This is a genomic window from Allgaiera indica, from assembly GCF_900106675.1.
GTDB lineage: Bacteria > Pseudomonadota > Alphaproteobacteria > Rhodobacterales > Rhodobacteraceae > Acidimangrovimonas > Acidimangrovimonas indica.
On the sequence record NZ_FNOB01000022.1, the window covers coordinates 1 to 55,605 of the forward strand.

Genomic DNA, 55,605 nt, shown 5'->3' on the forward strand with positions numbered 1-55,605 from the left:
CTTGGTGTTCATGCCGCCCTTTGTCCGGCCAATCAGGCGTCCACGCCCCCCTTTTTCACGCCCATGCTGGTCGCTGTTCGGTGTGCCTTCAGGTAAGTGGCGTCGATCATCACAGTCTTCTTTTCGCCATGCTCGGCGGCCAGACCGGCCATCATCCGGGCGAAGATGCCCTTGTCACTCCACCGTTTCCAACGGTTGTACAGCGTCTTGTGCGGCCCATAGGCAGCAGGGGCATCGCGCCACCGTAAACCATTGCGATTGATAAAAATAATTCCACTCAACACGCGCCGATCATCAACGCGGGGTTTGCCGTGTGACTTGGGGAAGAAGGGCTCAAGACGCGCCATCTGCGCATCCGTCAGCCAGAAGAGATCAGACATGTTCACCGCTCGTTTTTCGAACTGTGAATCACGCGGCCAACCGGAAATCAATGGGTCCTGACCCTAGTCAGTCAACTAAAGCATGCGGAACGATGCCAGCGATGTCACGCTGGGTTGCCCCGACCAGCACCGCGTTGAGCGGCAGGTTCCAGGGACTTGCATTTCGAGCCTGAACGTCCGAGATGGGGGCGCGAAGCGGACGCTGCTCACCAGGAGGTAGAGTGGCGGCTCGGGGCCGGAAGCGCCATGTGCCGCATTTTCGAGTGGCCCAGGTTTCATGTCGGCTACCTGCGCATTGCTGACCGCCTGACCGCGGTCAGAGCGACGCCTTGCCCGTCAGTCGGATCATGCTTCAGTATCGGCATGCACTATTCCGCCCTGCACTTGGCGTCGGCGCCTATCCGGCCCCGTTGAGCTAATGCAGAAGCGGTCGCGCCTCGAGTGTTTCCGCGAGATCCAGCATGCGGATCACCGTTCTCAGGCTCATACGTTGGTCGCGGCCGGCCGATTGCCAGATCGCCGCGACGATCGCATCTTGCGATGCCGTTGAGAAGTTCCTCCGTTCCGACTGGCGCCCGGCGAAGGAGATCAAGTCATCCGTCCCCAGTTGAGGCAAGCGAACCAAGTGACACCTGCTCAGGAACGGCTCCGGAAGCAGCATCTGGCGGTTCGAGGTCAGCACCCAACTGATCCAAGACATGTCGAACGTGACCCGGAAGTAGGGGCAGTCCCAGCGCCGTGACGAAGCCGGCTCCAGGAGTGGCAGCAGGGCCTCGGCAAGACCATGAGACTTCCCGGAAGAGGAATGAACGGATCCGGCCTTTTCGATCTCGTCGACGATGATGATTGGATTGCCGACCAAGCTGCGCAGAATAGTCTGAAGCGGCTTCCCGGGAGTGGCGGAACTCCAGCCACGTTGAACGCCGGCGACCGCGAACCCAGCGTTCTCGTTCGTGGCCTCGACGACACTGGAGGGGACCCCCAGCATCTCCGCCAGGCGGCGTGCCCAGGCACTCTTGCCGATGCCGGGCGGGCCATCGAGGATCAGGGGCGGGATCTTCAGGATGCCATCGTCCGAATTCACGGCACGCCGCATCGCGTGCCAGACGACTTCTGTCGCCGGCGCCATCCAAGGCATCTCATCATGGAGTGCGGCGGCCAGTTCATCAGCCCGGTGCTCTGTTGGGATCGCAACAAGCCCGACGCCGTCCTTCAGCACCCCGAGGGTGTCGCGTTCATCGCGAGTCAGATGGCTCAGCTTGTCGCGGCGTTTACGGCGCAGGGTCAACTCTTTCGCCCTACAGCGGATGCGGTCGTTGACGCGCCTGTCATTCATCAGGATTTTTCGCGGAGACGCGTCCAGTTCGAGGTCGCAACCCAGGGGATGGTCGAAAGGGTTGGTTTCCGCGCTGTTCTTGCGTGCGGCGGCCTCGAGCAGCTTCCGGTGAAAGTTTCTCAGTCGGGCCTCGATCAGATCGGCGCTCTGGTCAGGCAGGCCAAGTGTGGCATCGATGAAGGGTATGCGGGGCATGGGAATCCTCGTCCGTTGCCGAAGCGGCATACGCCGCCTCGGTTTCCCCATCCGGCTGAGCAGCCAGGCGGTGGAAGGTTTCTTTGGAGAAGGACCCGGGTCTTCGGACGGAAGATGCGTAGAGGCGCCAAGGCCGTCAAGCCGAGAGTAGAAGGATCAAGAGCCCAGAGCCGGGAACAGCGTGATTTCAAAAACAAATCGACGCCAATAGGTAAGATGCTGAAAAGAAAAGAAACCACCGGCTCTCAGGGAGCCGGTGGGCTTTAATACTAAGTCAAAGTGGGCAATTTAGCCGGGTTGTGGGCTATAATTGCGGGTCGGTATATCAATAAACAACAAGTCCACCTGACCCTACGAACATTTCGAATGCCCGCAGTCGGCGCAGGTCATGCAACCCTCGACCATCCGCATCTCATAGCTGCCACACGACGGGCAGGCCGGGCCGCGGGGGCGCTCACCTACAACCACCACCTCAGCCTGAGGGTCGGATTTCAACCCCATCCCCTCGCCCTCGATGAAGCCGATCGAGATCAGATGCCCCTCGATCACCCCGCCGATCGCCGCCAGAATCGAGGGGATGTACTTGCCCTTCATCCAGGCCCCACCGCGCGGATCGAACACCGCCTTCAACTCCTCGACCACGAAAGACACATCGCCGCCGCGCCGGAATACCGCCGAGATCATCCGCGTCAAGGCCACCGTCCAGGCGTAATGCTCCATGTTCTTCGAGTTGATGAACACCTCGAAGGGCCGCCGGTGACCCGCGATGATGATGTCGTTGATCGTGATGTAGATCGCATGTTCCGATCCCGGCCACTTCAGCTTGTAGGTCAGCCCCTCCAGCGTCTGCGGACGGTCCAAAGGCTCGGACAGGTAGACGACATCGGCGCCCGCGTCGGCCTCGGGCGCGGCCTCGGTCGTCTCGCTGACCGACAGCACCGAACCGGTCACATCGTTCGGGCGGTAGGTGGTGCAGCCCTTGCAGCCGGTCTCGTAGGCTTCCAGATAGACCTCCTTGAAGGCCTCGAAGCTGATGTCCTCGGGGCAGTTGATGGTCTTCGAGATGCTCGAATCGATCCATTTCTGCGCCGCCGCCTGCATCCGCACATGATCCATCGGCGCCAGCGTCTGGGCGTTGACGAAATAATCGGGCAAGGGCACGTCGCCCTTCAGGTCGCGCCACATCTGCACGGCGTAATCGACGACCTCCTCTTCGGTGCGCGAGCCGTCCTTTTGCAACACCTTGCGGGTATAGGCATAGGCAAAGACCGGCTCGATCCCGGAACTGACGTTGCCGGCATAGAGGCTGATCGTGCCGGTCGGCGCGATCGAGGTCAGCAGCGCGTTGCGGATGCCGTGCCCGGCGATCGCCGCGCGCACGTCTTCGTCCATCTGGTGCATGTTGCCCGAGGCAAGGAATTTATCGGCATCGAACAGCGGAAAGGCGCCCTTCTCCTTTGCCAGTTCGACCGACGCCAGATAGGACGCCCGCGCGATGCGCTTCATCCACGCCTCGGTCTGCGCCGCCGCCTCCGCGCTGCCGTAGCGCAACCCCAGCATCAGCAGCGCATCCGCCAGGCCGGTCACGCCAAGCCCGATGCGGCGCTTGTTCGCGGCCTCCTCGGCCTGCTGGCGCAGCGGGAAACGGCTGGCATCCACCACGTTGTCCATCATCCGCACCGCCGTGGCGACCAGATCGTCAAGTGCCGTCTCGTCGATCGCGGCCCCCGCGCCGAACGGGTCGGTGACCAGACGGGCGAGGTTGATCGAACCCAGAAGGCAGGCGCCATAGGGCGGCAGGGGCTGTTCGCCGCAGGGGTTGGTGGCGCTGATCGTCTCGCAATAGGCGAGGTTGTTCATCGCGTTGATCCGGTCGATGAAGATCACCCCCGGCTCGGCATAATCATAGGTCGAGCGCATGATCTTGTTCCACAGATCGCGTGCGTTCAGCGTGTGATAGACCTTGCCGTCGAACTTCAACTCCCACGGGCCGTCGGCCTTCACCGCCGCCATGAAGGCATCGCTCACCAGCACCGACAGGTTGAACATCCGCAGCCGCGCCGGATCGCGCTTGGCTTCGATGAAGCTTTCGATATCGGGATGGTCACAGCGCATCGTCGCCATCATCGCACCGCGGCGCGAACCGGCCGACATGATGGTGCGGCACATCGCATCCCACACGTCCATGAACGACAGCGGGCCAGAGGCATCGGCGGCCACGCCCTTCACCTCGGCGCCGCGGGGGCGGATGGTGCTGAAATCGTAGCCGATGCCGCCGCCCTGCTGCATGGTCAACGCGGCTTCCTTCAGCATGTCGAAGATGCCGCCCATGTCGTCGGGGATCGTACCCATGACGAAGCAGTTGAACAGCGTCACCGACCGGCCGGTGCCGGCGCCCGCGGTGATCCGCCCCGCCGGCAGATACTTGAAATCCTCCAGCGCGGCATAGAAGCGTTCTTCCCAATGCGCCGTGTCCTTCTCGACCGAGGCAAGCGCGCGGGCGATGCGGCGCCAGCTGTCCTCGACCGTTGTGTCGATGGGCAGGCCGGCATCGTCCTTGAAGCGGTACTTCATGTCCCAGATCTGCGCGGCGATCGGGGCGGAGAAACGGGTCATCGGGGTATCCTTGGCTCTGGCAGGAGGGAGATCAAGATACGCGGCGCAGGCGAAAGGGTCAACGCATTGCCCCCCCGGTCGCCGCATTATATTGAGGGGTGACGGGGGAAGGCATGGCCGATTTTGTGAATCTGTTAAAGCTCTGCGTCGGCGCCGACGAAGTGCAGGACCTGCTGGGCTGGCAGGCGATGCGGCGTGCCGAAAACCCGGGCCGCCCCTTGCAGCACGTCACCCGCATGTGGCCCAAGCGCGAGGCAGAGGTGCTGGCGGGCGGATCGCTTTACTGGGTGTTCAAGGGGGTGATCGGCGCGCGGCAGCGCATCACCGGGATGGAAGAACGTATCGGCGCCGACGGGGTACGCCGCTGCGCGCTGATCCTCGACGACGCGGTGATCCGCACCGAACCGGCACCGCGCCGCCCATTCCAGGGCTGGCGTTACCTGGCCGCACAGGACGCGCCGCGCGATCTTCCCACGGGTCGAGCCGAGGAAGAGGATCTGCCCCCCGAACTCGCCGCCGCCCTGGCCGAGATCGGCCTGCGCTGACCCCGCCTTCCGCTTGCGCCCTCGCCGCCCGGTCCCCGCCCACGTCGCCGCCCCGGCGGCCGCACCCCGCGCGGTCTGGGGCGCGCCCGGCGCGGGTTAGGGCGGATTCGGCTAGATCTGCTTTTCGGGCATTTGAACGACCAGCCCATCCAGCGCGTCGGTCACGCGCAATTGGCACGTCAGACGCGACCGCACCGGATCAGGTTCATAGGCGAAATCAAGCATGTCCTCTTCCATCGGCTCGCGCGGCGGCAGCTTTTCGACCCACTCGGGATGAACATAAACATGGCAGGTAGAGCAAGCGCAGGCCCCACCGCAATCGGCCTCGATGCCTGGCACGCCATTGTCGCGCGCACCCTCCATGACCGTCAGCCCGTTCGGGACCTCCAGCACATGTTCCTTGCCGTTGAATTCGATATAGGTGATCTTCGCCATGACGTCCTCGGCAGCCCGCTCATTTTTCAGTCGCGTCTTAGGCGAAAGCGGCGCGGGTTTCCAGAGGGACCGGCACACCATGGCGGGCGCGCTGCGGCAAAGCTTTCCTGGCGGGCGACAAGCGACTAAGCTGCGCGAAATCGGGGCAATACCGGCGAGCAGATGATCCGACCCTTCCTGATCGGGCTTAGCGCCCTTGCGCTGACCGCCTGTGCCCCGCCAGCGGGTCCGCGCGACGTCGAGGCCGGCCCCAAGGATATCGACGGCTATTCGCTGGCCTCGGAGATCGTGCACCGCAGCCAGCCCGGGCCGCCTTCGACCGTACCGGGGCAATGCTGGACACATACCACCCTGCCCGCGGTGATCGAGACCGTCAGCGAACATGTGGAAACCGCCCCGGGGGTGTTTCGCTCGGTCACCGACCAAAGGATCGTGCAGAACAGCCGCGACATCTGGTTCCGGTCGCCCTGCCCGGCGACGATGACCGCCGATTTCATCGCCTCGCTGCAACGGGCGCTGAAGGCGCGCGGGCTTTACAACGCGCCGCTGACCGGGGAAATGGATGGCCCCACCCGGCGCGCCGTGCGGCGCTACCAGGCGCCGCTGGGGCTGGACACCGACAAGCTGTCTCTCGGCGCGGCACGAGAACTGGGCCTTGCCACCTACAGCCTGTGGGACCTGCGCCACCAAGACGACTGACCGCGCCGCCCCCGCCCGAAGCGCCACCTCCGTGCCAGGGGTCTCATGTGCCGTCGCCATCGTCGCGTGCACCGATGCCGGCCCAGCAGCGGGCCCGCAGAGGATTTCCGCCAAGGCGAAGGCGAAAGAGCCTCCGCTTTCATTGTTCTTCAAATACGCCGGAGGTGCGGGGGCAGCGCCCCCGCCCCTACTTGCCCACCGACAACGCGACGAAGCGCGGCTCGCCATTGCGACGGATCAACACCAGAAGCGACTTGCGGCCGGCACGCCGGGCCTCGTCGATCCTGTTCTTGAAATCGGCAATCGAGGCAACCGGCGCCTGGCCGGCCTCGGTGATCAGATCGCCTTCGCGCAGGCCCTTGGCATAGGCTTCGCTGCTTTCGTCCAGCCCGACGATGACGATGCCCTGCATGTCCGGGGTCAGGCCCATCTTGTCGCGCAGCTCCGCGGTAAGCGGGCTCAGCGTCATGCCCAGAGCCTTCGTCTCGGCCGGTTCGGGCGCCTTGGTCGGCTTCTTCGCCGCGCCGCTGTCCTGCTCGGCCGATTCTCGGCGGCCCAGCTTGACATCCAGGGTCATCGTCTTGCCGTCGCGGAACACCACGATCGGCACCACCTGATCTTCATTCGCATCCGCAACCATGCGCACCAGATCGCGGGTGTCGGCAACCTCCTTGCCATTGAAGCGCTGGATCACGTCGCCCGGCTTTATCCCACCCTTCTTCGCGGGGCCCTCGGGCACGTCGGTGACCAGGGCGCCCGCGGCCTTCGGAAGCCCCATCGCCTCGGCCATGTCCGATGTCACGTTCTGGATCCGCACGCCCAGCCAGCCGCGCCGCGTCTCGCCATATTTGCGCAGCTGGTCCACGACCTTCACGACCACGTTCGACGCCATCGAGAAACCGATCCCGATAGAGCCGCCGTTGGGCGACAGGATCGCGGTGTTCACGCCGATCACCTTGCCCCCCATGTCGAACAGCGGCCCGCCCGAATTGCCCCGGTTGATCGCCGCGTCGGTCTGGAAATAATCGTCATAGGTGCCGCTCAGCGCCCGGTTGCGGGCGGAAATGATGCCCGCGCTGACAGAAAAGCCCTGGCCAAGCGGATTGCCCACCGCCAGCACCCAATCGCCCACACGCACGTCGTCGCTATTGCCGAAACTGACGAACGGCAATGGCTTGTCCGCCTTGATCTTCAGCAGCGCGATGTCGGTCTTGGGATCGGTGCCGATCACCTTAGCCTCGTAGTGATCGCCGTCCTTGAACTCGACCCGGATGTCATCGGCGCCCTCGATGACGTGGTTGTTGGTGACGATGTAGCCGTCTTCCGAGATCACGAACCCCGAGCCAAGCGCCTGGCTGCGCCGCGGTCGCTGCTTACCGTTCTGATCCATGAAATTGTTGAAGAAGTCCTCGAATGGGGACCCCTTTGGCACGATCGGCGCGTTGTCGGCCGAGGCCGCCACCATGGTCGAGGTGGTGATATCCACCACCGCCGGGCTGACCTTGGCGACCAGATCGGCAAAGCCCTCGGGCGTGCCCCGGGCCTGCGCCGAAAGTGCCTGCGCGAACAGCAAGGCCAGACCAAGGACAAGCGCCGTCACCCATTGCGCGACGACCCAGGCGCGGGCGGGATCAGGGGCCAGACGGGGATAAGCCTTGGATTGCACGGAGGGCTCCTTCTTCAATTGATCCGTCGCGGGGTGCGGTCTTTAGCATACACCTCTTGGCGCCTCGGTACATCGTTTCGGATGTCGCGGCGGCCGCTTTTGTCAGCCCGCCGTGGGGGCGGTTGGCGCATCATCGCCGAGGATGGCGCGGGACACCGGCGCGCCGCCTAGCGCGCATAGGCACCGACAAGCGCGATCAGCGTCACCCCCACCGCCAGCGTGGCCAGGCCCAGATAGCGGCGCGCATCGACCGACAGCATCGACAACATCGCCATCGCCTGTTCGATGCGCCGAGGGGCCAGCGCGAAGACCAGCCCCTCTACCACCAGAACGATGCCGATGGCGCGCAGCAGCTCGCTCACGGCTTCGGCGCCGCCGACTGTTGCGCCGCCCCGCCCGACGACGTTGCGGGCATGGGCATCGGCATCGGGACCGGCGCCTTCGTGCCGGGCGCGGGCGTCCGGCCGGCCGATGCCTGGCCGCGATCGGTGTTGAGATAATCGAAGAACTCGTTGTCGGGGGTCATCACGATCGTCGTGTTCGAGCCCTTCAACGCCTCTTCATATGTTCTAAGCGACCGGGTGAAGGCGAAGAATTCCGGATCCTTGCCGAAGGCCGCCGCGTAGACCGCGTTGCGCTTCGCGTCGGCCTGGCCGCGGATCACGTCGGCCTTCTTCTGCGCCGCCGAGGTCAATTCCAACGCGGTGCGGTCGGCGGTGGCGCGGATGGTCTGCGCCGCCTCCTTGCCGCGGGCGATCTCGTCGGCAGCCTCGCGCTCGCGCTCGGCCTTCATGCGCGCATAGGTGGCCGAAAGGTTCTGATCGGGCAGGTCGGTGCGTGTCAGCCGCACGTCGATCACGTCGATGCCCAGCGATTTCGCCGCTTTCTGCCGCGCCACGTCGCGGATCTGGTTCATCAGCGGCGTGCGATCATCCGACAGCACCGCGTTCGAAGGCACCTGCCCCAGAACGCCGCGGATCGCGTCGATCAGCGTGTCTTGCAGGCGTTTTTCCGCAAGCGGAATGCCGACGGCGCCGGTTGCCTCGCGGAAGGCCACCAGATTGGTGATCTTCCAGCGCGCGAAGGCATCGACCACAAGGCGGCGATCGTCGCTGGGGGTGACTTCCAGCGGCGGGGTCGACAGGCCGCGGATCCGGCCATCATAGTAAACCACCGACTGCACGAAGGGCAGCTTGAAGTAGAGACCCGGTTTTTCCACGGTCTTCACCACGGCGCCGAACTGCAGCACCAGGGCCTTGTAGCGCGGATCGACGATGAAGATCGACGACAGGCCCAGGGCGATCAGGATCACCAGCGCGGGCAGGACATAGGCGAGTTTACGCATCTCAGTTCCCTCCCGACTTGGGTTGCGCGGCCGCATGGCCCTTGGGCATCAGATCGTTGAGCGGCAGATAGGGCACCAGCCCCGGGTTGGCGGTTCCGCCGCCCCCCACACCGTCGAGGATCACCTTGTTCATATCGCCCAGAACCCGGCCCATCGTATCGAGGTACATCCGCTTGCGGGTGACCTCGGGGGCCTTGACGTATTCGGCGTAGATCGAGTCGAAGCGGCTTGCCTCGCCCTCGGCCAGGTTGACCACCTTGGCGCGGTAGCCCTCGGCCTCCTGCACCAGCTGCGCGGCCTGGCCGCGCGCGGCGGCGACGGCCTTGTTGGCATAGGCGTCGGCCTCCTTCTCCAGCCGGTCGCGTTCCTGCTGCGCGGCCTGCACCTGACGGAAGCTGTCGATCACCTCCTTGGGCGGATCGGCCTTGTCGAGGTTCACCCGGATGATGCTGATCCCCGCGCGGTAGCTGTCGAGGGTCTTCTGTACCGCCGATTTCAGCTCATCCGCGATTGCCTTGCGGTCCTTATTGAGGATCGGCGCCAGGTCGGTGCGGGCGATGATGTCGCGCATCGCGGATTCCGACACCGCGCGCACCGTGTCGGCGGGATCGGCGATGTTGAACATGTAATGCTCGGGGTTCGAGATGTTCCAGACCACCTGATAGCGCACATCGACGATGTTCTGGTCCTGGGTCAGCATCAGGCCGGAATCGTTGCTTCCCGCCGCGCCGCCGCCGATATCGGTCGAACGTTCCGCCGTCACCGGCACGACCGTCGCGGTCATCAAGGGCCAGGGCACGAAGTTCAGACCCGGATCGCCGATGCCGGCATATTGGCCGAGGAACACCTTGACCAGCCGGTCCTCCTGCTTGACCTGGTAGAGCGAGGCGTAAAGCCAGATCAGCGCCAGCAACAGCGCGCCGATCAGCAGATAGGCCGGGCTGAACGGATTGCCGCCCTGCCCCGACCCGTGACCGCCCGTGCCATTGCCGCGCCCGCCCATCAGCACGCGCAGCTGTTCCTGGCCCTTCTTCATGATCCTGTCGATTTCGGGGATCTGAGGGCCGTCGCCCGGGCGGCGCCCGCCGCGATCCCGATCTCTGTCCCGCTCCCTGTCGTGGTCGTCGTCGCCGCCGCCACCGCCCCAGGGTCCCCCGTTATTGCCCGCCATCTGGCTTCCTTCTGTTCGTCATCGCATCTTCACGTCTGCGTGAAACTTGGGCACGCAGGGCGCGAATTCAAGCTTTCCTGACCGGGGTCTTCATGGTGACCAGTTCCTCGGCCATGGTCGGATGAACCGCCACCGTGCGGTCAAAGTCTTCTTTTGTTGCGCCCATCTTGAGCGCGATCGCCGCCAACTGGATCATCTCGCCGGCCTGGGGCGCGACGATATGGCACCCCAGAACCTTACGCGTTTCGGCACTGACCACCAGCTTCATCAAGACGCGATCCCGGCGGCCGGCAAACAGCGACTGCATCGGCCGAAAGGCGGTCTGGTAGATCTCGACCGCCTCCTGATCGCGCGCGTCTTCCTCGCTGAGGCCGACGGAACCGAATTCGGGCTGGGTGAACACCGCGCTTGCCACCAGTTCATGATCGGCCTTGGTGGGCTTGCCGGCAAACACCGTCTGGGCAAAGGCCTGACCCTCGCGGATCGCCACCGGGGTCAGCGCGATGCGGTCGGTCACGTCGCCCACCGCATAGATCGAGGGCACCGAGGTCTGGCTGTAGTCGTCCACCTTGATCTCTCCGCGCCGGCCCAGTTCGACCCCCAGGTCCTGCAGCCCCAGGCCGTGGCTGTTGGGCGTGCGGCCGGTGGCATACATCACCGCGTCGAAGACCCGTTCCTGCCCGTCGGTCGAGGCCACCTTGATCCCGCCATCGACCTTTTCCATGCGCAGCACATCGGTGCCGCAATGGATGCGGATGCCGTTGTCACGCATCGCCTCGGCGACATGGCCGCGGCATTCGCCGTCAAAGCCGCGCAGGATCTGGGCGCCTCGGTAATATTGCGTCGCCTCCACCCCAAGCCCGTTCAGGATGCAGGCGAATTCGCTGGCGATATAGCCGCCGCCGACGATCAGGATGGACTTCGGCAGCGCATCGAGCAGGAAGATGTCGTTCGAGGTGATCGCCAGTTCGGCGCCCTCGAAATCGGGCACGAAAGGGTGCCCGCCGGTCGCCACGAGGATATGCTTGGCGGTGATCTCGGTTCCGTCGGCCAGCCGCACCCGGTGCGGATCGGCAACCACGGCGCGCTGATCGTAGATCGTGACGCCCGCCTTCTCCTGCCCCGAGCGGTAGGCCGCCTCCAGCCGGTCCAGCTCTGCGTCCAGCGCCTTGCGGAACTTCTTCCAGTCGAAGCCGCCGATCCGCGCGTCCCAGCCGTAGGCGCGCGCGTCTTCGACCGCCCCGGGATATTCCGAGGCGAAGACCATCAGCTTCTTGGGTACGCAGCCGCGGATCACGCAGGTGCCACCCAGCCTATATTCCTCGGCCAGGGCGACGCGTGCACCGCCTTCGCTCGCCGCGATCCGCGCCGCGCGCACCCCGCCCGAGCCACCGCCGATGACAAAGAGATCGTAGTCGAAAGTCATGTCGTTCCTGCTGTTCTGCCGCGCCGGTCGGCCAATCGCCTAGTCGCCGAGATCGGCAAAGACGTTGTCGGTGGGCGCGAATTCGATGCGGTCTTCCTCGACCGTGCCCTGATTGATGTCGCGGGTCTCGACCTTGCCGTCGCCATGGCCGATCACCACGATGTCGCAGATGTCGATGAACAGCCCGTTCTCGACCACGCCGGGGATCTGGTTCATCACCAGCGCCATCTGCCGCGCATTGCCGATCCGGCCCAGATGCAGGTCGATGATGTAATTGCCCTCATCCGTGACATAGGGCGCATCGCCGTTCATGCGCAGCGTCGCGGCCCGGCCCAGCACGTCAAGGCTGACCAGCGTCTCCTCGATCAGCGCCTTGGTGGTCTGCCAGCCGAAGGGCACCACCTCGATCGGCAGCGGGAAGGCGCCCAGTTGAGAGACCTCCTTCGCCGCATCGGCGATCACGATCATCTGGTCGCTGGCGGTGGCGACGATCTTTTCCTGCAACAGCGCGCCGCCGCCGCCCTTGATCAGGTTCAACTGGCCGTCGAATTCATCCGCGCCGTCGATCGTCAGATCCAGCCACTTGGCCTCATCCAGGCCGACCACGGTGATGCCGCATTGCCGCGCCAGATCGGCGGTGCGGCTGGAGGTCGGGACACCGGTGATGCGGTAGCCTTCCTCGCGCACCAACTCGCCCACGCAGCGCACCATCCAGGCGGCGGTCGATCCGGTGCCAAGCCCCAGGCGCATACCGTCCTCGACGAATTCCACCGCCCGCTTGGCGGCAACGAATTTGGCCTTGTCGATCGGCGAAAGCTCTGCGGCCATGAATGTCTCCGTAGCAGGGTTTGTGCGGTTATAGGCAATCGCGCGCCGAGGGGCGAGGGGGAATTGCCGCGATCGCGCCCCGGGGCCGCGATGTCACGCGGGATGTGACGCATGGCGCCCGGGCTTGCGTGAAATCAGGCCCGCCCCCCCGTGACCTGCGGCGCGATTCGGGCCACAAGGGCGAAAACAGGAGTCGCCATGTATCTTTTGCATTACGCCCCGGACAATGCCTCGCTGATCATCCGCTTCGCGCTGGAGGAGATGGGCCAGCCCTACCAGACCAAGCTGGTGAACCGCGCGGTGCGCGAGCAGGACGGCCCCGAGTTCCGCGCGCTGAACGAGATCGGCCTGATCCCGGTGCTGGAAACCCCGCAAGGCGCGCTGTCCGAGACCGGCGCCATCCTGCTGTGGCTTTCGGAAACCCATGCCGCCATGGCCCCGCAGCCCGGCGCGCCCGACCGCGGCGCCTTCCTGAAATGGCTGTTCTACACCTCGAACACCCTGCATGCCGATCTGCGGATGCTGTTCGCGCCGCGCAAATACGCCCCGCCCGAACACCGCGCGCAGGAGATGCACATCGAGGCCGCGACCGCCCGCCTGCTGCGCGCCTATGGGCTGATCGACCGGCTCGGCGCCCAGGGGCACGGCTGGCTGGATCCCGATCATCCTTCGGTTCTGTGCTGCTATCTGGCGTTGCTCTTGCGCTGGCCGCAACTCTATCCCTACGACGCCGATCACGACTGGTTCGACCTCGACGATTTCCCCTTCCTGCAGAAGATGGCCGCCCGGCTGGAAACCCGCCCCGCCTTCCTGCGCGCGGCCAAGGCCGAAGGTCTGGGCCCGACGCCGCTGTCCGCACCGCGCCACCCCACCCCGCCAGAGGGCAGCGCGACCTGACCGAAACGGCCGCAAAGCGTCGTTTTCCCGCTGGTAACCCGGCGCGCCGCGCCGCAAGGTCGGGCCGCGCAGCAGGAGGCAAAACCTTGTTCCTATCCGTCTTCGACGTCTTCAAGATCGGCATCGGCCCCTCGTCCAGCCACACCATGGGGCCGATGGTGGCGGCAGGGCGGTTTCTCGACATGCTGCGCGCCTCACCGTTCCAGGCCAAGGGGCTGCGGGCCTCGCTGCATGGCTCGCTCGCCTTCACCGGGGTGGGCCACGCGACCGACCGCGCCACCATCCTGGGCCTCGCCGGCTTTCAGCCCGACAGTTACGACGCCCAGAAGGCCGAGGCCGCCCTGACCCAGATCCGCGCCAGCGGGCGGGTGGCGCCCCCGGGCCTACCCGAACTGGCATTCGCCCCCGAAAGCGATCTGATCTTCGACTACGACACCCCCCTGCCCGGCCATGCCAATGCGATGGTGTTGATGGCCACCGACGCCCAGGGCGACGTGCTGATGCGCGAGGTGTTCTATTCGATCGGCGGCGGCTTCGTGCTGACCGAGGCCGAGTTGAACGCCCTGCCCGCCGAGAAGGTCAATGCGCGCTCGCCCGTGCCCTATCCGTTCCGCTCCGGCGCCGAGATGCTGGAGATGGCCGCGCGTTCGGGCCGCTCGATCGCGCAGATGAAGCGGCTGAACGAACGGGTCTTCCACTCGGAGGGCGAGATCGACGCGGGCCTCGCCCGGATCTGGCAGGTCATGTCGGCCTGCATCGACCGTGGCCTGTCCACCACCGGCATCCTGCCCGGCGGGCTGCAGGTGCGCCGCCGCGCCCAGGGCATCCACGCGGCCCTTGAGGCCGAGCGCGGGATGAACCTGACCGCCCCCCATGTCATCAACGACTGGATGAGCGTCTACGCCATGGCGGTGAACGAGGAAAACGCCGCCGGTGGCCAGGTGGTCACGGCACCCACCAACGGCGCGGCCGGGGTGGTGCCGGCGGTGATCCGCTATTGGCTGGATCACGTCCCCGGCGCCACGCCCACGCGGATCCCCGATTTCCTGCTGACCGCCGCGGCAATCGGCGGCCTGTGCAAGGTGAACGCCTCGATCAGCGGGGCGGAATGCGGCTGTCAGGCCGAGGTCGGATCGGCCGCCGCGATGGCTGCGGCGGGGCTCGCGGCGGTGCTGGGCGGCACGCCCGAGCAGGTCGAGAACGCCGCCGAGATCGCGTTGGAGCATCATCTGGGCATGACCTGCGACCCGGTAAAGGGGCTGGTGCAGGTGCCCTGCATCGAACGCAACGGACTGGGCGCGATCAAGGCGGTGTCGGCCGCGTCGCTGGCGCTGCGCGGCGACGGGCAGCATCTGGTCAGCCTGGACGCCTGCATCGAGACGATGCGTCAGACCGGCCGCGACATGCACGAGAAATACAAGGAAACCTCGCTGGGCGGTCTGGCGGTGAACGTGCCGAACTGCTGACGCGGCGCGCTCCGGGGGAGAACCGGGAAGCGAGTATTTTTGCCAAGATGAACGGGGGGCCGACCCCGCGAAGGCGGCTAGCGTTCGGCCTTCATCCGCCAGGGGCCGTCTTCCTCGGACCAGTATTGGGCCGAGGCGCCGGCCTCGGTCAGGGCCTTCCACTGCGCCCGCGCGCGGCCCAGAGCGTCGGGGTCGTTGCCGTCAAAGAGGATGCAGACGCGTTCCAGCGCGGCGACCTCTTCGGCGGTGACATCGGCGCCGTCGATCGCCATCACGCAGGCCGCGCCGTTGGGCGCTTCGGGCGCGGTGGTCAGCAGGACGGGCTGGTCGGCGTCGTGCGGCCCGCCCGCCAGGCCATGCGGCAGAAAGCCCTCTTCCGGGCCAAGCCACAGCTTTTCGTCAAGCCAGCGCATCCGCGCCGCCTCGGTGCCGCGGATCGCCACCCGCCAGCCGGCCTCCAGCGACTTGCCCACCAGCATCGGCAGCGCAGCCTCCACCGCCGAGCGGGTCAGATGGTAGAAGCGCGCCGCCCCCACCTCAGCCCTCGTACCTGTCCCGCACCAGCCGGTCGAGCGCCATCACCCCCCAGCCGGTCGCGCCCTTGGGCGACAGCGGCAGATCGGATTTCACCAGCGCGGTGCCGGCGATGTCGAGATGGATCCAGGGCGTGCCTTCCTTGATGAAGCGCTGCAGGAACTGCGCCGCGGTGATCGAGCCCGCGGGCCGGCCGCCCACGTTCTTCATGTCGGCGATGCGCGATTTCAGCAACTTGTCATAGGCCGCGCCCAGCGGCATCCGCCAGGCGCCCTCGCCCTCGGCCTTCGCGGCCGCCAGGAAGGCCTCGCAGAAGGCGTCGTCATTGGAAAAGACGCCGGTGTTCTCATGCCCCAGCGCGATGATGACCGCGCCGGTCAGGGTGGCCAGGTCGATCACGCCCGAAGGCTTGAAGCGTTCCTGCGCGTACCAAAGCACATCGGCCAACACCAGGCGGCCCTCGGCGTCGGTGTTGATCACCTCGACCGTGTCGCCCTTCATCGACACGACCACGTCGCCCGGACGCTGGGCACGCCCGTCGGGCATGTTCTCGACCAGGCCCACCAGGCCCACGACATTGGCCCGCGCCTTGCGCAGCGCCAGCGTGCGCATCACGCCCGCCACGGTGCCCGCGCCGCCCATGTCCATGGTCATCTCTTCCATGCCGGCCGCGGGCTTGATCGAGATGCCGCCGGTGTCGAACACTACGCCCTTGCCCACCAGCGCCAAGGGCGCCTCGTCCTTCTTGCCGCCCATCCACTGCATCACGACGACCTTCGAGGGGCTGTCGGATCCCTGGCCGACGCCCAGAAGCGCCCCCATGCCCAGCTCTTCCAGGTCGTCCTCTTCCAGGATCTCGACCTCAAGGCCAAGCTCCTGCATCGCGGCCAGCCGGGCGGCGAAATCGTCGGTGGTCAGGATGTTGGCGGGCTCGTTCACCAGATCGCGGCTGAAGAACACGCCCTCGGCCAGCGCCGCCAGCGGCGCGGCGGCGGCGGCCACCGCTTCGGGTTTCGTCACCATCATGGTGACCGGGCCAAGGGGCTTCGGCTCGGCGGTCTTGTGATCTGCGAAATCGTAATCGCGCAGCGCCAGCCCGAAGGACAGGTCATGGGCGCGCGGGTGCGACCCCGCCAGCACCAGATTGCCGCCCTCGGCGCGCTTCGCCCCGATCACGCCACCGGCGCGGCGGGCCAGATCGGCCGGCGCCTTGCGGTCGAGCTTGATCACCTGCACCGCCGCCGCGGCCAGGCCCGACGGATAGGCCAGATCGCAGCCCTCGGCCGCGCCCAGCGCGGCGAAGGCCTTGCTGTCGACGAACCGCGCCAACGCGCCCTTCATCTGCCGGTTCAGACGCCGCGCTGGCGCGGACAGCTTGCCATCGGCATCGATCAGCACCGAAATCCGCCCCGGATGGGTGGCGATCGCGTCAAGGTCGGTCTCGGTGAACTGGATGGCGGCCGGTGCGGTCATGGCAGGGTCCTTGATCTGGTGGCGGCGTTTGGCCGGACCCTAGCCCTTGCCCCGCGCAATGGCCAGATATGAGTTTTCCCGGCTTTCCATTTCCGCTACGGTCGCCGCCGATCAACCGTGGTGGAGAGGCGAAACGTGTCAAGATTCGACAGATACATGCTGTCGCAACTCATGGCGCTGTTTGGATTCTTCTCGCTGATCCTGGTGCTGGTCTACTGGGTGAACCGCGCCGTGCTGCTGTTCGACCGGCTGATCGGCAACGGCCAGACCGCGCTGGTGTTCTTCGAATTCACCGCCCTGACCCTGCCGAACGTGATCCGCATGGTGCTGCCGGTCTCGGCCTTCGCGGCCTCGGTCTACGTCGCCAACCGGCTGGGGAACGAAAGCGAACTGGTCGTGGCGCAATCGGCGGGAATGTCGTCCTTTCGGCTGGCGCGCGGGGCGCTGGCCTTCGGGGTGATCGTGGCGCTGCTGATGGCGGTGCTGGTGCATGTGCTGGTGCCCGCCAGCCGCACCGTGATGGCCGAGCGCCAGGCCGAGATGAGCGCCAATGTCTCGGCCCGGTTCCTGACCGAAGGCAAGTTCCTGCATCCCGCCGAAGGCGTGACCCTGTTCATCCGCCACATCACCCCTGGCGGCGAACTGCAGGGCCTGTTCCTGTCCGACGCGCGCACCAAGGGCAGTCGCACCACCTATACCGCCCAGCGCGCCCTTCTGGTAAAGACCAACGGCCACCCCAAATTGGTGATGTTCGACGGAATGGTGCAGCGCCTCGACCTTCAGGATCGTCGGCTTTCGACCACGACGTTCAAGGATTTCACATATGACATCAGCGGGTTGATAAGCGATACCCGCAGCCCGACCGTCAGCCTGCATGCGCTGAGCACCTGGGCGCTCCTGCATCCCACGCCCACGCGGATCAAGACGACGGGCGAACCGGCCTCGGCCTTCCTCTACGAGGCCAACAGCCGCATCGCCGAGCCGCTGAACGGGCTGGCGGCGGCGCTTCTGGGCTTTGCGGCGCTGCTGATCGGCGGGTTCAGCCGTTTCGGCGCCTGGCGCCATATCCTGTTCGCGATCGCGCTGCTGATCGTGATGCAATTGCTGATCAACGGCGCAGCGAACCTGGCCGAAAAGAATCCGGACCTGTGGATCCTGGCCTATGTGGCCCCCGCCTACGGCCTTCTGACTTCGGGCATGCTTCTTTGGTGGTCGCAACGCACCCGTCGGCGCCCGCGCGAAACCGGCCCGCGCGGCCAGAGGGCCGCGGCATGAGGCTTTCGCTCTACATCGCGCGCAAGTTCCTGATCGCCTTTGCTTCGGTGCTGGCGATCTTCGCGCTGTTTCTGATGCTCCTGGACATGGTCGAGCAGATCCGCCGTTTCGCCGGCGACAATGTCAGCTTCGCCCAGGCCGCGGGGCTGGCGGCGCTGAACGTGCCGGGCAGCCTGTACCGAATCCTGCCGCTTGTCGTGATCCTGGCCACGCTGGTGCTGTTTCTGGGCATGGCGCGGACCTCGGAACTGGTGGTGATCCGCGCCGCCGGGCGTTCGGCGCTGCGCTGCCTGCTGGCCCCGGTGGTGACGGCGCTGATCATCGGCATCCTCGCGGTGGCGGTACTGAACCCGATCGTCGCCGCCACCTCTTCCGAATACGATGCCCTGCGCAGCCATTACACGAAAGGCAATGAAAGCGTGCTGTCGATCAGCCGCGAAGGCCTGTGGCTGCGTCAGGGCGGCCCCGGCGGCCAGACGGTGATCCGCGCGGCCAAGGCCAACACCGACGCCACCGTCCTGCACGATGTCAGCTTTCTCAGCTTCGGGACGACAGGCAATCCCACGATGCGGATCGAGGCACGCAAGGCGCAGCTGGAACCCGGCGCGTGGAAGCTGTCCGACGCCAAGATCTGGAGCTTCGGGGCCGGCGCCAATCCCGAACGGCAGGCCCGCTTCGCCAAGACGCTGACGCTGCCCTCGGACCTGACGCGCAGCCAGATCCGCGACAGCTTCGGCGCGCCTTCGGCGGTTCCGATCTGGAAGCTGCCGGCCTTCATCCAGCGGCTCGAAAAGGCCGGCTTCTCGGCCCGGCAGCACCGCGTCTGGTTCCAGATGGAACTGGCGCTGCCGCTGCTGCTGGCGGCGATGGTGCTGATCGGGGCGGGCTTTACCATGCGCCACACCCGTTTCGGCCGCACCGGTCTGATGGTATTGCTGGCGTTGATGTCCGGTTTCGCGATCTTCTTCCTGCGCAACTTTACCCAGGTGCTGGGTGAAAACGGCCAGCTTCCCGTGGCGCTTGCCGCCTGGAGCCCGCCGGTCGCGGCCGTGCTGCTGGCGCTGGGCTTTCTTCTGCATCTGGAGGAAGGCTGATGGCCCGGGCCGGTTTGCGGGCAGCTCGGCTGGCCCCGGCGCTGCTGGCGGCGCTGACGGGCACGGCCCCGGGCGTCGCGGGCGCGATGCAGACCGGCACCACGCCCGCCGGGCAAGGCCAGGCCGCGCAAAGCACCCAGGGCCCGGCGTCGCTGGTGGCCGACAAGGTGCAGGTCGAGGGCAACCGGCGCCTGATTGCCGAGGGCCATGTCCTGGTGACCTATCAGGGCGCCCGGCTGCAGGCGGCGAAAGTGATCTACGACAAGGCGAAGGACCGCCTTGCCATCAGCGGGCCGATCCACCTGACCACCGCCAACGGCACCGTCCTGATGGCAAGCTCGGCCGATCTTTCGCCCGATCTGCGCGACGGGATCCTGCGCAGCGCGCGGCTGGTGCTGGACCGTCAGCTGCAACTGGCGGCGGCGCAGATCAACCGCGTCGGCGGGCGCTATACCCAGATGACCAAGACGGTGGCTTCGTCCTGTCTGGTCAGCGACAGCAACCCGACGCCGCTGTGGGAAATCCGCGCCAGCCGCGTGGTGCATGATCAGCAAAGACGCCAGCTATACTTCGACAACCCGCGCTTCCGGCTGTTCGGCGTGCCGATCTTCTATCTGCCGCGGCTGCGCATCCCCGATCCGTCGCTGAAACGCGCCACCGGTTTCCTGCTGCCAAGCTTCGGCAATTCCTCGCTGCTCGGCTTCGGCGTCTCGATGCCCTATTTCATCGCGCTGGGCGACAGCCGCGACCTGATGCTGACCCCGTTCCTGGCGACACGCAGCACGACGCTGAAGTTCCGCTATCGCCAGGCGTTGCGTAGCGGCGGCATGGAATGGAACGGTGCGGTCAGCCACGACAAGGTGCGCGGCGGCGGATTGCGCGGCTATCTGTTCGCCAACGGGGACTTCGCGCTGCGCGACGGCTACAGGCTGCGCTTCAATATCCAGACGGTATCCGACGCCGCGTATCTGACCGATTACGGCATCAGCAACATCGACCGCCTGCAAAGCGATATCGAGTTGAGCCGCACCCGGCGCGACGATTATTCCAGCGCCCGGCTCTATTCCTTCCACTCGATCCGTGCCGGCGACAACAATGCCACCCTGCCCGGCGTGGTCGCAGGCTATACCCGCATTCACCGCTTCACCCTGCCCGGTCTCGGCGGCCAGGGCAGCCTCACCTTCGACAGCTTCGGCCTGCTGCGTACGTCGAACCAGGACGTGGTCGGGCGCGACGAGGCCCGCGCCTCGATCCGGCTCGACTGGCGCCGCAGCTGGGTGATCGGGCCGGGGATCGTGGTCTCGGCCCTGGCGCGCACGACATCCGACCTATACGCGTTCGCCCAGGACAGCCAAGTCCCCGGCACGGTCGCGCGCACCATCCCGGTCGGCGCGGTCGAGCTGCGCTGGCCCCTCGTCAAGGCCGAGCGCGGCGGCGGCAGCCAGGTGTTGGAGCCGATCGTCCAGCTGATCGTCAGCCCGCGCAACGTGCCCTCGGTGCCCAACGAGGATTCGACCCAGCTTGCCTTCGACGCGGGCAATCTGTGGTCTCTGGATCGCTACCCCGGCTACGACGGCATCGAATATGGCCCCCGCGCCAATGTCGGGTTGCGCTGGACCCGCTATTCGGCCTCGGGCTGGACCCTGGGGGCGGTTGCCGGGCGGGTATTCCGGCTGCAGGCGAGGCAGGGGTTCTCGGCCGGATCGGGCCTGGGCGGCGCGCGATCCGACTGGTTGACGGGGGTGCGGCTGGCTTCACCCCATGGACTATCACTGACCGGGCGCGCGATCTTCAACGACCAGTTGACCCTGGCGCGGTCCGAGGCCCAGCTGGGCTGGACCACGCGAAAGGTGACACTTGCCACAAGCTATATCTGGATGGTCGCGGACCCGGCCGAGAACCTGCCCACCAACACATCGGAATGGGCGCTTGACGCGAATTGGAGGGTCAGCAGCCGCTGGACCGGCCGGGCCAGCTGGCGCTACGACTTCCAGGCCGACCGCGCGACCAGCGCCGGCCTCGGCCTGAACTGGCACAACGAATGCCTGGGCGTTGATCTTTACCTCTCGCGTCGCTTCACTTCCTCGACTAGTGTAGCGGCGACGACAAATCTGGCGCTGTCGGTCGATCTGATCGGAATTGCGGGCCGGGCGGTGTCGGGCGACACCGGCACCTGCGGCGGCTAGGCGCGGACAGATGAACACGGGAACGGACGAGCAGAACGGACCGACCATGCGACTGACGACGATGCTGATGACCGCCTGGATGTGCCTGGCGGGGGCGATGGTGGCGCTGCCGGCGGCGGCCCAGGGCGTGGGAGGAGCCTTCGCCCCGGTGCTGATCGTGAACGGCTCCCCGATCACGGGTTATGAGCTTTCCCAGCGCGAGAAGTTCCTGCAACTGCTGAACGCGCCCGGTGACATCGGCAAGCTGGCCGAGAAGCAGCTGATCCAGGACCGGTTGCAGCTGCAGGCCGCGAAAGAGAACGGCATCGACCCGAGCAAGGCCGAGATCGACGCCGGGATGAAGGAATTCGCCGGCCGCGCCAAAATGACGACCGAGCAGTTCGTCGCGGCCCTGGCGAAGGCCGGCGTGGCCGAACAGACCTTCCGCGCCTTCGTGCACGCGGGCGTCGCCTGGCGTGACCTGGTGCGGGCCAAGTTCGGCGCGGATCTGAACATCTCGAATGCCGATCTGGACCGGGCGCTGTCGCTTGCCGCCCAGCCGCGCGGAACCCGGCTCTTGCTGTCCGAGATCCTGCTGCCCGCGACGCCACAGTATTTCGCCCAAAGCGCGGCGCTGGCTGAACAGCTGGCCCATACGATCAAGACGCCGGCGCAGTTCGCCGCCGCCGCGAAACAATATTCCGGCTCGCAATCCGCGGCGCGGGGAGGCCGGATCGACTGGGTGCCAGAGGCAAACCTGCCGCCCGCGGTGGCCGGTGCCCTCAAGGGGCTGAAGCCCGGGCAGGTCACCTCGCCGGTCAAGCTGCAGAACGCGATCGGCCTGTTCCTGTTGCGCGCGGTCGGGGAAATGCCGCGGCCCGCGCCCTCGAAGGTGACGGTGAAATACGCGCAGTACCTGATCCCCGGGGGCCGCACCCCCGAGAACCTGAAGATCGCTGCCGGGATCGCGGCGAAGGTGGGCGATTGCAACGACCTTTACGGCATCGCCAAGGGCAAGCCCGAGGGCACCCTGACCTTCACCACGCAGACCGTGCCGCAGGTGCCCTCGGACATCGCGCTGCGCCTGGCCACGATGGACCAGAACGAGATCGCCACCGATCTGACGCGGAACGGCGATCTTGATGTCTTGATGCTGTGCACAAGGCGTCTGACCGTCGCCGAGAAGGCCGATATGGGCGATATCCGCAACCAGTTGGCGAACCAGCGCCTGGCCGGTCTGTCCGAGGCCTATCTCGCCCGGCTGCGGGCGGACGCCTTCATCCGCCGGCCCTGAGAGCACGGCCATGTCCGCCCCCCTGCCAATCGCGCTAAGCTGTGGCGACCCCTCGGGCATCGGGCCCGAGATCGCCGCCAAGGCCTGGGACCAGCTTCGCGCCCGTCTGCCGCTGCTTTGGGTCGGCGACCCGCGCCATCTGCCGCGCGGCACCGCGCACCGCGAAATCGACAACCCCGCCGACGCCGCGCATTGCGCCGCCACCGCGCTGCCGGTCTGGCCGGTGCGGTTCGCCGCCGAGGCGCGCCCCGGTGATCCCGATCCGGCCAACGCCGCCGGGGTGGTCGAGGCGATCTCGACCGCGGTCGCCCTGGTGCGGCAGGGCCGCGCTCGGGCGCTTTGCACCGCGCCGATCCACAAGAAGGCACTGCGCGACGGGGCGGGCTTTACCTATCCCGGCCATACCGAATTCCTGGCCGCCCTGGCCGGGGTGCCGCGGGTGGTGATGATGCTGGCCTGCCCCGAGTTGCGTGTGGTGCCCACGACCATCCATATCGCGCTGGAACAGGTCCCCGCCGCGCTGACGCCCGAGCTGCTGCGCGACACGATCCGCATCACCCATGCCGCGCTGATCCATGATTTCGGCATTCCCGCGCCACGGATCGCGGTGGCGGGGCTGAACCCGCATGCCGGCGAAGGTGGGGCGATGGGGCGCGAAGAATTGGATATGATCGCGCCGCTGATCGCCGATCTGCGCGCCGAAGGGTTGGCGCTAAGCGGTCCCCTGCCGGCCGACACGATGTTCCATGCCAAGGCGCGCGCGGGCTATGACGCGGCGGTCTGCATGTATCACGACCAGGCGCTGATCCCGATCAAGACGATCGACTTCGCCGGCGGCGTCAACCTGACCCTGGGGCTGCCCTTCATCCGCACCTCGCCCGATCACGGCACCGCCTATGACATCGCCGGCAAGGGTGTGGCGGACCCGGCCAGCCTGATCGCCGCCCTGAAGATGGCCGACGAGATGGCCAGGCTGCGCGGCTAGCGCCGGGGATTTCTCGCCCCCGTCGCCATTGCCGGCCGGAGTTTCCGATGGCTGTGCCGCTGGTCCGAGCACGATTGGCGACGCCGCGGAGTATTTTTCCCAAGGTGAAGGCCCAGGGGGGCTTTCTTCTTTGTTCCGGCGGAAATATCCCGGGGGTATGGGGGCGGAGCCCGCATGACAGAAGGAAACCCGCGTGAGCGCGATTGACGGACTGCCCCCCCTGCGCGAGGTGATCGCCGCCCATGGCCTGAGCGCGAAGAAGCAGCTGGGCCAGAACTTCCTGCTGGACCTGAACCTGACCGCCAAGATCGCGCGGCAGGCCGGCGATCTGACCGGATGCGACGTGCTGGAGGTCGGGCCCGGACCGGGCGGGCTGACCCGCGGGCTGCTGGCCGAAGGCGCGCGGCGGGTGCTGGCGGTCGAAAAGGACGCGCGTTGCCTGCCGGCGCTGGCCGAGATCGGCGCGGCCTATCCGGGGCGGCTGGAAGTGGTCAATGGCGACGCGCTCAGGATCGACCCGCTGGCGCATCTGACGCCGCCGATCCGGGTGGTCGCCAACCTGCCCTACAACGTGGGCACCGAATTGCTGATCCGCTGGATGACCCCCGCCCAGTGGCCGCCGTTCTGGGAAAGCCTGACGCTGATGTTCCAGCGCGAGGTGGCCGAGCGCATCGTTGCCCGTCCCGGATCGAAAGCCTATGGGCGGCTTGCGCTGATGGTGCAATGGCGCGCGGAGGCGAAGATCGTCATGCAGCTGCCGCCCGAGGCCTTCACGCCTCCGCCCAAGGTGTCGTCCGCCGTGGTGCTTATCACGCGGCGCCAGGCGCCCAGATTCGAGGCCGACGCGGCGGTGCTGGCGCGGCTGACGGCGGCGGCCTTCAATCAGCGACGCAAGATGCTGCGCTCCAGCCTGCGTGGCCTGGCCCCGGATATCGAGGCACGGATCACCGCCGCCGGGCTGAAACCCACCGCGCGCGCCGAAGAGATCCCCCTGGAAGGTTTTTGCGCTCTGGCGCGGGAACTTTCCCGCGCCTGACGTCGCAGTGACCGCGACGGCCTTATTCGGCGGCCGAGGATTGCTCGGATGCGGGCGGGGTGTTGCCGTCGCCGTCGGCCTGGGCCGCTGCGGATTTGCGCGGCTTGCGGGGCCCTCGGGCACGGCGCGGCTTGGCCTCGGCCGGTTTCTCGCCGGTCTCGGGCTGCGTGTCATCCCCCGAAGCGACCGGTTCGGACGCAGAACCTGCGGAATCTTCGGTGCGGAAGACCGGTTTGCGCGACTTGCGCTCTTCCGGGGTTTCGACCAGCGCGCTATCGCCTTCGGACACGTCGATCACATCCGCCGCGTCGCCCTTGCCGCCCGTCTGATCCGGGGCTTGCCCCCCAGCCTGGGCGGCATCACGATCGCGCCGATCACGGGGGTTCTGACCGCCAGATTGGCCGTTATTCTGGCCATTGTTCTGGCTGCCTCCCTGACCGCCGTTCTGGCCATCCTGCTGATCACGGCGGCTTTCCTGATCGCGCGCCATTTCACGCTGCGCCTCGCTCAACATCCTTGCGTAATGCTCGGCGTGTTGAAGAAAGTTCTGCTCGGCCACCCTGTCGTTCGACAGTTGGGCATCACGAGCGAGGATCTGGTATTTCTCGATGATCTGCTGCGGCGTGCCGCGCACCTTGCCTTCGGGTCCCGAAGAATCGAAGACCCGGTTGACGATGTTGCCCATCGAGCGCGGGCGGTTCGACTTGGAACGCGAACGGGATTTGCTTGATCTCATGTTTACTTTGTTTCCTGCCTTGCAGGGCTTGACCCGAACCTCGCGGGGGCCATGATTTCAGGCGCCTTTGCGTGGGTGGTCCGGCTTTGGGGCTTTCCGGCCGGGGGACGCGTAATACGTCCGCCCGCAAACCGTGCGTCCGAGTAAGCATGACAACGCCGACAGGGCAAGCGGAATCTACCAAAAAGCCGAGATGTCCCCCGTTTCGCCGGCAGCTGTGGCACGAAACCGGCAAATTCTAGGGCTTTTCACCCCGCACCACGCGGTCCCGGCCGTCCAGATCGCGCAACACCGCAACCCCGGCCAACCCTGCGTTTTCGAACATCCGCGCGACGGCGCTACCCTGGCTTGCACCGATCTCAACGATCAGCCGCCCACCGGGCAACAGGCGCTCGGGCGCAGCACTTGTGATGCTACGGTAGGAATCTAGGCCATCGCCGCCCGGGGTCAAGGCAAGCCAGGGCTCCCAGTCGCGGACCTCGGGCGCGAGTGCCTCCATCTCCTCGTCGGCGATATAGGGCGGGTTCGAGACGATCAGATCGAATTGCCCCGTCACGCCGTCTAACCAGTCGGCGCGCAGGAACGCGGCCCGCTCGGCCACGCCCAGCGCCGCCGCGTTCGCCGCCGCGACCTCCAGCGCCGGGGCAGACAGGTCGGTGCCCAGGCCCGTGGCCTTGGGACGTTCCGCCAGCAGCGCAGCCAGGATCGCGCCCGAACCGGTGCCCAGATCGACGACGCGGGTGAACGGGGCGGCCAGGGCCTCGGCCACCAGAACCTCGGTCTCGGGGCGCGGGTCGAGCACATCGGGGGTGACGCGGAAGGCATGGCCCCAGAACAGCCGCGTACCAAGGATCTGGCTGACCGGCTGACGCGCCGCGCGGGCCTCGATCATCAGCGCGAAGCGGGCAGCGGCACGGGGCGACAGCGGGTCGGGCAGGTGCAGGCTCAGCCGGTCGGGGGGCAGATCCATCGCATGGGCCAGCAGGCGGCGGCTGTCGCGGGCGGGATCGGCGACCCCGGCGAGGGTGAGGATCTCGTTGGCTTCACGCAGGGCCTGGGCGGCGGTGCGGGTGCTCACCCTTCCATCTCGGCCAGCTTCCGCGCCTGATCGTCGGCGATCAGCGCGTCGATCACCTCGCCCAGATCGCCGGCCATGATCTGATCGAGCCGGTAGAGCGTAAGGTTGATGCGGTGGTCGGTCATCCGCCCTTGCGGGAAGTTGTAGGTGCGAATGCGCTCCGAGCGGTCGCCCGAGCCGACCTGGCTTTTGCGGCTGGCGGCGCGTTCGGCATCGGCGCGGGCGCGCTCCATCTCGTAGAGGCGGGCGCGCAGCACCTGCATGGCGATGGCGCGGTTCTGGTGCTGGGATTTCTCGGACGAGGTCACCACGATGCCGGTCGGGATATGGGTGATCCGCACGGCCGAATCGGTGGTGTTCACATGCTGGCCACCGGCGCCCGAAGCGCGCATCGTGTCGATGCGGATGTCGGTGGCGGGGATGTCGATGTCGACCTCTTCTGCCTCGGGCAGCACGGCGACGGTGGCGGCCGAGGTGTGGATGCGTCCCCCGGCCTCGGTTTCGGGCACGCGCTGAACACGGTGGACGCCGGATTCGTATTTCAGCCGGGCGAAGACGCCTTCGCCCGAGATCAGCGCGGTGACCTCCTTGATGCCACCCAGTTCGGTCTGGCTTTCCTCGAGGATCTGGAATTTCCAGCCCTGCGCCTCGGCGTGGCGCTGGTACATGCGCAAGAGGTCGCCGGCAAACAGCGCGGCCTCCTCGCCGCCGGTTCCGGGGCGGATTTCCAGGATCGCGGGGCGCGCGTCGGCGGCATCCTTGGGAAGAAGCGCCAGGCGCAGGGCCTGCTCCATCTCGGGGATGCGGGCTTTCAGGCGCGGCATTTCCTCTTCGGCGAGCGCGCGCATCTCGGGATCGGCGAGCATGGCCTCGGCCTCGTCCAGATCGGCAAGCGCCCGACGGTAGGCGGCGATTTCCGTGACGATGGGCTTGAGGTCGGCATATTCGCGGCTGAGCTGGGCGATCTCGGCGGGCGCGGCGCCAGCCGAGAGCTTCGCCTCGAGGAACTCGAAGCGCTGCGTGATCTGGGCGAGTTTGTCCATGGGCACCATGGGCGGGGTTTGGCGAGATTGGCGGGCGTGGTCAAGGGTGGATGACACGGCGGCGGGGGCGCTGCCCCCTGCCCCCCCGGAGTATTTCGGCCAAGATGAAGGGCTAGGGGGTGGCGAGGGCGTTCAGCCAGGCCTTTAGCCGGGTGCGGTTCACGCCGAAGTCGGATTTGCCGAAGCGGGCACGGGCGAAGGCGGCGAAGGTGCTGTTGGTCCCCTCTGGCAGCACCTTGATCGAAGTGAAATCGGGAAAGCCCCAGATCCGCGAGCGAGTGATGTAGGTCATCTCGCCCTGTGCGGGGCTTCCGGCGAGCAGGCGGGTGCGCGGCCAGCTTCGTGCGATCGCGTCGATCCTGCGGGCCAGGTCGGGCGCGCTGACAGGGTAGATCGGGGCGGCCTGATCGCCGTTTTCGGGCCGGATGAGATAGCCGTTTTCCATCCCCGGGTGGCCGGCGACCAGCGGGTTCACCGCCCAGTCCGTGGCCGGATTCGGTGCGAGGCGCACCCAGAGTGCCGCGAGGGCCGCCGCCAGCAGGATGAGGCCGAGGGCCCAGCGGATCATTTGCGGCGCGTCCAGCCATAGAGGCAGATCAGTTCCATGGCCACATGGGTGCCCATGATCGCGGTGGCGCCGGTGGTGTCGTAGGGGGGAGAGACCTCGACCACGTCGCCGCCCTTCAGGTCGATCCCCGCCAGGCCGCGCAGGATCGCCGCCGCCTGGGCCGAGTTCAGCCCGCCCCACACGGGTGTGCCCGTGCCCGGCGCGAAGGCGGGGTCGAGCGCGTCGATGTCGAAGGTCAGGTAGCAGGGCGCGTCGCCTACGATGGCGCGCACCTTGTCGGCCACCGCCTTCGGACCGGTTTCGTGCACCTCGGGCGCGTCGATCACGTTCACGCCGAGGAAGTCGTCGTTATGGGTGCGGATGCCGATCTGGACCGATCGCGAGGGATCGACGAGGCCTGTCTTCACCGCCTTGTAGAACATCGTGCCGTGGTCGATGCGGGTCATGTCGTCATCGGGCCAGGTGTCGCTGTGCGCGTCGAACTGGATCAGGCTGATCGGCCCGTATTTCTCGGCATAGGCCTTGAGGATCGGGAAGCTGATGTAATGGTCGCCCCCCAGCGTCACGCATCCCGGCCCGGCGGCCAGGATGCCCCGGATATGGCCGGTCAGCGTGTCGGGAAAATCCGCGACCTTGGCGTAGTCGAAGGCCAAATCGCCGTAATCGACGATCGACAGCTCATCGAGCGGCGAATAACCCCAGCCGTAGGGCGGATCGAAGGGTTGCAGCGTGCTGGCCTCGCGGATGGCGCGCGGGCCGAAGCGGGTGCCGGGGCGGTGCGTCACCGCCTGATCGAAGGGCACACCGGTGATCGCCAGATCCACCCCGGCCAGATCCTTCGTATAACGCCGGCGCAGGAACGAGGGCGCGCCGCCGAAGGCGTTTTCGAAGGCCAGGCCGCGCGGGTCCTGCCGGGTGAACGCCGTGTCGACCTGTGTCTTCGCGTCTTCCAGTGCCATCCGCCGCTCCATTGACCTTTGCGCCGGCGCCACCTTAGCTGAGGCATCCGCGGGCGCCAGCCCTTCCGGCCGTGCCCAGCCCTGCCTTCCCCGCCCCTTCGGGCCCGCGCCGTCAAGGAGACGCCATGAAACGCCTGTACGAAGCCGAGGCCTACACCCCCGACTGGCCCGATAGCCACTGGCGCCGCACGCTTCCCCTGCCCGCGCCTGCGCCAACACTGAAGGGCCAGGCGACGGCAGAGGTGGCGGTGATCGGGGCGGGCTATGCGGGACTGTCGGCCGCGCATGAGTTGGCCACGCGATTCGGCGCCGATGTGGCGGTACTGGAAGCGGTGCAGCCGGGGTGGGGCGCCTCGGGGCGCAACGGCGGCTTTTGCTGTCTGGGCGGCTCGAAGCTGAGCGACCGCGCCATCATCCGCCGCGTGGGCGAAGCGGGCGCGCGCGCCTTCCTGGCCTTTCAACGCGCGGCGATCGAAGACGTGGCGGCGTTCCTGGACAGCCACGGAATAGACGCCCGCCAGGGCCCCGAGGGCGAGACCTATCTAGCCCATTCACCCGCCGCCTATCGCGAACTGGCCGCGGCGGCCGCGGCCGATCCTTCGTCCCGGCTGATCCCCCTCGAAGGCTTGGCGGAAGCCGGCCTTGCCGGACCCGTCTTCCATGGCGCGCTGCAGGTGGCCCAGGGCTTTGCGCTGCATCCGCTGGCCTATGTCGAGGGGCTGGCGCGGGTCGCGGTGGCGGCGGGCGTGCGGATCCATGGCAACAGCCCGGTGCTGCACCTCGCCCCCGAGGGCGGCGGCTGGCGGCTGGACACGCCCGAGGGCAGCCTGCACGCCAAACGCGTGCTGGTGGCGACCAACGGCTATTCATCCGAAGATCTGCCGCGCTGGCTGGCCGGGCGCAGCCTGCCGGCGATGTCGTCGATCATGGTGACCCGGCCGATCAGCGCCGAGGAGCGCGCGGCGCAGGGCTTCACCTCGGCGCTGATGGCCGCCGACACCCGCACCGCGCTGCATTACTTCCGCCACCTGCCCGACGGGCGCTTTCTGTTCGGGATGCGCGGCGGCACCTCGGCCGCACCCGCCGCGATCGCGACGACCCAGGCCCGGGTGCGATCGCATTTCGACGCCATGTTTCCGGCCTGGAACGGGGTCGAGACCGAAAGCCGCTGGTCGGGTTTCGTCTGTCTGACCGGATCCCTGGCGCCCTTCGTGGGCCGGGTGCCGGGGGCCGAGGGATTGTTCGCCGCCCTCGGCTGGCACGGCAGCGGCGTCGCGCCCGCCAGCCGGGGCGGGCGGCTGGCCGCGCAGCTGATCGCGGGCGCCGCGCCCGAGATCCCCGCGTTGATGGCCGCGCCGCCGCGCCGCTTTCCACTGCCCGCCTTCCGCCGCACGGCGTTGGCTGCGGGCTATCTGGCGGCGGATCTGCGCGACGGCGCGCTTTCCCCCGCGGGCCGGCGGTGATGCGCCGGGCACCGACCCCATTGACCCGGACGCCGTCGCGCGGCATGACCGGACGATGCTGATCTTCAAGATATTCCGCCGCCCCGAATGGGATGATTTCCGCGCCAAGGGCCAGACCCTGGGTGCCCCGATCGATCTGGCCGATGGCTTCATCCATTTCTCGACCGCCGCCCAGGTGGCCGAAACCGCGGCCAAGCATTTCGCCGATGAAAGCGACCTGGTCCTCGTGGCCTTCGACCCGGACGCCCTCGGCCCCGAATTGAAGTGGGAGCCTTCGCGTGGCGACGCGCTGTTCCCGCATCTCTACCGCCCGCTCAGCCTGCCCGAAGTCGTCTGGGACAAATCCCTGCCGCTGGGCGCCGCGGGCCACATCTTTCCCAAGGGCATGCTGTGACCGCGGTCGAGCGGCTCGGGCTGTGCGCCCTGCACCGGCTTGACCCCGAGCGCGCGCACGGGCTGTCGCTGACGGCGCTGCGCGCGGGGTTGGTGCCGCTGCCCGGCTGCGTCACCTCGGCGCGGCTGAAGACCCGGATCGCCGGGCTGGACCTGCCGAACCCGGTCGGCCTGGCCGCGGGGTTCGACAAGAACGCCGAGGCGCTGGCGCCGCTGGCGCGCGCCGGTTTCGGCTTTCTCGAGGTCGGCGCCGCCACTCCGCGCCCGCAGCCCGGCAACCCGCGCCCGCGTCTGTTCCGCCTGTCCCAGGACCGCGCCGCGATCAACCGCTTTGGCTTCAACAACGACGGCGCCCAGGCGATCGCCGCGCGCCTTGCCCGCCGGCCCCGGGATGCGGTGATCGGCCTCAACCTCGGCGCCAACAAGGACAGCGCCGACCGCGCCGCCGATTTTGCCCAGGTGCTGGCCAGCTGCGGCGCGCATCTCGATTTCGCCACCGTCAACGTCTCGTCCCCCAATACCGAGAAACTGCGCGATCTGCAGGGCAAGGCCGCGCTCTCGGCGCTGCTGGCCGGGGTCTTGGCGATGCGCGATTCACTGCCGCGCAAGATCCCGGTGTTCCTGAAGATCGCCCCGGATCTGACCGAGGCGGAGCTGGCCGATATCGCCGAAGTCGCGCTGAATTCGGGCATCGATGCGGTGATCGCGACCAACACCACGCTGGACCGCACCGGCCTGCACGGCCCCCACGCGCAAGAGGCCGGCGGCCTTTCCGGCGCGCCGCTGTTTGAGCGTTCGACCCGGGTGCTGGCGCGGCTGTCGGCGCTTACCGACGGCGGGCTGCCGCTGATCGGCGTGGGCGGCATCTCGAATGCCGAACAGGCCTATGCCAAGATCCGCGCCGGCGCTTCGGCGGTGCAATTCTACACCGCGATGGTCTACGATGGGATCGGCCTCGCCCCGCGGATCGCGCGCGGGCTGGATGCGCTTCTCGCCCGCGACGGCTTTGCCAGCGTGGCCGAGGCCGTGGGCACGGCAAGGAAGGAATGGCTATGACCCTGACCATCTGGCACAATCCGCGCTGCACCAAGTCGCGCCAGACGCTGGCACTGCTGGAAGCGCGCGGCCTGACGCCCGAGATCCGCCGCTACCTCGACGCGCCCCCCACCGAGGCCGAAATTCGCGCGGCGCTGAAGGCCCTTGGCCTGCCCGCGATCTCCCTTCTGCGCAGCAAGGAGTCGCTCTTTTCCGACCTGGGCCTCACGACGGACAGCTCTGACGAGACCCTGATCGCCGCGATGGCCGCCCACCCCCGGCTGATCGAGCGCCCGTTGGTCTTGCACGGCGACCGTGCCGCCCTTGGCCGCCCGCCGGAATCGGTTCTGGCGATCCTTTGACCCATTCATTGTTCTACAAATACGCCCCCGGCGCTCAGGCCAGGGCCCGCTCCAGCGCCGGATAGCGGCGCCACAGCGTCACCGCCCGCGCCAGGTTCAGCACCAATAGCCCGGCCCAAAGGCCGTGGTTGCCGAAGACCGGCACCAGCGCGGCCAACGCCAGCGCATAGATCGCAACGGATATCGCCATCGCGTTGCGCATCGCCGCGGTGCGGGTCGCGCCGATGAAGATCCCGTCCAGCATGTAGCTCGCAAGGCTGATCAGCATCGCCGCCACCACCCAGGGCAGATAGACCCGCGCCTCCACCTGCACCTGCGGCGCCTTGGCCATCAGGTCGATGATCGCCGGCCCCGCCAGCCAGAATCCCGCCGCCATCAGCGCCGCCGCCAGCAGCGCCCATTGGCTGGCCAGCAATGCCGAGCGCCTCAGCCGCGGGATCGAGCCCGCGCCCACCGCCTGCCCGACCAGGGATTCGGCCGCGAAGGCGAAGCCGTCAAGCGCATAGGCCGCGATTTCAAGGAACTGCATCAGCACCTGGTTGGCCGCCAGCGTCACGTCCCCGAAACCCGCGCCGAGGAAGACGAAGCTGGTGAACGAGGCCTGCAAGAGCACCGAGCGCAGCATGATGTCGCCGTTCACCGCCAGCATCCGGCGCAGCCGCACGCGGTCGAACACCCGCGCCCAGTCGCGCCACTGTTCGCCGGCGAAGGCCGCCCGGCACAGCCACAACCCCAGCGCAAGGCCCGTCCAATCCGCAACCAGCGTGGCAGCGGCCACCCCCTTCACGCCCCAGCCAAGGCCCAGGACGAACCACAGATCCAACCCCACGTTCAGGGTGTTCATCCACAGCTGCACCACCAGCACGCCACGGGTGCGTTCCAGCGCGATCAGCCAGCCGGTAACGGCATAAAGCGAGATCGTCGCCGGCGCCCCCCAGACCCGGATCGACAGATAGTCGCGCGCCAGCGCCTCGACATCCGCGGAAGCCGGCGCGATCTTGAACGCCAGCCAAAAGAGCGGCGCCTGCGCCAGCACGAAGACCAGCCCCGCGCCCCAGCCCGTCAGCAACGCCCGCATCAGGATCGCGCCGGTTTCCGGCAGGTCGCCCGCGCCACGGGCCTGCGCCACCATTCCCGAGGTGCCCATGCGCAGGAAGCCGAAGATCCAGAAGATCGCGCTCAGCACCACGGCGCCCAGGCCCACCGCCCCGATCGGCGCGGCAAGGCCCATCTGCCCGACCACCCCGGTATCGACCGCGCCGAGGATCGGCACGGTGGCATTCGACAGCAGGATGGGCAGCGCGATCTTCAGGACGCGCCGGTGGCCTATGTCAGCCATGACCGCCGGGCGTCTTCTCGGGCATCAGGAAATGCCCCGTGGCCTGGGCGAACAGCCGTGACCGGTTGTCCTGCCAGGCCTCGACATGGACGCTGGCATAGCGCCGGCCCGAGCGGTTCAGCCGCGCCCGCGCATAGGCGTCGCGCGGCAGGCCGGGGCGCAGGTAATCGACGGTGAAGTCGATTGTCTTGGGCAGTTGCGGCAGGTTCGCGGCGTCGACCGCCTTCGGATCAAGGCCGCCGTGCTCCATCTCCTCCCACAGGATCGACCATGACAATTCGACGATCGCGGCGGTTTCCAGGAAGGCCGAGGTCACCCCGCCGTGGATCGCGGGCAGGAAGGGGTTGCCGATCAGCTTTTCGTCGAAACGCAGCACCGCGGTCAGCTCGTCGCCGCGGCGATCGAAGCTGATGCCCAGAAAGCTGACATAGGGGATGCCCTGGGTCAGCGCCCGCAGCGCGCTGTCGCGGCGCTGCTTGATCACCTGCACGGGTTCCGGACGCGGGCGGCTCATGCCGGGGTCCCTGCCGGTTCGGCGCGCCGGTCGCCCTTGTCGCCGCTGTCGGCCGGGCCGCGTTCCACGGTGAAGGCGCCGGCGGCGGTGGCGAAGGGGCGGGCGCCGCCTTCATCCGTCGCGGTGACGCGCACGAAGGCGACCGTGCGTGTCATTTCATAGCATTCGGCCCGCGCGATGATCCGCCGGCCGGGCGTCGCCGGGCGCATGTAGTCGATGCGCAGGTCGATCGTCGCGGTGATCGCGGGGGCGACGGGATGACTCATCACCGCCGCGCCCGAGGCCGTATCCATCAGCGCCGATACCGCGCCGCCATGGATCACCCCGGTCGCGGGATCGCCGATAAAGCGCGGGTCATAATCCATGGCGATGATCGCCTCGCCGTCGCCCACATGCTCGATCCGCATGCCCAGCGCCTTTGCATGGGGAATCGCCTCGATGAACTGCCGCGCGATCCTTGCCTTGTCCGCCGTCATCCGCGTCCCTTCCTGCTCTGCCTCTGTTATTCGTCCTCTGCCGGCACCCCGCAACCCCCTTTTGCGGCTCCGCGCGTCGCGCGCGCGCCCAACGCCCGGCCAGGGTCTCGCGAGACCCGCGTTCGAGGCCCCCTTCCCCCGGGGCTTTCCGTTCCTTGCCACGCGTCCTATATCGGGTCGGACGCGCAGGGAAAGGGCAGAGCATGACCGACACACGCCACACGAAACTCCTGATCATCGGCTCGGGGCCCGCGGGCTATACCGCGGCGGTCTACGCCTCGCGCGCCATGCTGGGGCCGGTTCTGGTTCAGGGGATCCAGCCCGGCGGACAGCTGACCATCACCACCGAGGTCGAGAACTGGCCCGGCGATACCGAGGTGCAGGGCCCCGACCTGATGGTGCGCATGGAAGCCCACGCCAAGGCCATGGGGGCCGAGGTCATCTCGGACCATATCGAAAGCCTGGATCTGTCGAAGCGTCCCTTCACCGCGAAGGGCGGGCTTGGCACCTTCACCGCCGATGCGGTGGTCCTGGCCACCGGGGCGCAGGCGAAATGGCTGGGCATCCCCAGCGAAGAAAAGTTCAAGGGCTTCGGCGTCTCGGCCTGCGCCACCTGCGACGGCTTCTTCTACCGCGGCAAGGAAGTCGTGGTGATCGGCGGCGGCAACACCGCGGTCGAGGAGGCGCTGTTCCTGACCAATTTCGCGTCCAAGGTCACCCTGATCCACCGCCGCGACAGCCTGCGCGCCGAGAAGATCCTGCAAGACCGCCTGTTCAAGCACCCGAAGGTCGAGGTTCTGTGGAACCACACGGTCGAAGAGGTTCTGGGCACGGAAAACCCCGCCGGCGTAACCGGCGTGCGGGTGAAATCCACCACCGACGGCAGCACCAGCGAAGTGCCCTGCGACGGCTTCTTCGTCGCCATCGGCCATGCGCCGGCTTCGGAACTGGTCAGGGATCAGCTCAAGATGCAGCCCGGCGGCTATGTCTGGGTCGAGCCCGGCTCGACCCGCACCTCGGTGGAAGGGGTGTTCGCGGCCGGCGATCTGACCGACCACATCTATCGCCAGGCGGTCACCTCGGCCGGCATGGGCTGCATGGCCGCGCTCGACGCGGAACGCTGGCTGGCCGAGCAGGGTATGGCCGAATAGCTTCGCCTTCCACGACCGCCGCCAAGAACGGCCCGGCGCCACCCACACCCGGGGGGCGCGGGGCGCGTCCTGGCTTTGCACTCGCCCTGACGCGGCCGGGCGCGGCCGGTCGGCGATCATACCGCGCCGGGCAGGCTTGCCGCGGACGGCGGCACGCCGGGGCGGGATCGTGGCTTTGGTTTCCCGCGCCGGCCGACCCGGGTCACCGTCCCGGCCCCGTTGCGCGCGCGGGGATGATTTCCTCTGTTGTCACAACATGCCGATATTTTGGTCGTTTGTCCCGCCGATGCCTCGGCTTTACTTGAATCTCGCCATTTTTCCCGGATAAATCGCGCCGACACCCCATATTTCGGGGCCCGGTCCTAGCCAGAAAGTCTTACCCATGCAGCTTCCCAATCTCGCCCCGATCCCCGAACTCTATGTTTCCTACGAATCCGCGCAGAAACTGAAGGTCGAGGCCGGCGAGCTGCCCTCCTGGGACCTGACCCCGCGCCAGATCTGCGATCTGGAGCTTCTGATGAATGGCGGCTTCTACCCGCTGAAGGGTTTCCTGACCGAGGAAGACTACGACGGCGTGGTCGCGAACATGCGCCTCAAGGACGGCACGCTCTGGCCGATGCCGATCAACCTCGATGTATCGGAGAAATTCGCCGAGGCAATCGAGCCCGGCCAGGACATCGCGCTGCGCGATCCGGAAGGGGTGATCCTGGCGATCCTGTCGGTCACCGACAAATGGATGCCCGACAAGACGCGCGAGGCCGTGGGCGTCTATGGCGCCGACGATCTGGCACATCCGGCGGTGAATTACCTGCACAACACCGCGGGCAAGGTCTACCTTGGTGGCCCGGTCACCGGCATCCAACAGCCGGTGCACTACGATTTCAAGGCCCGCCGCGACACCCCGAACGAGCTGCGCGCCTATTTCCGCAAGCTCGGCTGGCGCCGGGTCGTGGCCTTCCAGACCCGCAACCCCTTGCACCGCGCGCACCAGGAACTGACCTTCCGCGCCGCGCGCGAGGCGCAGGCGAACCTGCTGATCCACCCGGTCGTGGGCATGACCAAACCCGGTGATGTGGACCATTTCACCCGCGTGCGCTGCTATGAGGCGGTGCTGGACAAATACCCATCGGCCACCACGACGATGAGCCTGCTGAACCTGGCGATGCGCATGGCCGGCCCGCGCGAGGCGCTGTGGCACTCGATCATCCGCAAGAACCACGGCTGCACCCATTTCATCGTCGGGCGCGACCATGCCGGCCCGGGCAAGAACAGCGCGGGCAAGGATTTCTATGGCCCCTACGAGGCCCAAGAAATGGTGCGCGCCCACCAGGCGGAAGTCGGCATCGAGATGGTCGATTTCAAGCATATGGTCTATGTGCAGGAACGCGCGCAATACGAGCCCGCCGACGAGATCGAAGAGGGCGTGACCGTCCTGAACATCTCGGGCACCGAACTGCGCCGCCGCCTGCGCGAGGGGCTGGAGATCCCGGAATGGTTCTCGTTCCCCGAGGTGGTGGCCGAATTGCGCCGTACCTCGCCGCCGCGCGCAAACCAGGGTTTCACGGTGTTCTTCACCGGCTTCTCGGGGTCGGGCAAGTCGACGATCGCCAACGCGCTGATGGTCAAGCTGATGGAGATGGGCGGGCGTCCGGTGACGCTGCTTGACGGCGACGTGGTGCGCAAGAACTTGTCGTCGGAACTGGGCTTTTCCAAGGAGCACCGCGACCTGAACATCCGCCGCATCGGCTTTGTGGCCAGCGAGATCACCAAGAACGGGGGTATCGCGATCTGCGCCCCGATCGCGCCCTATACCGCGACGCGGCGCGCGGTGCGCGAGGAGATCGAGCAATACGGCGCCTTCGTGGAAATCCATGTGGCGACCAGCCTGGAGGAATGCGAACGCCGCGACCGCAAGGGTCTCTACAAGCTGGCGCGCGAAGGCAAGATCAAGGAATTCACCGGGATCTCAGACCCCTACGAGGCGCCGGTACATCCCGAACTGAGGGTCGAGACGGAAAACGTCGATGTCGACAATTGCGCCCATCAGGTGCTCTTGAAGCTCGAGTCCATGGGGCTGATCAGAGGCTGAAACGACAACGGGGGCCCCGGAAAACGACCGCGCGGCCCCCTTTCATTGTTCCCCTAAATACGCAGGCCCGTCGCTTGGGCCCGCGCCGGTGATCAGAGCTTTCGCTCAATGCGCGCTGACCGGGGTCAGGTCGTTCTGGCGGGCCAGCGCGAAGGCCAGCCGCCGGTCGCGCACCAGCGCGATCCGCTCGCCGTCCGATCCGTGCACGGCGTAAAGTGTCTCCAGCCCTTCGGCCTGTTCGCGGATCTCTTGCGGCAGGGTCTCGACCGCGACAGGGCGGACGTAGACGATCGGGCGCCCGCCTGCCTGTTCCGGCCCGAATTCATATTTGGTATCCATGACGACCTCCTTCACCCTCGGCTGATCTGAATGGTCTGCACCTGCGTTTCGGGCAGCGACCGGCGCAGATTGATATGCAGCAATCCGTTTTCCAGCGAAGCCCCGGCCACCTCGACCCCATCGGCCAAGACGAAGCTGCGCTGGAAGGCGCGCGCCGCGATGCCGCGATGCAGGAAGACCCGCGCCTCGTCGCCCTCGACCTGGCGGCCGCGAATGATCAACTGGCGATCCTCGACGGTGATCGAGAGATCCTCGTCGCGAAACCCCGCGACGGCAAGCGTGATACGATAGGCGGTATCGCCGGATTGTTCGATATTGAAGGGCGGGTAGCCTTCGGTCCCGGCCTTGGCGCTGCGTTCGACCAATTGGTCGAGGCGCTCGAAGCCCAGAAGGAACGGATGCGAGGCAAAGCTCAATTTCGTCATCGATGGATGTCCTTGGCAGAAGCGACATATCCCGGGCCCCAATCGGGCACCCGTATAAAGGATATGGGAAGCTTTCCGGGGGCTTGCAAGGGCGTCGATGCTCGCCCGCGACGGCGGGCGGCGTAGCGACCGGGGCGCGAAGCTTTCCGCACGCGGGGCGAATGGCTATATGCTGACCAGGGGAATCACCACGAGACGACATTGGGCATGAATGGATCGAGCGAACTCGAAAACGAAGAGATCCTGAAATACGAGCTCGCGGTGCTGAAGCGCGAGCACCGCGACCTCGACGACGCGATTCATGCGTTGGAGCAGGCGGGCCGCGCGGATCAGCTGCGCCTGCGGCGGCTGAAGAAGCAAAAGCTGGTGCTCAAGGATCAGATCACGCGGATCGAGGACCGGCTGTTTCCCGATATCATCGCCTGAAACCACGGCAGCAAGAGGCATGGGCGGGGCGCTTGCCCCCGCGACCGGCGCCGCTATAGTGCGCGCTCCGAACCAGATGGGGAAGATTCATGGCCGAGATCGAGGTGGGCATCATCATGGGCAGCCAGTCCGACTGGCCCACGATGAAGGAGGCCGCGGCCATCCTCGATGAGCTGGAAGTGCCCTACGAGGCCCGGATCGTCTCTGCCCACCGGACGCCGGATCGGCTGTGGTCCTATGGCCGCGAGGCCGCCGGGCGCGGCCTCAAGGTGATCATCGCGGGGGCCGGTGGCGCGGCGCATCTGCCCGGGATGATGGCGTCGAAGACCCGGGTGCCGGTGATCGGGGTGCCGATCCAGACGCGGGCACTGTCGGGCGTCGACAGCCTGTATTCCATCGTCCAGATGCCGCGCGGCTTTCCGGTGGCGACGATGGCAATCGGGGCGGCGGGGGCGGCCAATGCGGGGCTGATGGCCGCCGCGATCCTGGCCAATGACGATGCGGCGCTGGCCGCGCGGCTGGAGCGCTGGCGCGCCGATCTTTCGGCCTCGATCCCCGAGGAGCCCCGCGATGACTGAACCGCTTGCCACTGGGGCCACGATCGGGATCCTCGGCGGCGGCCAATTGGGGCGGATGCTGTCGGTCGCCGCCGCGCGGCTGGGCTTTCGCACCCATATCTACGAGCCCGCGGCCCGCCCGCCCGCCGCGGACGTGGCCCATGCCGTGACCACCGCCCCCTATGAGGACGAGGCCGCGCTGCGGGCCTTTGCCTCGGCGGTCGACGTCATCACCTATGAATTCGAGAACATTCCCACCGCGGCGCTGGACCTGCTGGAAGCGCATCGCCCGATCCGACCGGGCCGGCGCGCCCTGGCGGTCAGCCAGGACCGGATCGCCGAGAAGGATTTCCTCACCGGTCTGGGCCTGTCGACCGCACCCTATGCCGGGGTCGACAGCGCCCAGGATCTGGAGGCCGCGATCGCCCGCATCGGCACGCCCGCGATCCTGAAGACGACGCGCCTGGGCTATGACGGCAAGGGCCAGGCGCGGCTGCGCGCGCCCGCCGACGCGGCGGCGGCGCTGGCGGCGATGCAGGGCGCCCCGGCGGTGCTGGAAGGTTTCGTCGACTTCAGCCACGAGGTCAGCGTGATCGCGGCGCGCGGCCCCGGCGGCGAGGTCGCGGCCTATGATCCGGGCGAGAACGTCCACCGCGACGGCATCCTGCACACGACCACCGTGCCCGCGCGGCTGAGCCCGGCGCAACGCTCGGATGCGGTGCTGATCGCGGCGCGCATCCTCAACGCGCTTGATTACGTCGGCGTCCTGGGGGTCGAACTGTTCGTCACCGCGCAGGGCCTGCTGGTCAACGAGATCGCGCCACGGGTCCACAATTCGGGGCACTGGACACAGAACGGCTGCGCCGTGGACCAGTTCGAGCAACATATCCGCGCCGTCGCGGGCTGGCCGCTGGGCGATGGCAAGCGCCACAGCAACGTGGTGATGACCAATCTCATCGGGGAGGAGATCGAGCAGGTCCCCGGCCTGGCGCGCGAATCGATGTGCGCGCTGCATCTTTACGGCAAGGCCGAGGCCCGCCCGGGCCGCAAGATGGGCCATGTCAACCGCGTCAACGGACCCGCGCGGGGCTAGGTCCGCAGGCGGCGCGGGCCGCGAAGGCGGGCGACGGCAAGCGCGGTTTTCCCGCGATCACTTCTCGGTGGTTTTCCGCCGGCCGGGCTGGCAAGGCCGGAACCGCGACCCCATGTGATGCGTCTGTCCGGCATATGATCCACGAGCGGCTCGCGCCGCCCGCGGAAAAAACATCATCCTTTGCGAAGGAGGAGAAAGACATGAACGTTGTTTCGAAAAATGCCGGTGTTTCGCGCGGGGCAGTCGCCGCGGTTGTGTCCCTGGCGCTTGGGGCCGCCGTGGTCACGCCCGCCTATGCCGACAACGGCGAGGTCGCCCGCGGGCTGATCCTCGGGGCGGTCGGCGGCTATGCGCTGAGCCAGATGCAGGCCCGGCACGAGCGCCAGGTCGTGCGCCGCAACTATGTGGTCGAACATCCCGCCTACCAGGAGCGCGACAATGACGATCGGGCGGTGAACGAATATGCCTACACCCCGGCCGCGGCCTCGCCCTCGCAACGCGCGTTCAACAGCCAGCAACGCCGGATGCGGGTCTCGATCCAGTATCAGCTGATGCAGCGTGGCCTTTACAATGGCGCGCTGGATGGCGCCTGGGGACCGCAGACGTCGAGAGCGCTGTACGCCTATGCGCGCAACCATCACATGGAGGGCAAGCTGGCCACCGTGCACGGATCGGACCGGCTGTTCGCCAAGCTTCTGGGCTGACGCGCATCACGACGCGATCCGGGGCCTGCCGGTGGCGGTGACGCCCAGGCGGGCCTCGATGAACATCTTTCGCCCTTCGACCGCGGCTTCGCGGATCTCGCGCGCAGGCGTCAGGTGCACCGCCTCTGCCCCGGCGGCGCGGGCCCGCGCCAGCGCCATATCGGCGCAGGCCGCCGCGGCCGCGTCCAATGCCGCGTCGCGGTCGGCGTAGGTTTCGATCCCGCCCGGAAGATGAACGGCAAATTCGCCATCGCCGGGGCAGGTGACCAGAACCTCCGCCCGCATCGACACCTGCCCCACCACCGCACCGATGGCATTGGCCACCCCGGCATGTTCGGGCAGGATCACGCGAGTGTTGAGCATCTTGCCCACCGCCCCGTAATAGGCCGGCGCCGAGGCCCCGAGCCCCACCAGGGGCACCCCAAGCCGCGCCTCCAGCGTCACCAGCCCCGCGCGCCGGGCGAAGGCCGCGCGGGTCAGGGGGTGGCGGGCCAGCGCTTCGGGTGCCTCGGGCCAGGCGGGGTCGTCCTGGGCGAAGGCGGCATCCAGCAGGCAATCAACGGTCTGGGCCTGCAGCCGGGCGATGATGGCGTGGGCCAGCGCGTGCGCATCCGCCGCGATCCGCTCGCCGCGCCCGTCGCGGCGTCGCGCCATCAGGCGCAGGGCCTTCTCGGCGGCGCCCGCGTCCCAGGCCGACAGCCCCCCCAGCACATGGCTTGCGTCCGACGGCGTCACCCCCGCGACCGACACCAGCCCCAGCTGCACCAGCCGCGCCAGGGCCGCGGAGTCGATGCTTGTCTTCAGCACCAGGCCCAGCGGCACCGGGGCGGGCGCAATGCGGGCCCAGAGCGCGGCCTCGCGCGGGGGCAGGCCCAAGGTCTGGCCCAAGGTCTGGCCCTGTGGCTGCCCCTGTGCGACAGGCAGCGCGAAACGGCCATCGTGCTGGCCCGGCGTCGCGGTTGCCAGCGCACGGTCCAGCGCGGCATGCACCATTTCGGGCGCCTGGGTGGCCAGCAGCGACACCGGCACCAGCCGGCGCGGACCCAGATGCAGCCCGGTCTCGAACCCGTCGCGCAGATGCACCTCGCTGTCGCCGCCAAGGCCGGTCGAACGCGTCGCCACCGCCTCGACCATGGTGCGCCAGCCGCCGACTTGCGCGCCCTGCGGGTCGATCGCGGGGCGGCCGCCGCGCAGGATCGCCACATCGGTCGTGGTGCCGCCGATGTCCGACACCAGCGCGTCCTCGATACCCGTCAACCAGCGCGCGCCGACGATCGAGGCCGCGGGGCCGGACATGATCGTCTCGATCGGCCGGGCACGCGCCAGAGAGGCAGAGATCAGCGCCCCGTCGCCGCGCACGACCATCAGCGGGGCGGCGACGCCGATCGCGGCCAGATGGGCCTCGCAGGACTCGATAAGCCGGGTGATCATGCCGATCAGGCGCGCGTTCAGCACCGCCGTCAGCGCGCGTTTGGGACCGTTGAGATTGGCCGACAATTCATGCGAGCAGGTTACCGGGAGGCCACTGACGCGGCGGATCAGCCCGGCCGCAGCCAATTCATGCGCGGGATTGCGGGTCGCGAAACTGGCGGCCACCGCGAAGCCCTGCACATTGGGCGCGAGACGGTGGATTTCGGCTTCCAGCGCGTCCAGATCCAGCGGCGCAAGCTCTGCCCCAGAGGGGCCGTGGCCGCCGGCAAGGCACACCACCGGATCGCCGGCCAAGACAGCTTGCAGCCCGCCGCGCGCCAGATCATCGGCGCCGAAGCCGATGAAGACCAGGGCCACGCGGCCGCCCCGGCCCTCGACCAGCGCATTGGTGGCCAGCGTGGTCGAGAGCGAAACCAGCGAGACCGCACCCGGCGCGACACCCGCGCGCGCCAGCGCAGCATCCACCGCGCGGCCCACCCCCAGCATGAGATTTTCGTGCGTGGTCAATGACTTGGCGGCACCGATGACGCGGCCGACCTCGCCGCCTGGCGCCTCTTCCAGCACGGCCGCATCCGTATAGGTGCCACCGGTATCGACGCCCAGCAATATCGCCATCTTCATCCTCTTTGGTCACCGCCGACCGCACAAGTCGCGCCACCGTTCCGTTCGGCCGGGCGCGACCCGACGCGCCTTGGAATGCCGTTTCAGCGGCGGGGCCCTTGCCCCTTCGCCATTGACGCTCGGACGGGGCCGCCGGCATATTTGCGCCGGAAACGACACCCGGCACATCACGCGGCGCCTTCAGGCACCTCCGCGGGGGGCCCGCGGCCCGCATTGCCCGGCACCGGGGCGGCTCTGGCCGGGGGGCGCCTATTTCGCCATGGCGCGCTGGAACGCGGGGCGTGCCATGGTCTTCTCGAGATAGTCGATCAGCCGGGGTTCCGTGATCGGGAACTTGGCGGTCGTCGCCCAGACTAGACAATGACCCAGCAGGATATCGGTGACCAGGTATTCCGGACCGGCGACGAAGGGTGCGTCGCCCATGCGTTGCACCAGGACCTTCTGGCTGCGCTCGAATTCCCATTTCAGCGAATCCTTGATTGCCGAATGGCGCAACTCTTCGGGCAGGATGAAGCTGTGGCGCGCCGCGACCCACAGTACCGCGTCGAATTCATCCAGCAGGAATTGCGTCAGGCTGTCTTGCCGCGCGCGCTCCAGCGTGCCCGCCTTGTAGGTCAGCTTGCCATGCTTGTCGGCCAGATACTGGTTGATCGCGGTGGAATCGGTGATCGCCGCACCGTCGACTATCAGCACCGGCACCTTGCCCGAAGGATTCAGCGCCATCACCTCCTGAGAGCGTGGCGGGGCGTTGTGATGGGCGTAGGGCAGGCCCAGCTCCTCGAGCATCCACAACACGCGGCCCGCGCGGGTATTGGCGGGGCCGATCACCGTGTAGCCTTGGTTTGACATCTCGTGCTCCTATCGTTGGGCCAGCATGGCAAGGCGGATCAGGCTGCGTTCCATCACCGCGCGGGCGGGCGCCCGGGACGACGAACGCAGGGCGAGGTCGGTCTCGATCAGGATGGCAAGCGCGGTTTCCACCTTGCGGGTGCCCCATTGGCGCAACTGGCGCAACATGCGGTCGCGGCGCGGGCCGAAGACCGGCGGGCGCAGGCGCTGCAGCCCGGCAGCCGACCCGCCCGGATCCGAGGCCGCGGCGTGAAGCGCGCGGAAATGGCGCAGCGCGAAGATGCAAAGCGTCACGGGCGCCACCCCCTGCCCTTCCAGCCGCGACAGCAGCGGGCCCAGTTCGGCCTGGCGGCCCTCGGCCACCGCATCGATCACCTCATCCACCCCGGCCTCGGTACTGCGCGGAGCCGACAGCGCGACTTCCTCGGCCGTCAGGGGGGTCGCGTCCCCGAACTTGTAGAGGCCGATCTTCTCGACCGTCTGGCGGAAATCGCCCGGGTCGATCATCCGCGCCAGCGCCAGAAGATCGGTCATCGCGGCATCGTCGATCCGGGCGAGACCCGCCTTCTTCAGCTCGGCCTCGATTTCGTCGCGGCCGGGCGGGTCGTCGTAGATGCCGATCGCATAGGCGGATTTATGCGCCTCGAACAGCTTGCGCAGGGCCGAACGGGCATTGAGCTGCCCGGCGGTCACCACGATCGCGGCATCGCCCTCGCGCCATTCGGACAGGGTGGTCTCGATCAGCTTTGCCAGCCCGTCGCCGGCGTCCTCGACGAAGGCCACGCGCGCGCCGGGAAAGAAGCCCTGTGCCTTCACCGCGTCCAGCAGCGCCGCCCCGTCCTTGCGCAGATCGGCGGCCGGGATCCGGGTCAGGCGCATCTCGGCCTCGCCCTCGGGGCCGATCAGGGCGGCGATCGCCTGCTGCCGCTTCAGCGCCACGCGCATCGCGTCGGCGCCATACAGCAAAAGCCCCGCCCGCGCGGGATCGGGCCGGGCGATATAGCGGCGTGCCTCTGGCCCTGAAAGTTTCATCTGTTCCACTGCGCCGACGTGGCGAGCAGGCGGGTGGCGATCTCATCGGCGAGGATCACCATCAGGCGCCGGTGGGCGTCGGCGCGCGCGGCCAGCGTCGCCACGGTAGAGCCGGTCGCGCCGTAGGAGGTGAAGCTGTGCGCCTCGCCCTGGCCAAGCACGCGGCCAGAGGCTGCGTCGCGCAGCGTGTAATGGACCGACCCCACGACATCGTAGCGGGTGGTGGTGTTGTCGGGGGTGATGGCGACGCCGGTTTCACGGGTGCGGATCGTGTAGCCCAGGGTGAAGCGGGCGTCCTGCGGCCGGCCCAGGCGTGCCTCGATCTGGTTGACCAGATCGAAGGCGTCGCGGTCGGCCGGCGTATCGGGACGGATCTTTCCGCGAATCCCCGCCGCAGGCCCACCAGGCCCGTAGGCCGGGGCAAAGCCGCAGGCAGCCAGCGGCAGCGCCGCCAGCGCGATCAGCAGGGAACGGCGGTCAGGCGACGACATTGACGATGCGACCCGGCACGACGATGACCTTCTTCGGCGCCCGCCCTTCCAGCGCGCGTACCACAGCATCGTCCGCCAGCGCGCGCTTTTCAACCTCTTCGCGCGGCAGGTCCTTGGGTACGGTGATCTCGGACCGGCGCTTGCCGTTGAACTGGATCGGCAGGGTCACGCTGTCTTCGACCAGCATCGCCGGATCGGCCTTGGGCCAGGGCGCGTCGGCCACCAGCCCCACGCCGCCCAGCATATGCCAGATCTCTTCGGCCAGATGCGGCGTCATGGGCGACATCAGTTGCGCCATGGTGCGCATCGCCTGCCGCTTGGCCCCGGCGCTGGCATCGGTGCGCTGCACCGCGTTGGCGAAGGCATAAAGCGCCGCGACGGCCTTGTTGAAGGCGAAACCCTCGATCCCGTCGCGCACCTCGGCGATGGTGCGGTGCATCGCCTTCATCAGCGCTTCGTCCTGGGTCGCGTCGCCCGGTCCGCGCGCGTCGACTTCAGCCGCCAGTCGCCAGACCCGACCCAGATGCTTGAACGCCGCTTCGGCGCCTGACGCCGTCCATTCCACGTCGCGCTCGGGCGGGCTGTCGGACATCACGAACCAGCGCGCGGTATCGGCGCCGAAGCTTTCGACGATGTTCACCGGGTCGACCACGTTCTTTTTTGATTTCGACATCTTGGCCGAGGGTACGATGGTCACCGCCTCGCCCGTGGTCTTGAGCTTGCCGTCCTCGACCTCCTCGGGCAGGTGATAGACCGCGCGGCCCTTCTCGTCACGGGTCATGTAGATCTCGTGCGTCACCATCCCTTGGGTGAAGAGCGCGTTGAAGGGTTCGATCGCGGTCTTGGGCAGGTGGCCGGTGATCTGCATCGCGCGCGCGAAGAAGCGCGAGTAAAGCAAATGCAGGATCGCGTGTTCGATGCCGCCGATGTACTGGTCGACATTCATCCAGTAATCGACCTCTTCGCCCACCGTCGGCGTGGTGGCGCGCGGTGCGGTGAAGCGGGCGAAATACCACGAGCTGTCGACGAAAGTGTCCATCGTGTCGGTCTCGCGCCGCGCCGGCTTGCCGCAGGCAGGGCAGGCACAGTCGCGCCAGGTCGGATGCCGGTCAAGCGGGTTGCCCGGGCGATCGAAGCTGACATCGTGCGGCAGTTCGACAGGCAGGTTTTCCTTCTTCTCGGGCACCACGCCGCAGGTGTCGCAATGCACCACCGGGATCGGACAGCCCCAGTAGCGCTGGCGCGACAGGCCCCAGTCGCGCAGGCGGAACCTGGTCTGGCCGCGGCCCAGGCCCTTTTCCTCGAACCAGTCGATGGTGCGGTCGATCGCCTCCTGGCTGGTGGCCTCGGTGATGCCCGCGAAATGGTCGACGTAGACGACCGGCTCGGTCTTCGGCGGCACCAGCGCCTCGGTTCCGACCTCTTCGCTGGATCCCGGCATGTGGAAGGCGTTGCGCACCGGCAGGTCGTATTTGCGGGCGAAATCCAGATCGCGCTGGTCATGCGCCGGGCAGCCGAAAACCGCGCCGGTGCCGTAATCCATCAGCACGAAATTCCCGATCCAGACCGGCAGTTCGCGGCCCTCGGCCGGGTGGCGCACCGTCAGGCCGGTGTCGAAGCCGCGCTTTTCGGCGGTTTCCAGCGCCTCTTCGGTGGTGCCCATGCGGCGGCATTCGGCGTTGAAGGCGGCCATCTCGGGATTGCCTGCCTCCAGCGCCTTCGCCAGCGGATGGTCGAAGGAAATCGCGACAAAGCTGGCGCCGTGCATCGTGTCGGGGCGGGTCGAATAGCAGGGGATGGTGTCGATCCCCGCCGTCGGCGCGGTCAGGGGAAAGTCGATCTCCAGCCCGCGGCTCTTGCCGATCCAGTTCGACTGCATCAGCCGCACCTTCTCGGGCCAGTCCTTCAGCCCGTCGAGCGCCTCCAGCAGTTCATCGGCGAAATCCGAGATCCGGAAGAACCACTGGGTCAGTTCCTTGCGCTCGACCACCGCGCCCGAGCGCCAGCCCTTGCCGTCGATCACCTGCTCGTTCGCCAGCACCGTCATGTCGACCGGATCCCAGTTGACCACGGCGTTCTTGCGGGTGATCAGCCCGGCCTTCAGCATGTCGATGAACAGCGCCTGCTGCTGGCCGTAATATTCCGGGTCGCAGGTCGCGAATTCGCGGGTCCAGTCCAGCGAAAAGCCCAGGGGCTTCATCTGCTGCTTCATGTCGGCGATGTTCTGATAGGTCCAGTCGCGCGGGTTGGCACCCTTCTCCATCGCGGCGTTCTCGGCCGGCATGCCAAAGGCATCCCAGCCCATCGGGTGCAGGACAGAGAACCCGCACGACCGCTTGTAGCGCGCCACCACGTCGCCCATCGTGTAGTTGCGCACATGGCCCATATGGATGCGGCCCGATGGATAGGGGAACATCTCAAGCACATAGTATTTCGGCTTGGCCGGGTCGCGGCGCGCCAGGAAGGTGCCGGCCTTGTCCCAGGCTTCTTGCCATTTCGGCTCGGTCGTGGCGGGATCGTAACGCGACATGAAAGGCCCCTTGGTCGGAAATGGACGCGGAGGCCGTTATATCGTGGCAGGCGCCAAGGTCCAGACGGGAATGGCCCCGCACCCCGGGCCATGGGTTAGGCCACTGGGACGCGGGGCGCGCCGTCGACCCGTCCAGTGGCAGCGCGGGAGGAGCGCCAGCCGGGGTCGGGGCTGCTCGGGGAGTGGGGAGCGCCCCCCGAGCCATGCGGCCCGCCCCGGGCAAGGGCGGGCCGGCACTGTAATGACCTACTTCGCGGCCTTGGTCTTCGACGCGAGCTGCCAGACCTCGTCGACGATCTTGTGGTTGCGGTAGACCAGCACATAGCGCGCCGGCACCGTCATCTTGCCGCTGAACCTCACGTCGGCGGTCACCGTCATGCCCGACTTGCCGCCACTGACCTTCACGTCGCTGACATGCGCGGTCATCTTGCCCATGTCATGCTCGAAGCGCTGCCAGACATCCTTGATCGCCTCGGTCCCGCGATAGGTGCCGTTAAGCGTGCCGCCCACCCAGTTCAGCGTGGCGTGGGGGGAGTATTGCGCCATGATCGCGCCGACCCGGCCGGTCGCGACATCGCGGAAGTGGCGCGCCGCATCGGGGGCATGCATCGCCGCCTTGCTAAGCTTGGAGGTCATGGCCTTGGTATCGACCGCGGCGGTCGGGGCCTTGGCGGTGACCGACGCCGTGGCGGCGCCGCTGGTGCCGACGGTCGCAGAGGTACCGGCGGTACCGCCGCTGGCCGACGCGCTGCCGCTGCCGCTGCCGCCGACGCCCGCGCTGCCCACCGAGGGCGCCGCCGCGCCCGCCGCGCCGGACACGCCACCCGCGGCTGAACCGCCAGCGGCAAAGGCTGGCCCGACGGCGAGTGCTGCCACGCTGGCAAGGATCAGTGCTTTCTTCTGCATGGGAAATCTCCAATTCGCTGAGTCGCCAATGGAAAACGCGGCCCGGGGGTTTGCGTTCCCGGGCTGCGCGGATCTTCGCCAAAAGTTGATCGAGCGCGGCGACGCCGCCTCGGCGCGCACGCGCGGCCTTGCCGCTAATCCTCGATCTTGCGCGCCTCGGAGGCCAGCATGATCGGAATGCCGTCGCGGATCTGATAGGCCAGATGCGCGGACCTCGACACCAGTTCCTGGGTCTTGGCGTCATAGCTGAGCTGACCCAGGGTCAGCGGGCAGACCAGGGCTTCCAGCATGCGCCGGTCGAAGGGCGCCCCTGCGGGCACCGAAGCCGGGTCCGACCCCGGGGCGGGTTGATCGGTCATTGCGGCATCTCCTCGGACGAGCCGCCGCGCAGGGCGAACTCGATCAGTGTCACGATGGTTTCGCGGCGACATTCAAGGCTGGGCGCCTCAAGCAGGGCCTGCTTGTCCTCGGGTTCGAACGGGCAAAGCATCGACAGCGAGTTGATCAGCAACTCCTCCTCGGCGTCGCACAGGCTGTCCCAATCGGTCGACAGGCCGATCTCGCGGAAATACCGGCGGAGCAGGACAAGAAAGCCCTGCCGATCGAACCCGCGATCGGTCTCTGCCCCGCCCTCGTCACGGCGAAAGCAGGTCCAATCCACCTCGGCGCGCAGATAGGGGGTGAAGCCTTCGACCTCATGCTTCAGCTTGAAACGCGAGATCCCGGAGAGGGTGATCATGTAGCGCCCGTCTTCGGTTTCCGAGAAGGCGGTGACACGGCCGGCGCAGCCGATCTTGTGGAATTTCGACCCCGAACAGCCCGCCGGCATATCGCGCGGCTGGATCATGCCGATCAGCCGGTGATCCGTCTTCAGCACGTCTTCAAGCATCGCCAGATAGCGCGGCTCGAAGATATGCAAGGGCAGGCGCGCGCGCGGCAGCAAAAGCGCGCCCGGAAGGGGGAACAGGGGCAGAACCCGCGGTAGATCGGAATGGCTGCGCATGGCCAAGAGCTAGCGCGCGGAACCGGTCAGGCAAATATCATCGAGGACAGCTTGCGCCGACCCTTCAGGACCACCGGATCCTTGGCGTCGAGCGCGTCGAAGATGGTGAACAGCTGCGCCTTGGCGGCGCCGTCGTTCCATTCGCGATCGCGGCGGAAAATTTCTAGCAACTCGTCCACCGCGGCCTCGGTCTCGCCGGCGCCGTACAGCGCCTGGGCCAGATCGAAACGGGCCTGGTGATCGGCGGGATCGGCCTCGACCCGCGCCCGCAGCTCATCGGCGGGGCCGGCCTTTTCGGCCTGCCGCGTCAGCGCGATCTGGGCACGCACGGCTTCAATCTCCTTGGCCTGGGCGATCTCGGCGGGGGCATTGGCCAGCAGTGCCTCGGCCTGATCGACATTGCCCAGCGCCAGATGAGCCCGCGCCAGCCCGCCATAGGCGGCCGCATTGGCCGGATCCTCGCCCAGGATGGCGGCGAAGACCTCGGCCGCGCCGGCAGCGTCGCCCTGGCCCAGCATCGCTTCGGCCTCTTCCGCCGCGGCGCCCAGCCCGCCGTCGTCGCCCGCGCCCGAAACGAGCCGGTCGATGAAGGCCTTGATCTCGGCCGGCGGAACCGCGCCCTGGAAGCCGTCGACAGGCTTGCCGCCCGAGAAGGCATAGACGGTGGGGATCGACTGCACCCGCGCCTGGGCGGCGATCTGGGGGTTTTCGTCGACGTTGATCTTGACCATGCGGACCTTGCCGCCCGCCGCGTTCACCGCCTGTTCAAGGGCCGGCCCCAGCGTCTTGCACGGCCCGCACCAGGGCGCCCAGAAATCGACGATCACGGGAACCTCGTTCGAGGCCTCGATGACGTCCTGAACGAAGGTCGCGTCGCTGCCGTCCTTCACATAGCCTTGCGACCCCTTGTTGGCCGCGCCAGTGCCCAATTCGATCATGTCGTCCCCCTTTCGGTTCGGTTGCGCCCTATATGTGCCCGCAAGCGCCAAAGGCCAAGGGGCAATTGCCCCTTGCGCAGCATACCGGCCGGCGGCGGCGCCCCGATCCCCGCCTGATCACAGATCGAAGCTGGCGAAGACCGGGGCATGATCCGAGGGCTGATCCCAGCCGCGCACGGCGCGCAGGATGCGGCTGGAATGCGCGGCATTCGCGATGTCGGGCGAGGCCCAGACGTGATCGAGCCGCCGGCCCTTGTCCGCCGCGTCCCAATCCGGCGAGCGGTAGGACCACCAGGAATACAGATTGCCCTCGGGGATGTCCTTGCGGGTCACATCGACCCAGCCGCCGGCGCCCTGGGTCTCGGCCAGTTGGGCGACCTCGACCGGGGTGTGGCTGACCACCTTCAGCAATTGCTTGTGATTCCATACGTCATCCTCGCGCGGGGCGATGTTGAGATCGCCGACCAGGATCGAGCGCTTGGGCCGCTCGGCGTGGAAATGGTCGCGCATCGCGGTCAGGTAGTCCAGCTTCTGGCCGAATTTCTCATTTTGCGCGCGGTCGGGGATATCGCCACCGGCGGGGACATAGAAATTGTGGATCGTCACCCCGTTCTCCAGCCGTGCCGCCACATGGCGGGCGTGGCCGAGATCGGCGAAATCGCGGTCTCCGCAATCCTCGAGCGGCAGCCGCGACAGGATCGCCACGCCGTTATAGCACTTTTGCCCGCGCGCGACGCAATGGGTGTAGCCCTGCGCGCGGAAGACATCGAGGGGCATCTTGTCGACCGGGCTTTTGCATTCCTGCAGGCACAGCACATCGGGCGCCTCTTCACGCAACAGCCGGGCAACCAGGGCGGCGCGCAGGCGAATCGAGTTGATGTTCCAGGTCGCAAGCGTGAAGGGCATGGAAAAGGTCCTTGGGAATGGTCTGGGGAGGGGCCTTGCGGGCGCGCGTGGGCGTTCCTTGGGGGCATTGGGGGGCTTCGGGGCGTAGGATAGGGGCTGGGCCGGGCGGCCTCAACCCGGTTTGCGGCACGGCGCCGGATCGCGCCGCGCGGCCCGCGCCAAGCCCCCTTCACAGCAGCCCCCCCCGCTGAAACCCGCCGCCCGCACGCCGGCTTGAACCCGGGCGCGCGGCGGGCGAATATCGCCGCAACGATCGGAGACCCCATGCACCGCCCCGCCCTGCCCATCCTTTCCGCCCTTGCCCTGGCGGTCGCCTGCGCGGCGCTGGCCGGACTGGCCGCGGCCCCTGCACGGGCCACCACGCTGGGGCGGATGACGATGGACATCGGCCGGCACCGGATCGCCTATCGCGTCACCGACGCCGCCGACGCCGGCTCGGGGTGGGAGGCGCGGCCCGAAGGCCGGCAGCTGTCGATCCTGTGGCAGGGGCCGCGGGCGACCGACCTTCTGCTGATGGAACTGGTGGTGAAGGATGGCCGGGCGGTCAGCGGACGCATCGCCCTGCCCGAGTCGCGCGACGGCACGTTGGAGGCGAAGATGCCACGCAGCCTGACCCTGCATCTTGCCCGGGTCCGCACCGATGGCGGTTGGCTGAAGATCCGCGGACGGATGTCGGGCACGCTGTATCCGGCGCGCCGCAACGGCAAGCTGTTGCCCGAGGACGGCACACGCATTTCGGCGCGGTTCGACAGCTGGGTCCCGGGCATCACCCCCGCGCCGCCGAAACCCTTGGGCGCGAAGGCGGCGGGCAAGACGGCAACCACCCGTCCGGGCCCGCTTGCCACGGGTCGTGCCGCGCAGCCTCCGCGCCTGCGCCCGGCCCCGATCGCGCCGCGCCCGCGCCCCCGGCTGTCTGACGCGACCGCCCGCGCCGCCACCGCGGCCACGGCGAAAGCCGCAGCCCCGCATCCCGCGCCGCCGGCGTCGCAAAGCGAAAGGCCCCGGTCTTCCGGGGCCTTCCAGAATACGGAAACCTCCGGCTCTACTGTTTCAGCGCCGCATCGGTGATCTCGTGCGTCCAGGCGCCCTCGGGCTGCTTGGTGATCGCCGGATTCGACGGTGACACCGCCGACAGAAGCGTGTGCACCGTCTCCTTGTATTGTTCGACATTCAGCGCGCCGCTGCCGATCAGCTTCGCCACCTGATGCATCATGTATTCCTGATGCTTGAGGGTCTGTGCCCCGGAGGCGTCGTTGTCGAGCACGATCTTCGCGGCTTCGTCGGGATGGGCGACGGCCCATTTCCAGCCTTCCATCGAGGCGCGGACGAACTTGACCATATCGGCCTTGAACTTGGGATCCTTCAGCTTGGGCTCAAGCACATACAGCCCGTCCTCCAGCATCCCCACGCCTTCCTTGAGGTAGTTGAAGGTGACCAGCTGATCGGGCTTGATGCCCGCATCCAGCACCTGGCCGTATTCGTTATAGGTCATGACCGAGATGCAATCGGCCTGATGCTGCAGCAGCGGATCGACGTTGAAGCCCTGCTTGAGCACCGTCACCCCGTCCTTGCCGCCATTGGTCGGGATCTTCAGCTTGGCCATCCAGGCATAGAACGGATATTCGTTGCCATAGAACCAGACCCCCAGCGTATGGCCGGGGAAATCCTCGGGCGACTTGATGCCGGTCGATTTCAGGCAGGTCAGCTCCAGCCCGCCTTCCTTGAACGGCTGGGCGATGTTGACCAGCGGCAGGCCCTTTTCGCGCGCCGCCAGCGCCGCGGCCATCCAGTCGACAATGACATCGGCGCCGCCGCCGGCGATCACCTGCTCGGGGGCGATGTCCGGCCCGCCAGGCTTGATGGTGACGTCAAGACCTTCCTTCTTGTAGAAGCCCTTGTCCTTGGCGACGTAATAGCCCGCGAACTGGGCCTGGGTGACCCATTTCAGTTGCAGCGTGATGTGGTCGGCGGCATGTGCCCCCCCGGCCATCAGCACCCCCGCGATTGCCCCTGCAAAGAGTTTCTTCATAAATACCTCCGTGTTGGCGGGCCGGGTTGGTCCCGGTCCCGTGATTGATTTGCGCAGGCTTACCCCCGCGCGCGTTGCGACGGATGCCAGAAGGTCACCGCCTTCTCGATCATCGCCACAATCCCGTAGAAGGCGCTGCCCGCCAGCGCCGCCACCGTGATTTCGGCCCAGACCATCGGCAGGTTCAGCCGCCCGACCTCTGCCGAGATGCGAAAGCCCATGCCGACGATGGGCGAGCCGAAGAACTCCGCCACGATGGCACCGATCAGCGCCAGCGTCGTCGCGATCTTGAGACCGTTGAAGATGAAGGGCATCGCGGCGGGAAGCCGCAGCTTCCAAAGCGTCTGCCAGTAGCTGGCCGAATAGGTGGCCATCAGGTCGCGCTGCATGCGTTCGCTGGCGGCCAGGCCTTCGACCGCGTTGACCAGCACCGGAAAGAAGACCATCGCCACCACCACCGCCGATTTCGACTGCCAGCCGAAGCCGAACCACATCACCAGGATCGGTGCCGTGCCCACGATCGGCAGCGCGGCGGCGAAATTGCCCACCGGCAAGAGGCCGCGCTGCAGGAAGGGCGAGCGGTCGATCAGCACCGCCACCAGCACCGCGGCCGCGCACCCGATCGCATAGCCCGACAGCGCCCCCTTCATGAAGGTCTGGACGAAATCCACCCACAGGATCGGCAGGCTTTCCGAGATCTGCACCGCGATCTCGGTGGGGGTGGGCAGGATCACCTGGGGCACGTTCAGTCCGCGCACCACGGCCTCCCACATCACGAGAAGGGTGAGGCCGAACAGCGACGGCACGATCAGCCGCACAGCGCGCGTCCCCGCCGCCGGCCCGTTCGCCAGCCGCGCGTTCAGCGCCCAGGCACCGGCCCAGAAGAGGAAGGCGAAGGCGATCCAGATCATTGCCGCATCCCCATCCGCTTCAGCGTGACCGCCTGCAGCGCGCCGATGACGCCGACCATCGCCGCCGCCACGATCGCGGCCATGAACAGCGCCGACCAGATCATCACGGTCTGGCCGTAATAGCTGCCCGACAACAGCCGCGCGCCAAGGCCGGCGACCGCGCCGGTGGGCAATTCGCCGACGATCGCCCCCACCAGCGCGGCCGCGGCGGCGATCTTCAGCGAGGTGAAGAAATAGGGCATCGAGGCAGGAAAGCGCAGCTTCCAGAACGTCTGCGCCCGGCTCGCCGAATAGGTGCGCAACAGATCGAGCTGCATCGCATCGGGGCTACGAAAGCCCTTCACCAT

55 protein-coding genes and 1 pseudogene (1 of these 56 only partly in view) are annotated in these 55,605 nt (G+C 67.5%); 21 read left to right on the plus strand and 35 right to left on the minus strand.

Going from position 1 to position 55,605, the window contains the following annotated elements; all coding sequences use genetic code 11:
• From BLV97_RS16360 to BLV97_RS16370, 3 genes and pseudogenes are all read right to left on the minus strand, one after another.
• A pseudogene (locus tag BLV97_RS16360) lies at positions 1–380 on the minus strand (IS5 family transposase); the annotation flags it as partial.
• A 415-nt stretch (positions 381–795) separates the two neighbouring features.
• Entirely contained in the window at positions 796–1,911 is a 1,116-nt protein-coding gene (locus tag BLV97_RS16365; RefSeq protein ID WP_035838343.1) for an AAA family ATPase, read from the minus strand.
• A 351-nt stretch (positions 1,912–2,262) separates the two neighbouring features.
• Entirely contained in the window at positions 2,263–4,527 is a 2,265-nt protein-coding gene (locus tag BLV97_RS16370; protein ID WP_035838344.1) for an adenosylcobalamin-dependent ribonucleoside-diphosphate reductase, read from the minus strand.
• 113 nt (positions 4,528–4,640) lie between these two features.
• Here BLV97_RS16370 and BLV97_RS16375 point away from each other — a divergent pair, with 113 nt between their 5' ends.
• Positions 4,641–5,072 (plus strand): DUF1489 family protein, encoded by a 432-nt coding sequence (locus BLV97_RS16375; RefSeq protein WP_035838346.1) that lies wholly within the window; start codon positions 4,641–4,643, stop codon positions 5,070–5,072.
• A gap of 111 nt (positions 5,073–5,183) precedes the next feature.
• On the opposite strand, the gene BLV97_RS16380 is transcribed toward BLV97_RS16375, so the two are convergent.
• On the minus strand, positions 5,184–5,507 hold the full coding sequence (locus BLV97_RS16380; RefSeq protein ID WP_035838348.1) for a 2Fe-2S iron-sulfur cluster-binding protein: 324 nt from the start codon (positions 5,505–5,507) through the stop codon (positions 5,184–5,186).
• A gap of 162 nt (positions 5,508–5,669) precedes the next feature.
• Here BLV97_RS16380 and BLV97_RS16385 point away from each other — a divergent pair, with 162 nt between their 5' ends.
• Positions 5,670–6,206 carry a peptidoglycan-binding domain-containing protein gene (locus BLV97_RS16385; protein ID WP_051645843.1) on the plus strand — a complete coding sequence of 179 codons (537 nt, stop codon included), beginning with the start codon at positions 5,670–5,672 and terminating at the stop codon, positions 6,204–6,206.
• Between the two features lie 187 nt (positions 6,207–6,393).
• Here BLV97_RS16385 and BLV97_RS16390 read toward each other — a convergent pair whose 3' ends face one another.
• From BLV97_RS16390 to rpiA, 6 genes are all read right to left on the minus strand, one after another.
• The gene (locus tag BLV97_RS16390) at positions 6,394–7,872 is read right to left on the minus strand and encodes a DegQ family serine endoprotease (RefSeq protein ID WP_035838349.1); all 1,479 of its coding nucleotides are present in this window, start codon (positions 7,870–7,872) and stop codon (positions 6,394–6,396) included.
• A 167-nt stretch (positions 7,873–8,039) separates the two neighbouring features.
• The gene (locus tag BLV97_RS16395; RefSeq protein ID WP_035838351.1) at positions 8,040–8,234 is read right to left on the minus strand and encodes a DUF2065 domain-containing protein; all 195 of its coding nucleotides are present in this window, start codon (positions 8,232–8,234) and stop codon (positions 8,040–8,042) included.
• Positions 8,231–9,217 carry a protease modulator HflC gene (gene hflC / locus BLV97_RS16400; protein WP_081824898.1) on the minus strand — a complete coding sequence of 329 codons (987 nt, stop codon included), beginning with the start codon at positions 9,215–9,217 and terminating at the stop codon, positions 8,231–8,233. Before hflC ends, BLV97_RS16395 begins: the two co-directional genes overlap by 4 nt.
• Position 9,218: 1 nt before the next feature.
• Entirely contained in the window at positions 9,219–10,388 is a 1,170-nt protein-coding gene (gene hflK / locus BLV97_RS16405; protein WP_035838353.1) for an FtsH protease activity modulator HflK, read from the minus strand.
• Between the two features lie 67 nt (positions 10,389–10,455).
• Positions 10,456–11,814, minus strand: a complete 1,359-nt coding sequence (gor, locus tag BLV97_RS16410; protein ID WP_035838355.1) for a glutathione-disulfide reductase — start codon at positions 11,812–11,814, stop codon at positions 10,456–10,458.
• A 39-nt stretch (positions 11,815–11,853) separates the two neighbouring features.
• Positions 11,854–12,642, minus strand: a complete 789-nt coding sequence (rpiA, locus tag BLV97_RS16415; RefSeq protein WP_035838357.1) for a ribose-5-phosphate isomerase RpiA — start codon at positions 12,640–12,642, stop codon at positions 11,854–11,856.
• Between the two features lie 198 nt (positions 12,643–12,840).
• Between rpiA and BLV97_RS16420 the strand changes: the two genes are divergently transcribed.
• Positions 12,841–13,539, plus strand: coding sequence for a glutathione S-transferase family protein (locus BLV97_RS16420; protein ID WP_035838359.1), 699 nt, complete (start codon positions 12,841–12,843; stop codon positions 13,537–13,539).
• Between the two features lie 86 nt (positions 13,540–13,625).
• Complete coding sequence (locus BLV97_RS16425; protein ID WP_035838361.1) at positions 13,626–15,005, plus strand: L-serine ammonia-lyase; 1,380 nt, start codon at positions 13,626–13,628, stop codon at positions 15,003–15,005.
• Positions 15,006–15,082: 77 nt separating this feature from the next.
• Here the strand turns inward: BLV97_RS16425 and BLV97_RS16430 are convergent, their stop codons facing one another.
• Positions 15,083–15,541, minus strand: coding sequence for a DNA polymerase III subunit chi (locus BLV97_RS16430; RefSeq protein ID WP_035838363.1), 459 nt, complete (start codon positions 15,539–15,541; stop codon positions 15,083–15,085).
• Between the two features lies 1 nt (position 15,542).
• Positions 15,543–17,012: a leucyl aminopeptidase gene (locus BLV97_RS16435; RefSeq protein ID WP_035838365.1), complete on the minus strand. Its 1,470-nt coding sequence runs from the start codon at positions 17,010–17,012 to the stop codon at positions 15,543–15,545.
• A 135-nt stretch (positions 17,013–17,147) separates the two neighbouring features.
• Here BLV97_RS16435 and lptF point away from each other — a divergent pair, with 135 nt between their 5' ends.
• From lptF to rsmA, 6 genes are all read left to right on the plus strand, one after another.
• Entirely contained in the window at positions 17,148–18,287 is a 1,140-nt protein-coding gene (gene lptF, locus BLV97_RS16440; RefSeq protein ID WP_035838367.1) for an LPS export ABC transporter permease LptF, read from the plus strand.
• Positions 18,284–19,381 (plus strand): LPS export ABC transporter permease LptG, encoded by a 1,098-nt coding sequence (gene lptG, locus BLV97_RS16445; protein WP_035838369.1) that lies wholly within the window; start codon positions 18,284–18,286, stop codon positions 19,379–19,381. Before lptF ends, lptG begins: the two co-directional genes overlap by 4 nt.
• Entirely contained in the window at positions 19,381–21,567 is a 2,187-nt protein-coding gene (locus BLV97_RS16450; protein WP_051645844.1) for an LPS-assembly protein LptD, read from the plus strand. Before lptG ends, BLV97_RS16450 begins: the two co-directional genes overlap by 1 nt.
• Positions 21,568–21,577: 10 nt before the next feature.
• On the plus strand, positions 21,578–22,840 hold the full coding sequence (locus BLV97_RS16455) for a peptidylprolyl isomerase (RefSeq protein WP_081824899.1): 1,263 nt from the start codon (positions 21,578–21,580) through the stop codon (positions 22,838–22,840).
• Between the two features lie 10 nt (positions 22,841–22,850).
• Positions 22,851–23,825: a 4-hydroxythreonine-4-phosphate dehydrogenase PdxA gene (gene pdxA, locus BLV97_RS16460; protein ID WP_035838372.1), complete on the plus strand. Its 975-nt coding sequence runs from the start codon at positions 22,851–22,853 to the stop codon at positions 23,823–23,825.
• Between the two features lie 193 nt (positions 23,826–24,018).
• A complete protein-coding gene (gene rsmA, locus BLV97_RS16465) occupies positions 24,019–24,861 on the plus strand; it encodes a 16S rRNA (adenine(1518)-N(6)/adenine(1519)-N(6))-dimethyltransferase RsmA (protein ID WP_035838373.1) in 843 nt (280 codons plus the stop codon).
• A gap of 22 nt (positions 24,862–24,883) precedes the next feature.
• Here rsmA and BLV97_RS16470 read toward each other — a convergent pair whose 3' ends face one another.
• The 5 genes from BLV97_RS16470 to speB all read right to left on the minus strand — a co-directional run bounded on the left by BLV97_RS16470 (position 24,884) and on the right by speB (position 29,245).
• Positions 24,884–25,597 carry a DUF4167 domain-containing protein gene (locus BLV97_RS16470; RefSeq protein WP_092164155.1) on the minus strand — a complete coding sequence of 238 codons (714 nt, stop codon included), beginning with the start codon at positions 25,595–25,597 and terminating at the stop codon, positions 24,884–24,886.
• 238 nt (positions 25,598–25,835) lie between these two features.
• A complete protein-coding gene (prmC, locus tag BLV97_RS16475; protein WP_035838375.1) occupies positions 25,836–26,675 on the minus strand; it encodes a peptide chain release factor N(5)-glutamine methyltransferase in 840 nt (279 codons plus the stop codon).
• Positions 26,672–27,727 (minus strand): peptide chain release factor 1, encoded by a 1,056-nt coding sequence (gene prfA, locus BLV97_RS16480; protein ID WP_035838377.1) that lies wholly within the window; start codon positions 27,725–27,727, stop codon positions 26,672–26,674. The genes prmC and prfA overlap by 4 nt, the downstream gene beginning before the upstream one ends.
• 103 nt (positions 27,728–27,830) lie before the next feature.
• A complete protein-coding gene (locus tag BLV97_RS16485; RefSeq protein ID WP_035838379.1) occupies positions 27,831–28,286 on the minus strand; it encodes a DUF1499 domain-containing protein in 456 nt (151 codons plus the stop codon).
• Positions 28,283–29,245 (minus strand): agmatinase, encoded by a 963-nt coding sequence (gene speB, locus BLV97_RS16490; protein WP_035838381.1) that lies wholly within the window; start codon positions 29,243–29,245, stop codon positions 28,283–28,285. The genes BLV97_RS16485 and speB overlap by 4 nt, the downstream gene beginning before the upstream one ends.
• Positions 29,246–29,370: 125 nt before the next feature.
• Here speB and BLV97_RS16495 point away from each other — a divergent pair, with 125 nt between their 5' ends.
• From BLV97_RS16495 to arsC, 4 genes are read left to right on the plus strand one after another with little or no spacing between them, the layout of a single operon-like run.
• Complete coding sequence (locus BLV97_RS16495) at positions 29,371–30,708, plus strand: NAD(P)/FAD-dependent oxidoreductase (RefSeq protein WP_035838383.1); 1,338 nt, start codon at positions 29,371–29,373, stop codon at positions 30,706–30,708.
• Between the two features lie 55 nt (positions 30,709–30,763).
• Entirely contained in the window at positions 30,764–31,102 is a 339-nt protein-coding gene (locus BLV97_RS16500; protein ID WP_035838385.1) for a DUF952 domain-containing protein, read from the plus strand.
• The gene (locus tag BLV97_RS16505) at positions 31,099–32,157 is read left to right on the plus strand and encodes a quinone-dependent dihydroorotate dehydrogenase (RefSeq protein WP_092164156.1); all 1,059 of its coding nucleotides are present in this window, start codon (positions 31,099–31,101) and stop codon (positions 32,155–32,157) included. Before BLV97_RS16500 ends, BLV97_RS16505 begins: the two co-directional genes overlap by 4 nt.
• The gene (gene arsC / locus BLV97_RS16510) at positions 32,154–32,498 is read left to right on the plus strand and encodes an arsenate reductase (glutaredoxin) (RefSeq protein ID WP_035838399.1); all 345 of its coding nucleotides are present in this window, start codon (positions 32,154–32,156) and stop codon (positions 32,496–32,498) included. Before BLV97_RS16505 ends, arsC begins: the two co-directional genes overlap by 4 nt.
• Before the next feature lie 34 nt (positions 32,499–32,532).
• On the opposite strand, the gene BLV97_RS16515 is transcribed toward arsC, so the two are convergent.
• The 3 genes from BLV97_RS16515 to BLV97_RS16525 are packed head-to-tail and all read right to left on the minus strand — an operon-like array spanning position 32,533 to position 34,827.
• Positions 32,533–33,837 (minus strand): MATE family efflux transporter, encoded by a 1,305-nt coding sequence (locus BLV97_RS16515; RefSeq protein ID WP_035838400.1) that lies wholly within the window; start codon positions 33,835–33,837, stop codon positions 32,533–32,535.
• Entirely contained in the window at positions 33,830–34,351 is a 522-nt protein-coding gene (locus tag BLV97_RS16520; RefSeq protein WP_035838401.1) for a PaaI family thioesterase, read from the minus strand. Before BLV97_RS16520 ends, BLV97_RS16515 begins: the two co-directional genes overlap by 8 nt.
• Complete coding sequence (locus tag BLV97_RS16525) at positions 34,348–34,827, minus strand: PaaI family thioesterase (protein ID WP_035838403.1); 480 nt, start codon at positions 34,825–34,827, stop codon at positions 34,348–34,350. Before BLV97_RS16525 ends, BLV97_RS16520 begins: the two co-directional genes overlap by 4 nt.
• A gap of 203 nt (positions 34,828–35,030) precedes the next feature.
• Between BLV97_RS16525 and trxB the strand changes: the two genes are divergently transcribed.
• Both trxB and BLV97_RS16535 read left to right on the plus strand, forming a co-directional pair.
• Positions 35,031–35,978, plus strand: coding sequence for a thioredoxin-disulfide reductase (gene trxB / locus BLV97_RS16530; RefSeq protein WP_035838405.1), 948 nt, complete (start codon positions 35,031–35,033; stop codon positions 35,976–35,978).
• Between the two features lie 382 nt (positions 35,979–36,360).
• On the plus strand, positions 36,361–38,067 hold the full coding sequence (locus BLV97_RS16535; RefSeq protein ID WP_035838407.1) for a bifunctional sulfate adenylyltransferase/adenylylsulfate kinase: 1,707 nt from the start codon (positions 36,361–36,363) through the stop codon (positions 38,065–38,067).
• A 105-nt stretch (positions 38,068–38,172) separates the two neighbouring features.
• On the opposite strand, the gene BLV97_RS16540 is transcribed toward BLV97_RS16535, so the two are convergent.
• Positions 38,173–38,406 (minus strand): DUF1150 family protein, encoded by a 234-nt coding sequence (locus BLV97_RS16540; protein WP_035838409.1) that lies wholly within the window; start codon positions 38,404–38,406, stop codon positions 38,173–38,175.
• An 11-nt stretch (positions 38,407–38,417) separates the two neighbouring features.
• A complete protein-coding gene (locus BLV97_RS16545; RefSeq protein WP_035838411.1) occupies positions 38,418–38,831 on the minus strand; it encodes an Hsp20 family protein in 414 nt (137 codons plus the stop codon).
• Positions 38,832–39,038: 207 nt separating this feature from the next.
• On the opposite strand from BLV97_RS16545, the gene BLV97_RS16550 reads away from it, so the two are divergent.
• The 4 genes from BLV97_RS16550 to BLV97_RS16565 all read left to right on the plus strand — a co-directional run bounded on the left by BLV97_RS16550 (position 39,039) and on the right by BLV97_RS16565 (position 41,611).
• Positions 39,039–39,257 (plus strand): YdcH family protein, encoded by a 219-nt coding sequence (locus BLV97_RS16550; protein ID WP_035838413.1) that lies wholly within the window; start codon positions 39,039–39,041, stop codon positions 39,255–39,257.
• 89 nt (positions 39,258–39,346) lie between these two features.
• Positions 39,347–39,835: a 5-(carboxyamino)imidazole ribonucleotide mutase gene (gene purE, locus BLV97_RS16555; protein WP_035838415.1), complete on the plus strand. Its 489-nt coding sequence runs from the start codon at positions 39,347–39,349 to the stop codon at positions 39,833–39,835.
• Entirely contained in the window at positions 39,828–40,907 is a 1,080-nt protein-coding gene (locus BLV97_RS16560) for a 5-(carboxyamino)imidazole ribonucleotide synthase (protein ID WP_035838417.1), read from the plus strand. The genes purE and BLV97_RS16560 overlap by 8 nt, the downstream gene beginning before the upstream one ends.
• A gap of 200 nt (positions 40,908–41,107) precedes the next feature.
• A complete protein-coding gene (locus BLV97_RS16565) occupies positions 41,108–41,611 on the plus strand; it encodes a hypothetical protein (RefSeq protein ID WP_143037567.1) in 504 nt (167 codons plus the stop codon).
• 6 nt (positions 41,612–41,617) lie between these two features.
• On the opposite strand, the gene BLV97_RS16570 is transcribed toward BLV97_RS16565, so the two are convergent.
• From BLV97_RS16570 to BLV97_RS16615, 10 genes are all read right to left on the minus strand, one after another.
• A complete protein-coding gene (locus tag BLV97_RS16570; RefSeq protein ID WP_035838451.1) occupies positions 41,618–43,657 on the minus strand; it encodes a hydantoinase/oxoprolinase N-terminal domain-containing protein in 2,040 nt (679 codons plus the stop codon).
• Between the two features lie 255 nt (positions 43,658–43,912).
• Complete coding sequence (locus BLV97_RS16575; RefSeq protein WP_035838421.1) at positions 43,913–44,512, minus strand: glutathione S-transferase family protein; 600 nt, start codon at positions 44,510–44,512, stop codon at positions 43,913–43,915.
• Between the two features lie 9 nt (positions 44,513–44,521).
• Positions 44,522–45,544 carry a DNA polymerase III subunit delta gene (gene holA / locus BLV97_RS16580; protein ID WP_035838453.1) on the minus strand — a complete coding sequence of 341 codons (1,023 nt, stop codon included), beginning with the start codon at positions 45,542–45,544 and terminating at the stop codon, positions 44,522–44,524.
• Positions 45,541–46,035, minus strand: coding sequence for an LPS assembly lipoprotein LptE (gene lptE, locus BLV97_RS16585; RefSeq protein ID WP_035838422.1), 495 nt, complete (start codon positions 46,033–46,035; stop codon positions 45,541–45,543). The genes holA and lptE overlap by 4 nt, the downstream gene beginning before the upstream one ends.
• On the minus strand, positions 46,022–48,565 hold the full coding sequence (gene leuS / locus BLV97_RS16590; RefSeq protein WP_035838424.1) for a leucine--tRNA ligase: 2,544 nt from the start codon (positions 48,563–48,565) through the stop codon (positions 46,022–46,024). Before leuS ends, lptE begins: the two co-directional genes overlap by 14 nt.
• A gap of 246 nt (positions 48,566–48,811) precedes the next feature.
• On the minus strand, positions 48,812–49,471 hold the full coding sequence (locus BLV97_RS16595) for a nuclear transport factor 2 family protein (protein WP_051645847.1): 660 nt from the start codon (positions 49,469–49,471) through the stop codon (positions 48,812–48,814).
• Between the two features lie 134 nt (positions 49,472–49,605).
• Complete coding sequence (locus BLV97_RS16600) at positions 49,606–49,830, minus strand: Trm112 family protein (RefSeq protein WP_035838426.1); 225 nt, start codon at positions 49,828–49,830, stop codon at positions 49,606–49,608.
• The gene (locus tag BLV97_RS16605) at positions 49,827–50,474 is read right to left on the minus strand and encodes an LON peptidase substrate-binding domain-containing protein (protein ID WP_035838427.1); all 648 of its coding nucleotides are present in this window, start codon (positions 50,472–50,474) and stop codon (positions 49,827–49,829) included. The genes BLV97_RS16600 and BLV97_RS16605 overlap by 4 nt, the downstream gene beginning before the upstream one ends.
• 26 nt (positions 50,475–50,500) lie before the next feature.
• Entirely contained in the window at positions 50,501–51,412 is a 912-nt protein-coding gene (trxA, locus tag BLV97_RS16610; RefSeq protein WP_035838428.1) for a thioredoxin, read from the minus strand.
• Between the two features lie 117 nt (positions 51,413–51,529).
• Entirely contained in the window at positions 51,530–52,318 is a 789-nt protein-coding gene (locus BLV97_RS16615) for an exodeoxyribonuclease III (protein WP_035838430.1), read from the minus strand.
• Positions 52,319–52,582: 264 nt separating this feature from the next.
• On the opposite strand from BLV97_RS16615, the gene BLV97_RS16620 reads away from it, so the two are divergent.
• Positions 52,583–53,386, plus strand: coding sequence for a hypothetical protein (locus BLV97_RS16620; RefSeq protein ID WP_035838432.1), 804 nt, complete (start codon positions 52,583–52,585; stop codon positions 53,384–53,386).
• Here BLV97_RS16620 and BLV97_RS16625 read toward each other — a convergent pair.
• The 3 genes in view from BLV97_RS16625 to BLV97_RS16635 are tightly spaced (at most 59 nt apart) and all read right to left on the minus strand, a layout consistent with a single transcriptional unit that may run on beyond the window.
• A complete protein-coding gene (locus tag BLV97_RS16625; RefSeq protein ID WP_035838433.1) occupies positions 53,361–54,347 on the minus strand; it encodes an ABC transporter substrate-binding protein in 987 nt (328 codons plus the stop codon). The genes BLV97_RS16620 and BLV97_RS16625 overlap by 26 nt on opposite strands.
• 59 nt (positions 54,348–54,406) lie before the next feature.
• Entirely contained in the window at positions 54,407–55,258 is an 852-nt protein-coding gene (locus BLV97_RS16630) for an ABC transporter permease (RefSeq protein ID WP_035838435.1), read from the minus strand.
• A protein-coding gene (locus BLV97_RS16635; RefSeq protein WP_035838437.1) for an ABC transporter permease crosses the window boundary here: on the minus strand, positions 55,255–55,605 show its 3' end. The gene runs 513 nt beyond the window's last position; 351 of the gene's 864 nt are visible here — the last part of the coding sequence; its start codon lies beyond the right edge, outside the window — the gene reads right to left on this strand; its stop codon occupies positions 55,255–55,257. Before BLV97_RS16635 ends, BLV97_RS16630 begins: the two co-directional genes overlap by 4 nt.

Bases quoted from the DNA above. Each gene is read 5' to 3' on its own strand.
- BLV97_RS16550 (WP_035838413.1), top strand. From the start codon at position 39,039: ATGAATGGATCGAGCGAACTCGAAAACGAAGAGATCCTGAAATACGAG.
- purE (WP_035838415.1), top strand. From the start codon at position 39,347: ATGGCCGAGATCGAGGTGGGCATCATCATGGGCAGCCAGTCCGACTGG.
- BLV97_RS16535 (WP_035838407.1), top strand. From the start codon at position 36,361: ATGCAGCTTCCCAATCTCGCCCCGATCCCCGAACTCTATGTTTCCTAC.
- BLV97_RS16370 (WP_035838344.1), bottom strand. From the start codon at position 4,527: ATGACCCGTTTCTCCGCCCCGATCGCCGCGCAGATCTGGGACATGAAG.
- BLV97_RS16375 (WP_035838346.1), top strand. From the start codon at position 4,641: ATGGCCGATTTTGTGAATCTGTTAAAGCTCTGCGTCGGCGCCGACGAA.
- hflC (WP_081824898.1), bottom strand. From the start codon at position 9,217: ATGCGTAAACTCGCCTATGTCCTGCCCGCGCTGGTGATCCTGATCGCC.
- BLV97_RS16565 (WP_143037567.1), top strand. From the start codon at position 41,108: ATGAACGTTGTTTCGAAAAATGCCGGTGTTTCGCGCGGGGCAGTCGCC.
- BLV97_RS16620 (WP_035838432.1), top strand. From the start codon at position 52,583: ATGCACCGCCCCGCCCTGCCCATCCTTTCCGCCCTTGCCCTGGCGGTC.
- BLV97_RS16450 (WP_051645844.1), top strand. From the start codon at position 19,381: ATGGCCCGGGCCGGTTTGCGGGCAGCTCGGCTGGCCCCGGCGCTGCTG.
- BLV97_RS16380 (WP_035838348.1), bottom strand. From the start codon at position 5,507: ATGGCGAAGATCACCTATATCGAATTCAACGGCAAGGAACATGTGCTG.
- BLV97_RS16485 (WP_035838379.1), bottom strand. From the start codon at position 28,286: ATGATCCGCTGGGCCCTCGGCCTCATCCTGCTGGCGGCGGCCCTCGCG.
- BLV97_RS16570 (WP_035838451.1), bottom strand. From the start codon at position 43,657: ATGGCGATATTGCTGGGCGTCGATACCGGTGGCACCTATACGGATGCG.
- BLV97_RS16595 (WP_051645847.1), bottom strand. From the start codon at position 49,471: ATGCAGAAGAAAGCACTGATCCTTGCCAGCGTGGCAGCACTCGCCGTC.
- BLV97_RS16455 (WP_081824899.1), top strand. From the start codon at position 21,578: ATGAACACGGGAACGGACGAGCAGAACGGACCGACCATGCGACTGACG.
- BLV97_RS16520 (WP_035838401.1), bottom strand. From the start codon at position 34,351: ATGAGCCGCCCGCGTCCGGAACCCGTGCAGGTGATCAAGCAGCGCCGC.
- BLV97_RS16615 (WP_035838430.1), bottom strand. From the start codon at position 52,318: ATGCCCTTCACGCTTGCGACCTGGAACATCAACTCGATTCGCCTGCGC.
- BLV97_RS16500 (WP_035838385.1), top strand. From the start codon at position 30,764: ATGCTGATCTTCAAGATATTCCGCCGCCCCGAATGGGATGATTTCCGC.
- holA (WP_035838453.1), bottom strand. From the start codon at position 45,544: ATGAAACTTTCAGGGCCAGAGGCACGCCGCTATATCGCCCGGCCCGAT.
- BLV97_RS16495 (WP_035838383.1), top strand. From the start codon at position 29,371: ATGAAACGCCTGTACGAAGCCGAGGCCTACACCCCCGACTGGCCCGAT.
- BLV97_RS16575 (WP_035838421.1), bottom strand. From the start codon at position 44,512: ATGTCAAACCAAGGCTACACGGTGATCGGCCCCGCCAATACCCGCGCG.
- rpiA (WP_035838357.1), bottom strand. From the start codon at position 12,642: ATGGCCGCAGAGCTTTCGCCGATCGACAAGGCCAAATTCGTTGCCGCC.
- BLV97_RS16525 (WP_035838403.1), bottom strand. From the start codon at position 34,827: ATGACGGCGGACAAGGCAAGGATCGCGCGGCAGTTCATCGAGGCGATT.
- trxA (WP_035838428.1), bottom strand. From the start codon at position 51,412: ATGATCGAATTGGGCACTGGCGCGGCCAACAAGGGGTCGCAAGGCTAT.
- BLV97_RS16600 (WP_035838426.1), bottom strand. From the start codon at position 49,830: ATGACCGATCAACCCGCCCCGGGGTCGGACCCGGCTTCGGTGCCCGCA.
- BLV97_RS16385 (WP_051645843.1), top strand. From the start codon at position 5,670: ATGATCCGACCCTTCCTGATCGGGCTTAGCGCCCTTGCGCTGACCGCC.
- BLV97_RS16470 (WP_092164155.1), bottom strand. From the start codon at position 25,597: ATGAGATCAAGCAAATCCCGTTCGCGTTCCAAGTCGAACCGCCCGCGC.
- BLV97_RS16605 (WP_035838427.1), bottom strand. From the start codon at position 50,474: ATGCGCAGCCATTCCGATCTACCGCGGGTTCTGCCCCTGTTCCCCCTT.
- BLV97_RS16560 (WP_035838417.1), top strand. From the start codon at position 39,828: ATGACTGAACCGCTTGCCACTGGGGCCACGATCGGGATCCTCGGCGGC.
- BLV97_RS16435 (WP_035838365.1), bottom strand. From the start codon at position 17,012: ATGACCGCACCGGCCGCCATCCAGTTCACCGAGACCGACCTTGACGCG.
- BLV97_RS16630 (WP_035838435.1), bottom strand. From the start codon at position 55,258: ATGATCTGGATCGCCTTCGCCTTCCTCTTCTGGGCCGGTGCCTGGGCG.
- BLV97_RS16545 (WP_035838411.1), bottom strand. From the start codon at position 38,831: ATGACGAAATTGAGCTTTGCCTCGCATCCGTTCCTTCTGGGCTTCGAG.
- trxB (WP_035838405.1), top strand. From the start codon at position 35,031: ATGACCGACACACGCCACACGAAACTCCTGATCATCGGCTCGGGGCCC.
- BLV97_RS16625 (WP_035838433.1), bottom strand. From the start codon at position 54,347: ATGAAGAAACTCTTTGCAGGGGCAATCGCGGGGGTGCTGATGGCCGGG.
- pdxA (WP_035838372.1), top strand. From the start codon at position 22,851: ATGTCCGCCCCCCTGCCAATCGCGCTAAGCTGTGGCGACCCCTCGGGC.
- prfA (WP_035838377.1), bottom strand. From the start codon at position 27,727: ATGGTGCCCATGGACAAACTCGCCCAGATCACGCAGCGCTTCGAGTTC.
- leuS (WP_035838424.1), bottom strand. From the start codon at position 48,565: ATGTCGCGTTACGATCCCGCCACGACCGAGCCGAAATGGCAAGAAGCC.
- BLV97_RS16540 (WP_035838409.1), bottom strand. From the start codon at position 38,406: ATGGATACCAAATATGAATTCGGGCCGGAACAGGCAGGCGGGCGCCCG.
- lptE (WP_035838422.1), bottom strand. From the start codon at position 46,035: ATGTCGTCGCCTGACCGCCGTTCCCTGCTGATCGCGCTGGCGGCGCTG.
- BLV97_RS16515 (WP_035838400.1), bottom strand. From the start codon at position 33,837: ATGGCTGACATAGGCCACCGGCGCGTCCTGAAGATCGCGCTGCCCATC.
- gor (WP_035838355.1), bottom strand. From the start codon at position 11,814: ATGACTTTCGACTACGATCTCTTTGTCATCGGCGGTGGCTCGGGCGGG.
- hflK (WP_035838353.1), bottom strand. From the start codon at position 10,388: ATGGCGGGCAATAACGGGGGACCCTGGGGCGGTGGCGGCGGCGACGAC.
- lptG (WP_035838369.1), top strand. From the start codon at position 18,284: ATGAGGCTTTCGCTCTACATCGCGCGCAAGTTCCTGATCGCCTTTGCT.
- BLV97_RS16365 (WP_035838343.1), bottom strand. From the start codon at position 1,911: ATGCCCCGCATACCCTTCATCGATGCCACACTTGGCCTGCCTGACCAG.
- arsC (WP_035838399.1), top strand. From the start codon at position 32,154: ATGACCCTGACCATCTGGCACAATCCGCGCTGCACCAAGTCGCGCCAG.
- BLV97_RS16420 (WP_035838359.1), top strand. From the start codon at position 12,841: ATGTATCTTTTGCATTACGCCCCGGACAATGCCTCGCTGATCATCCGC.
- speB (WP_035838381.1), bottom strand. From the start codon at position 29,245: ATGGCACTGGAAGACGCGAAGACACAGGTCGACACGGCGTTCACCCGG.